Source organism: Mesorhizobium sp., assembly GCF_004963255.1.
Lineage (GTDB): Bacteria > Pseudomonadota > Alphaproteobacteria > Rhizobiales > Rhizobiaceae > Mesorhizobium.
Window position 1 is genome coordinate 85,832 of the sequence record NZ_SUGA01000013.1, and the last position, 54,974, is coordinate 140,805.

A 54,974-nucleotide genomic window follows, 5' to 3' on the forward strand; every position below is an offset into this window, starting at 1 on the left:
TGCGAGCCTTCCGAGACGCTATTGGTGTCGGCATGCGCCGTCGGCACGTCGTCGACAATCTTGACGGTCAGCGTGCCGTTGTCGCTCTGCCCGTCCAGATCGGTGAGCGTGACGTTGAAACTCTCGAACAGGTTATTGGCGCCCTGAACCGGGTCGTGCGCCTCATTGTCGTTGAGCGTGTAGGTGTAGCTGACCTGGCCGGTGCCGGCATCATAGCCGGTCACGGTCAGCGTGTTGCCGAACGCCGTCGTGAAGGAACCGCCCGTGAACACGCCATTGGTGATGAACTCGTGACCTTCGATCGACAGCGAGGCGATGCCGTCGGGCGAAGCGATCTTGAACGTCCCGGTATTGATCTCGGATTGGTCGGTCTGCGGTGCGGGATCCTGTGCTTCGCCGGAACCTTCAGATCCTGAGCTTGCCGGCAGGCCTTTTTCGTAAACGACGGTGTCGCCGCCATTGGCTTCGGGCGTGAGGTCGCTGATCTCCGGCGTCGAATTGCCGATCGCGATGGTCAGCGTGGTGTGCGAGGTGTCGCCGTCGCCGTCCTTGATTGTATAGGTGAAGACGTCGTTGACGCCGCCGGGCGTGTTGGCGTCGCGCACATAAGTGTAGCTCCCGTCGGCGTGGAGCGTCAGCTTGCCGTAAGCGCCCTGGACCTGCACGTCGAGCGTGCTCGCGTCGTCCAGATCGGCGTTTGTCGTGCCCTTGGCGACGCCGACGACCTTCGCCCCATCCGCGCCCTGCACGTCCTTGACGCCGTCCGTGGTGTTGCTGTCCCCTGCATCAGTGCCGCCGAGCAGCACGTTGCCGGTAGCCGGGCCGAGCTGGCCGGCCCCTACGCTGTCGACATCGGCGACCGCCGTCGGCACGTCGTCGATGATGGCAACGGCAAAAGTGGTGCTGGCGGTGTCGCCGTCGGAATCGGTGACAGTGATGCTGAAATTGTCCGGAACCGTGTCGGTCTGGTCGTATCCGTCCGTATGTTTTGGATGCGTGACCGATTCGGTGACGGTATAATTGTATTCGACCACCCCGGTGCTCGTGTTCAGCGAGACGATGGTGATGTAGCCGAACTGGCCCTGGATCTGCTGTCCGACGGTCGTGACGGCAACGCCGTTGATGACGATCGATCCGATGCCGTCCGGCGCGTCGATGGTGATCGTTCCGGTGCTCGACGTTTCCGCGTTACTCGGCGCGTCGCTGCCTGGCGACTGCTGCGGCCCGCCGTTCAAGCCGGTTTCGCTGGCCGCCTCGCTCGGGCTGAGCAGCGACACCGCCACGACGGAAATGCCCCTGTCGACAAGAGAGGGAAACAGCTCACGGTGCTCCGGCTGGCCGAACTGCAATGCGGTCGGCGGCAGCAGAGCGGTCAGGCCGAAGCCGTCGCCGATACCGCCGGGAGGCACCGAGAAGTTTCCGCCGGCGCTACCCGGCGCGCCATTTCCGCCGGCCGAGATCGAGCCGTCGGCGCCGAAGGCGACGTCGACATGGCTGGCCTCGAGGGCGGCGATCAGGGCCACGCGCGGCACCTCGACATCGCCGATGATGAAGGTCGGTACATTGAGCGCGCCGTCCTTGATGACGATCTCGGATCCGTCGGGCTGCTGAAGCACGAGGTTGTGCCCGTCGACCTTGATGTTGTCGATCGAGACATTGGCCGGGAGCTTGACGACATTGCCGGCTTCGGCGTGATATTCATGCGGCACGTTCGCGGCCGCTGCATTCGACGCCGGCGCGTTTGCGGCCGGTGCGCTCCCTTGGGCGGCATTGGAAGCCGGAGCGTTGGAGGCGGGGGCATTCGCATTGGCTGCCGGCTGGTTTGCGGCGCCCTGCGCCGGCGCGCCGCTGCCGACATCGACCGGCACCGGCTCGCTCGCCGCCTGGCCGGTGGTCGCCTGCGCGACCTGGACACCCGTCGAGTTGTGGTTTTCAGCGGCGCTGCTGTGCTCGTTCCAGGAATTTGAAACGGCGTCGAATTCGATATTGGTCGTCATAGCTCAAGCCCCTCCGGCATTTCCCGGAAAGAGACATGTGAGGCCCGGACTTTGCAACAGACCTTCAAGCTATTTCATATATTCAAATATGTAGAGAATCGCATTTTTTGCACTTGGTAAATCGCAAAGATATACGCGGTTATGTATGATCTTAAGGAATGCGGAATTGGCCGCGGCGCGCAGCGTCGGTTTGGTAAATAGAAGTACAAATTTAAATAAAATTTGACGCAAAATAGAATAGAGTGATTCGCGGAAACTTACCCACCTTCCTTTCCGATAATTTGAGACAAGATTGGTAGCGTCCACAGTCAAAGGTGGGCGTTATGAAAATACAAAAAGCAGCCCCGGGAATGACGGGGATCAAGGTTTTCTTGCTGGCTGTCGGCCTTGCCGGCCTGGCAAATCCATCATCCGCCAGCGCGAATTCCGGTCCGGAACCGGCCCTGCAAAAGGTGATTGCGCCGGCGAATCTCGGCGGCGTTTCGCTGGCCCGGCCGCAGCCCTGGCAGCCGGCGGCCGCATACCGGATCGCGGACATTTCGGCTGGCTACGCGCCGGCGGCCGAGGTCGGAGCGCTTTTCGCCGCCAAGGCCGAACCCGGCATCGACCCGATCCATACCGCCGCGATCATCCCCGGTGTCTTCGGCTCCGTCGCCTTGTCGATGCACAACTTCCCCGTAGCGGCGCGCTGGGCTCCCGTCTACAAGGCCATCGTCGACTGCACGGCGGGTAGCCCTTGCGACCATGAGAGCCCGGCTTTCTCCGAGATCATCGACATTGCCGCGGGCAAGGGCTTTCGCGACAAGCTCTCCTTCGTCAACTCAAGCATCAACCGCCTGATCGCCTATCGCAAGGACAGCGTCGTCTACGGCAAGCTCGACTATTGGGCAAAGCCTTCGGAAATCCTCGAGCATCGCGCCGGCGATTGCGAGGACTTCGCCATACTCAAGATGGCGGCGCTGCTCAGGGCCGGCATTCCGGCTGAGAGCATGTCGCTGGTGGTGCTCCAGGATCGCCGCCGCAAGTTCTTCCATGCAGTCCTGTCGGTCAGCACGGCAAGCGGCGCCTTCATCCTCGACAGCCTGGGCAACGCCGTCCTGCGCGACAGCGATCTGCCCGACTATGTTCCGCTCTATTCCTTCAGCACCGATCGCGCCTGGATCCACGGATCGAAGTCAGGCGCGCAGATCGCCGACATAGCCGGCGGCTTCGCGACGGTCGCTCCGGGCGAAGGCTCGCCGGAATCAACTGTCGTATCGAAGCAGTAGGCCGACCGGCTCTAGCCGTTGAAGACGAAAGCCATCAGAAGTTCCGGCTCGGCGACAGGCGCGCGCACGGCGCTGAGCTGGCCACGATAGCGCCGCTCGCCGGCGCCGATGACGAAGCCGCTGGTGACCGGCGTTTCGCCATTGGCGTCGAGCCTGGCGAAGATGTCGGTGACGTTGAGATCGAGCGCCAGCTTCAAATCCTGCCGCCCATCCTCTCCGGGCGCGCTCGGCAACTGTCGCCTGACCAGTTGCTGGAACGGCGTGTTGAAGGCCAGGATTTTTTTCGACGACGACAGGGCGAAGGCGGGCGAGGGGCAGGCGACCAGGATCGCGTTGATCGTGCGGATCGAGGCGAGCTTGCGCAATTCCATGCTTTCCTCGGCGAGGCCGCGCATGCAGGCGACCCGGATCGCCGAGGTGAGGTTGCCCTGGTCGGGATGATGCTCCGCGATCTCCTCGACCAGCATGCCGATCGTGCATTTGCGGCTTTCCGCCATGTGCTTCAGCGACACCCAGAAGGCGCGCTCGAGCCGGATGCCTCGACGCACGCCGCCGCGCGCCACGACGCGGAATTCCGGGCCGAAATCCTCCGCCGCGAGCGCCGGCAGCAGCCGTTCGCGCGGAGTGTCCGGGCGGATGGCGCTATCGTTCACTCATCGCCTCCTGACGCGCCTTGTTGATCGGCTTCAAGAGATAGTTGAGGATCGTCTTGCGTCCGGTCTTGATGTCGACCGAGCAGATCATGCCAGGGATGATCGAATAGGTCTTGCCGTTCCTTGTCAGCGTCGACTTCTCGGTGGCGACGCGCACCTGATAATAGGGCTCGCCGGTCTTCTGGTCGACGAGACTATCGGCGGTGATGTTGGAGACCTTGCCCTCGATGCCGCCGAAGATCGAGAAATCATAGGCCGTGACCTTGATCAGCGCCTCCTGGTTCGGCTGGATGAAGGCGACGTCGCGCGGCGAAACCCGAGCCTCGACCAGCAGCGTTTCGGATGTTGGCACGATGCCGGCTACGACCGCGCCCGGTTGCACGAAGGCGCCAAGCGTGTTGACGTCGAGCGTGTTGACGATGCCGTCGACCGGCGAGCGTATATCGGTGCGCGCGACCTTGTCGGTGGCGCCGCGGATGGTCTCGTCGACGACGGAAAGATCGGCCAGCGCCTGCGTCAGGTCGCTCAGCGCCTCCTGCTGCAATTGCAGGCCGAGCTCGTTCACCTGAAGCTGCGCTTCGGTGATTGCCGCCTGGGTCTTCTTGATGGTTTCTCCGGCGAGCGCCAGCTGTCCGTGCAGGTCGGTCTGCTCGCGCTCGACGCGGATCTGCTCGGTCCTGGCCATCAGGCCCTTCTTGACCATGGGTTCGACCAGCGCCGCTTCCTGGTCGGTCACGGCCAGGCTCTTGGCCAGGCGGTCTGAATTGGCGGTGGCCTCGTCCAGCTCCTTCTCGCGCTGGTCGAGGCGCGATTTGAGAACCGACAGCTTGACCTCGAAATTGTCGCGCCGCGCGACGAGCAGCTTTTGCTCGTTGTCGCAGATTTCCGGCGCGACCGTCTGGATTTCCGTGGGGCAGGGGAAGGCCCCTTCGACATTGCCACTCTGCTCGAACTGCAGCCGCGCGATGCGTGCCTGCAGCGCTCGCGCCTTGGCCTTCTCCTCGCCCAGGCTCGACGTGTTGCCCGAATTGTCGAGACGGATGATGAGGTCGTTCTTCTTGACGGTCTGGCCGATCTGGACGGCGATCTCCTGCACGACGCCGGGTTCGCTGGCCTGGATGACCTGCGTCTTCGAGGCGGGTATCACCTTGCCTTCGCCACGCGCGATCTCGTCCACCTCGGCAAAGGATGCCCAGCCCGTGAAGCACACGAACAGGGCGCCGACGATGTAGACGGACGCCGAGGCGAAAAGAGGTGGCCGGTCTTCCCTTGCAAGCATGTCTGCGTTCCGGTCAGGCACTGCCTTTCTGCAGTGCCTGGATGACTTGTTCCTTTGGCCCGTCGGCGACGACGCGGCCTTGCTCGATGACGATGAGGCGGTCGGCCAGCTCCAGCATGCTGTATCGATGGGTGGATACGATCAGCGTCGTGTTGCGGTCGAACGCCACCTTGAGCTGCTTGATCAACTGCCGTTCCGAGGCGAGGTCCATCGAACCCGATGGCTCGTCCAGGAAGACGATCTTCGGCTTCGTCAAGAGCAGCCGGGCGATTGCCACCGACTGCCTTTGCCCGCCCGAGAGATTGGTGCCGCGCTCGCCGACATTCATGTCGTAGCCGCGCGGATGCCGCGAGACGAAGTCGTCGACGCCCGCGGCCTTCGCCGCGTCGATGATCTCCTCGTCGGTCGCTTCCGGCGCCGCCATCAGGAGGTTCTCCTTGATGGTTCCCGAAAACAGGTCGCCGGCCTGCGCGACGATGCCGACCGCGGCGCGAACCTCCGACGGGTGGTATTGGCGGATGTCGATGCCGTCGAGAAGCAACTCCCCCGACGTCGGCAGGAAAAGCCGGCCGATCAGCCGGCCCATCGTGGTCTTGCCGGAACCGATGCGGCCGATGATGCCCACCCGATCGCCGGGCCTGACCGTGATGTTGAGCCCGCTCAGAACCTCGTTTTCCGTGCCGGGATAGGCGAAACCGACATTCCTGAAGACGAGCGCGCCGCTGCGGATCGGCCGGTTGACGAAACCGACCGTGTCGGGGCGGTCCTCCGGCTGCGACATGATCGTGTTGATGATCCTGAGCGACAGCATGGCCTGCCGGAAACGCGCAAGCGTGATCGCGATCTGGCCGAGCGGCGCCACGGCGCGGCCGGCGAGCATCACGGTGCCGATGATGGCGCCCGTCGAGACCTGTCCCTCGGAGAAGGCATAGGCGCCGGCCACAACCAGGGCGACTGTCACGAATTGCTGGATGGCGCCGGTGATGTTACCTGCCGCCGCCGAGAGCTCCTTGATCTTCTCCGAGGTGTTGGCGGCGTTCTTCGAGTGCTCGCCCCATTTGCGCAGCAGGTAGGCCTCGGCGCGCAGCGACTTGATCGTCTCCAGCGTGGAAATGGATTCGACCAGCAGGGCCTGGCGCTGGGATGCCTCATTCATCGAGGCCGCGACCCGCTTGCCGATCCGCCGCTGCGTTATCAGCCCGACGATGACGGAGATGATGAAAGCCAGCGCCGGTATGATCACCAGCCAGCCGCCGATGGCATAGATCACAGCCAGGAAGACGAACACGAACATCGTGTCGATGAAGACGCTGATGGTGTTCGAGGTGAAGAACTCGCGCACGAACTCGTATTGCGTGACACGGTTTGCATACTCACCGGTCGATCCGGGCCGGGCCGAAAGCGAGGAATTCAGCACCTTTTCGAACAGCAGATAGGATATCCGCAGATCCGCCTTGCGTCCGGCATAGTCGATCAGCGACGCCCTGGCCGTCTTGAGCAGCAGGTCGAACAGGATGGCCGCGCCGATGCCGAGCGCCAGAACCCAAAGCGTGGAGATCGCCTTGTTCGGCAGGATGCGGTCGTAGACATTCATGGTGAAGATCGGCGAGGCGATCGCCAAAAGATTGATGAAGACCGCCGACAGCACCACCTTGGAGTAGGTGCGCCAGAACGCCCCCATGGTGCCGGTCAGCCAGTGGCGCCTTTCGATCCGCGCGGCCGTGCCGACGGTCATCTCTTCGGCCGTGTTGGCATAGGTGATCGAAAAGGACGTGCCGCCGCTGATGTAGTTCTCGGCGAGTTCCGCTTTGTCGATCGTGGTGCGGCCGTTTTCCTGGGGCGCCGTCAGATATTGCCCGCCCTCCATTTCCGCCAGTAGCGCGACCGGCAATTGGCTGACGCGGAAGACGATCGCCGGGAGATCGAAGCGGCCGCGCAGGAAATCGCGATGGCTGAAATCATGGACCTCCAGTCCGATGCGCTCGGCCAGGTGGCGGATTTCATCCGGCTCGATGCGCGTCTCCGAAATCGGCACGCCGGCAAACAGAACCGTTTCCGCGCTCGGCCTGCCGAGATAGGCCGCAACAGCGCAGAAGCAGGCTTTGAAAGCCTCCTTGGGCGACAAGATATGAGGTTGCTGGTTCACGATCCGCCCCGAAGGAACAGAGATCGATGCTTACATCGGCTACTTTTTCCTGACCGGCGCGAGGATGTCGAACGGCAGATCGTTCTTCTGCTCCGACGGCGTGCGCGCGTAGGTCTCGGTATCGGCCGTGGCCGGCACACCGAATTCCTCACGAGCGTAGGCCGCGGACTGCTTGGCCGGCTGGATGTTGAGCGTCTTCAGCAATTCGCCGGTCGCGGCCAGCAGCCGGTATTCCGCGAACAGCGACGCGTAGGACGACGTGTCGGCCAGTGTCGCGGTGTTGAAGCGCGTGTTCTGGGCATCGAGCACATCGAGCAGCGAGCGCTGTCCGACCTTGAACTGCTCGCGATAGGACGCCACAAGCTTTTCGTTGGTGGCCGCCTGCTGCCGCAGTGTCTTCGCGAGATCCGCCTGGCGGAAGCGTCGGTCCCAGGAGGTGCGGACGGCTTCCTCGATCTCGCGCAGCACCTGGTGCAGCGCAAGACGCTGCTCGCTGGTGCGGCGGATCTGTTCCTGCTCGTTGGCCTTGTCGATGCCGCCGCGGTACAGATTCCAGCGCAGCACCACCCGAGCCTGCAGGTCGCTGGTGTCGCCGTTGTCGCCATCGATATCGTACCCGCCGCGGGCAACACCCTCGGCGGAGATCGTCGGACCGTATTTTGCCCGCGCCGCATCGACCAGCGAGGCCGCGGCGTCGATATCGCTGTTGGCCATGTGGACACGCGGATTGTTCTGCCTGGCAAGCCCGATCGCGTCGTCCAGCGACCGCGGCAGGGCGGCCGAGACATCGGCCGGCCGCGATGGGCTGGTCAGCGGCTTGCCGACATTCTTGAAGAAGCGGATCTTGGCCGCCTCGAGTTCTTCGGTTGCCTCCTGCATCCGCGCCTTGGCGGCAAAAAGGCGTTCCTCGGCCTGCTGCCGGTCGGCGTCATTGAGCGCGCCGCCTGCGATGCCTTGCTTGATATCGCTGAGGATGGACTGATGGAAGCCAAGGTTTTTCTTGGCCTCGGCCACGATCGAAGCCTGCAGCATGTATTCCAGATAGTCCTGGACCACCGCGAGCCCGATGAACTCGGACCGCTCCAGAACCCGGAAGGAGGCTCCGTCGACCCGCGACGCCTGGCGGTTCAGCTCCGCGCGTCGCGCGCCGCTGTCATAAAGCGTCTGCGAGACGGTGAGGTCGGCCTCGTTCGGATAGAGGGCTTTGTGATCCTCATCGAGCGCGCGCCGCGTGTCATTGTCCAGGCGGCGAACACCTGTCGACGCTTCCAGATCGACGCTCGGAAGATAAAGGCCTTTCGCCTGGCGTAGCTCGAATTCGATCGCTTCGCGGTTTTCGATCGCCTGGCCAATCTCCGGATTGGATTCCACTGCGACGGCAACGGCTTCTTTGAGTGTGAGTGCACTGGCGCTACCGCAAGCCAGCATCGACACCGTGACGGCAAGCGCAAGGCTCCAGCCGACGGTCACATTACCCGTCCTGGTCATTTCTACCCCGTGACTATCCCCGCGCCATTTTATTTTTATTGGCGCTTATTTGCCCAAGCCTGCCACCGGAGCTTTCGGCCAGTATCTATCAGATTTTTCGCGGTTGTGAGCATATAATGGATTAGACACACCTCAAAAGTGCGATTCCGGGCATTAGGGCCAAAGCCTGTAGCAAAAATGGCACAGAAACCGGTGGCGCCCGCCGGGATTTTTCCCGTTCGGAAAGCCCTGTATGGTTAATGGCATGAAAGAAATGGCGAATCGTGGGATGGCCACGCATAAGCTCCCGCGAAATCTGCTCCAGCTCTGCAAACAATGCGCAAGAAATCGCCATGTCCGGCTGGTTTGGTTGGCAAACGGTGATCGTTCCCTGTATTGCGTGCCGGATCAAAAAGCAGTGGATCTTCTTGCATGACCAATATCGCCTTGACCGGGCTTGCCCGCGATCTTGCCCGCCGCGCCGCCGAGGGCAGGCCGGTGCGCATCGGTGTCATCGGCTCCGGCGAGATGGGCACCGATCTGGTGACGCAGGGCATGCTGATGCCGGGCATATCGATCGCGGCCATTTCCACGCGGCGCCCGCACACAGCCCGCGAGGCGATCCGCATCGCCTATGGCGACGAGGCGATGGCCGCCGAAGCCGAAACCGGCTCCAAGGTCACCCGGGCGATCGAAGACGGCCGGATCGCCATCACCTCGAACGAGTTGCTGGTCACCAACCCGCTGATCGACGTGATCATCGACGCCACCGGCAAACCGGGCGTCGCAGCCGATTTCGATCTGATGGCCATGGAACATGGCAAGCATCTGGTGATGATGAATGTCGAGGCCGACGTGACCATCGGCTGTTACCTGAAGCAGCAGGCCGACCGGCTGGGTGTGGTCTACTCCGTCGGCGCCGGCGACGAGCCGTCAAGCTGCATGGAACTGATCGAATTCGCCTCGGCGCTCGGGCTAAGCATCGTCGCGGCGGGCAAGGGCAAGAACAATCCGCTCAACCATGACGCCGTTCCGGACGACTACCGGGAAGAGGCGGAGCGCCGCAATATGAACCCGCGCATGCTGGTCGAGTTCGTCGACGGCTCGAAGACCATGGTCGAGATGTGCGCCATCGCCAATGCCACCGGCCTGGTCCCGGACGTCGCGGGCATGCACGGCCCCAAGGCCGATCGCGATCAACTGGCCAAGGTGCTGATCCCAAAAGAGGATGGCGGTCTCCTGTCGAGGAAGGGCGTCGTCGACTACACGATCGGCAAGGGCGTGGCGCCTGGCGTCTTCGTCATCGTCGAGGCGATGCATCCGCGCGTCGTCGAGCGCATGGACGATCTCCATGTCGGCAAGGGCCCTTACTATGGCCTGTTCCGGCCCTATCACCTGACTTCTCTGGAGGTTCCGCTGACCGCTGCCCGCATCATGCTCCATGGCAAGCCCGACATGGTGCCGCTGCCGAGGCCGGTGGCGGAGGTCTGCGCGGTCGCCAAGCGCGACCTTGCCGCCGGGGAGACCTTCGACGCCATCGGCGAGACCTGCTACCGCTCCTGGACCATGACCGTTGGCGATGCCCGGGCAAGCCGCGCCGTGCCGGTCGGCTTGCTCGAAGGCGGCAAGGTGCTGAAGCCGGTGAAGAAGGGCGAGTTGTTGACCGAGGACAATGCCGCGCCGGACAGGACGACGAGGCTCTACGCCCTGCGCCGGCTGCAGGACGACATGCTCTACGGAGCGAAGATCGCTTCGCCGGCCCTGTCAGTCTGAACCGGCTCTATCTCTTTGTTTTGACGCAATTCCGGACGGAAGGTTACGGCGAAGGCGCCGAACTTAACCGCTCACACTTTTTCCTGGAACTGCTCTATTTGCGCAGCTCCGCCTCGATCTCGTCCAGCGCCTTGTCCTTGCCGATGCCGGTGAGGAAAGGGAGCCCCTTGATCACCGGCTTCTTCACGGATGCCGAGATCGGTGTGGTGGCAACGATGAAATCGACGTTGTCGGCCAGTCCGGGTACTTCCGTTGCCTTGGCCTGCTGCGCGTGAAAGGTGAGGCCGCGCTTCTTCATCGCTTCGGTCACCGCTGCATTGACCGCGGTCGAGGTCGCGACGCCCGTGCCGCAGGCAAAAAGAATGGTTTTCTGTCTGGACATGATCTTTCCTTTGTCAGCCGAGAATGGCGCGGACGTCGTCGAAGGTCCTGGCCGTCCTCAAGCCATCCAGCGCCGCGGGGTTCTGGATGGTGGCCATGACGGTCTGCAGCGTGTCAATCTGCTTGTCCTTGTCATTGATGGCAAGCAGGAAGACGAGGCCCACCGGCAGCTTCTCGTCGGGATCTTCCATATTGGCGAAGGTGACGGGCCGCTTGAGCGTGCCCATCGCGACACCCGGCTTCAGCACATGTTCGGGGTCGGTATGCGGAACCGCGACATTGTCGGCGCGCTCCAGCGGCAGACCTGTCGGGATCGTCATCTCACGCCGCACGACGGCGTCGGCGTAGCTGCTCTTGACGTAGCCCAACGCCTCCAGCCTGGAGGCCAGGATGCGGATGATCTCCTCATTGGTCGAGGCGTCGGAGCCAAGGACGACCGCCTCGGGGTCCAGGAGTTGGATCAGGCCGTTCGACAAGGGTTGCTCCATCGATGCGGACCGTGCGCCCCGCCGTATCGGTTTCGGGGCGCACGATGGTTTCAGGTAAGGCGGCCCGGTTCAGTTCAGACAGTGCCTTCGACCGGCTCGTCCTCGGCGCCTGCCGCGCGCTCCCAGCCGAGCGGATTGCGGCGGTAGAACAGGAACAACGCCGCGATGACCACTGCGATGACGACGATGCCGATCACGCCGAGTCCTTGGATCGCTTCGATGATCACATAGGGAACCCAGAGGAAGCCGTCGACCACCGAGGTGATCTGCAGCGCATCCGCCGGCAGCTTGAAGCCGGACGCGACGGCAGCACTTGTGAACAGCGGCGCCAGCGCGTTGGCGACGTAGAAGCCGACGGCGAGCGTCACCGTGCCGATGACCACCATGCGGAAGACATTGCCTCTGACCAGCGGTGCGGTCATCGCGACGATGAAGGGGATGACCGCAAGATCGGCGAACAGGATGACGCGGTTGCCGGGCAGGATAATCGACAGGATGATCGCGATCGGCACCAGGATCAGCGACGACGAGATCGCGGCGGGGTGGCCGATCAGGATGGCGGAGTCGAGCCCGACCAGCAACTCGCGGTCGCCGGTGCGCTTGCGCACGAATTCCTGCGCGGCGTCCGAAACCGGCAGCAGGCCTTCCATCAGGATCTTCACCATGCGCGGCAGGAGCAGCATCACCGCCGCCAGAGTCATGCCGGTGCCGAGCACCTTGGCCAGCACCGTGCCGAGATCGCCGGCGTTGTAGAAGGCGATCAGACCGAGCACCAGGCCGATGATCAGCCCGAGTATCACCGGCTCGCCGAAGACGCCGAAGCGGCGTTCGATGGTTTCGGTGCTGATGTTGATGCGGTTGATGCCCGGAATGCGATCCATGATCCAGTTGAGGATGATGGCGATCGGCAGGATCTGCGCCGAGGCGAGATGCGGCACGGAAATGCCGGGCACGCCGTAGAACTGCTGCACCGCGCGCGCCGACCAGTCGGCGAAGAGCAGCGCAAGTGCCGCGACAAGCGCGGCGATGATGATGCCGTAGGCCAGATTGTTGGTGGCGGCGACGACCAGGGAGCCGACAAAGGCGAAATGCCAGAAATTCCAGACGTCGACATTGAGCGTGCGTGTCATGCGCGTGAGCAGAAGCGCGATGTTGACGAGGATTCCGACCGGGATGACCCAAAGGCCGACCGACGAGCCGAAGGCGATCGCGGCGGCCGACGGCCAGCCGACATCGATGATGTCGCGATGGATGCCGGTGTTGGTGACGATCGCCTTGGCCACGTCGCCGATCGAGGTGAACATCAGGCCGAGCACGAGGTTTATGCCGATGAAGGCGACGCCGATCGTGATGGCGGCGCGGAATGCCTTGCTGACCTTGGCTCCAAGGACCACGGTGATGATGAAAATGACGATCGGCAAGAGCACAGTCGCGCCGAGCGTGTCGATGGCTCCCTTTAAGCCTGCAAGTATGGTGTCCATTCTACCTCCCCAGGGGCATCGGCTTCGGCTCGAAGCGTGAATGATGCCCGCAACTCAATGACGCCTCGACCCTCCCGGCCAAGGCACTCCCCACTCGCCGGCGAGGACGGAATGCTCAGTCAAGATGAGTGAACATTTGCCTTTGTCAGCGAACGAAAGTTTTATCTGGGCGGTCTATGCCAAAGTCAATCGGCAATCCTTTGGGCCAAAGGGAAACCCCACCGATTGTTTGGGAAACCGGTTAGCCGATATGGCAATCGTCGATCAGGCCTCGCGGATTTGGCGCATCCCAGGCTGGACTGTTTGTCGGAGTGCTACTTGCCGAGTTCTATCGACCGCAGCCGCGCCGCTTCCACGGCTTCGGTGACGAGCTTCGTCAGGCGGTCGCCGCCCATCAGCACGGCAAGCGCGGCGGCGGTCGTGCCGTTCGGGCTGGTCACCTGCTGACGCAGCACGCCCGGCTCCTCGTCGCTTTCAGCGGCGAGCGAGGCGGCGCCGAAGACGGTCTGCATGGCGAGCAGCTTCGCGGTCTCGGCCGGCAGGCCGGCCTTCTCGGCCGCAACCGTCAGCGCCTCGATGAAGTGGAAGACATAGGCCGGGCCGGAGCCGGAGACCGCCGTCACCGAGTCCATCAGGCCCTCGTCGTCGATCGTCGTCACGACACCGCTTGCCGAAAGCAGCTCAAGGACGAAGCGCCGGACGTCGTCGAAAACCAGCGGGTTGGAAAACACCACCATCATGCCCTTGCCGATCGCGGCCGGCGTGTTCGGCATGCAGCGGATGACCGGCGCGAGCTCGCCCAGGATTTCCTCGAAGGTGGCGACCGGCGTGCCGGCGGCCATGCTGACGAAAGTCGTCCTGCCATCGCCGAAGCGCTTGTACTGCGCCGTCACGTCGCGGATCACCTGCGGTTTTACCGCGATGACGACGAGGTCCGGCGCGGCATCGGCCGGTATGGCCTCGGCGTCGGCGGAAACGCGGCAGCCGAGATGTTCGGCCCGCTGGCGCAGTTCCGCGTTGGGCTCGACCACGAACACCGCCGACGGCTCGAGCCTTGCGGACTTCAGCCAGCCCGAGAGCATGGCGTAACCCATATTGCCGCAGCCGGCGAGAACGAGCCTGATCGTCATCAAAATCTCCTTAGCATGGCTCTCCTTAGACGCTTGCGCGGCCAGCGAAAAGCCCAGCGTGAGGAAGATCGATCGTCCAGGACTGAGCGCAATTCCGGGGAAGGGCGAGCGGCTTTCGGCACGCAATTGCGTCAGGACGGAGATAGAGGAGTTCGCCGTTCCGGTGAAATGGTGAAACGCTCTATCGCGACAGGCGAACCGGGATCGGCCGCAGCGAAACTTGCCTGAGGCCAAGCACGCCGAGAACGAAAAACAGCCAGACCGGATCGCCGCGATGGAAGAAGAAGCTTTCCAGGAAGCCGTTCAGCGCCGTGAACAGCACCACCATCATGAAAAAGTCGCCGAGGAAGATGTTCTCCTTGCGCGGCGGGATGCGCATGTAATCGCGCAAAGGAGCGACCAGGAAGGTGTAGACGGCGACGCAGAGCGCCGGGATGCCCATCAGCACGGCGATGTCGAGATAACCGTCATGGCCATGCACGATGGTGCGGATATCCCAGGGCCTGTCGAAGGGCTGGTCCTGATTGAGCAGCAGCGGCGTCCCCCAGAAGCTTTCGTAGCCGTAGCCGGTCCACGGCTTCTTCGCCAGCATCTCGCCGGCGAACTCCCAAAGCGTCGTGCGTCCCGTATAGGTGAGATCGGGGAAATAGATCGCCGCCAGATGCTTCACCGGCGGGATGAAGACGATGCCGAGCGTGCCGACCGCGGTCGCGACGATCGCCAGCGCGAACAGGATCGGCGTGCCGAGCCGCATGCCGATGAGGCTGGGCAGCACGACGATCATGATCGAGAACGGCACAAGTCCGGCGGTCGTCTTGGAGCCGGTGTGGAGCATGAAGATCATTGCCGCGCCGAAGATGCCGGCGCCCCACCAGCGCTGGCCGCGCCGGAACAGATAAAGCCCGGCGAAGCTGAAACAGGCCATCACCGGCCCGGCGATGTTCTTATGCGTGAAGACGCCGCGCCACAGGCCGGCATGCTCCGGCTCCTGCGAATCGGCGGTGTGCAGCGCCTCATGCGGAAAGACGATCAGCCCGATATAGGAAAGGCCGATCACCACGACGGCGGTGAAGATGATCACGCGGGCGAAGGACTCGGCGTCGCGCGGCAGCACCAGGATCGTCGCCATGGTGATGATGCCGATCATGGTGAAGGAGGCGGCGCGCATCGCCGCGGGCGGATCGGTGGCGAGCACCACCGACAGGAAGAAGAAGGCCAGCATCAGCGCCCAGGAGGGGCTCACCAGCGAGCGAACCACGCGCGGATCGGCGAAGGCGAGCAGCGAGAAGATGGAGACCGCGCCGAGCGAGCCGAAACCGAGCTGGTTGACGATGTCGCCGCCGTCGCCGGTCAGTTCCGCGCCCGCCGGCTGGAAAGGCCGGAACGAGACCATGATGACGGTGAACAGGAGCGCGGCGATCGCCGTCGCCACACCTTCCCTGGTGAAGGCGGCGCCGAGCGGCGCGCGCTCAATTCTTCTCAGGCTGTCGGTACTGCTCATTGGCATATCCGAATTCGGCAAGCACCCGGCCGAGAGCGACATAGACCGGGTAGAGGCCTGTCGTCAGCGAGCCGGTTCGCGCCAACCGGATGGCGCCGCGCAGCGGTGAGGCTGCCAGCAGCGCCAGGCTCTTCAGGAAAACTTTCAAGCCGGCAAGCGGCGTGCCGGCGCGTTTCTTCTTTTCGACCAGCGTCGAGATCACGCCATTGCGCAGGCTGCGGGCGCGGATCCAATCGGCCTCGACGCGCCGCGCCGGCACGGTCTCGTTGACTTTTGCCTCGGCGCACCAGCCGAGCACGAAGCCTTTCTGCGCGGAGCGGCTGAGGAAGTCGGAATCGCCGCCGCCCATGAAATTGAACCTGAGATCGAGGAAGGGCGGTCCCATGGCCTTGAGCACGTTGCGTCCCACGAGCAAATTGCCGGACGAATAGAGCGCCGGCACGCGGCCCGTTTCCCGGTAGGGCGGCGCGAACACCGGATGCTCGGCCCATCGGGCGTGGCTCGGATCGGCGAACACCGGCACTTGCGGGCCGCCGACGATGTCGGCGTGAAGCGTCTCCGCCGCCTTGCACATGCTCTCCAGCCAGTTCGGCTCGGCGATCTCGTCGTCGTCGATGACCAGAAGGTGCTTGAAGTTGGGAAATTGCAGGATCGCCGTCTGCCAGCCGGCATTGTAGGCGCTGCAATTGCCGCGCTCATGCGCGATGATCACCAGACCGGGTATCTCGCCGCTCTCGAACAGCGGCAGCACCGCCTTGGCGCCCTCGCGCACCTCGGCCTCGTTTTCCATGACGATGACGGCGAAGCGCCTGCCGGTCCGCTGCGCCTTGAGCGAAGCCAGGGTTTCCAGCACCTGCTTGGGCCGCTTGAAGGTCGGCAGCGTCACCACCGCCTCGACGCTCTCGGCGGCTAGCCCCGGCGACCGTCCTGCGATCGATACAGAAGCGTCGGACGGCAAAGGGATCATCCCGTTTTTGAGCAGCGTGGGTTCGAGCCCTCGATAGCATCGCGGTGATAACGTTTCGTTAATCACCTTCTCGCCCGGCTGTCGGAAAAGCCGGGTCTTTGGCCTTTGACGGTGCCATTTAATCAAGGCTTCACCGCGTTTTGCTACCGGCTGCAGCCAAGGATAGGTGAAATGCATCTGCTGTTCGCCACATCGATCGTGCCCGATGGCGCACTCGCCTCGGGCTACGAGATTGCCAATGCCGCGATCATCGATGCGCTGCGGCGCGCCGGCGTGCGCGTGACGGTGATCGGCTTCATCTGGCCGGGCAAGGCCCCGTCCGATCCGCAAAACACCATCGTGCTCGACGCCGTCGAGGTCCGCACCGAAAGCGCCTCGCCGCTGCAAAAACTTGCCTGGCTGGGCAAGGCGGTTTCCTCCGGCCTGACCTTCTCGTCGGTCAAGTTGCGCGTCGTTTCTGAGGCGCAAGTCCGCGCCGCCATCGAACGCGCCGGTCCCTTTGACGGCTATGTCCTGAATTCGGTGCAGTTCGCCGGCGCGTTCGAGAAGGTTCTCGCCGACCGTCCATTCGTCTTCGTCGCGCACAATGTCGAGCATCGCTCGGCCGAGGAGAACGCCGCCGCGGCCGGCAGCGCGCTGCAGCGCTGGCTGTTCCGCCGCGAGGCCAGGCTGCTCAAGGTCATCGAGGAGCGCCTTTGCGGTGCCGCGCGCTTCGTCTTCACGCTGGCCGAGGAAGACCGCGCGGCACTTGGCGTCGCCTCCGGCACACGCTCGGCGGTGCTGCCGCTGGTGACCCGCGCGCAGGCGCCGATAAAGGCGACGCGACATATCGATTGCGACGCCGCGCTGATCGGCACCTGGACCTGGCAGCCCAACCGCATCGGGCTCGACTGGTTCCTGACCAAGGTCGTGCCGCATCTGAAGCCGGATTTCCGCGTCAAGATCGCCGGCAACGTGCCTGCAAGCGTCAGCTCGGCGCATCCGGGCGTCTCCTTCGTCGGCAGGGTTCCGGACGCGCAGGCCTTCGTGCGCGGCGCCGCCGTTATTCCCCTGATCAGCACCGCCGGCAGCGGGGTGCAGCTGAAGACCATCGAGACCTTCGAGCTCGGACTGCCGTCCGTCGCCACCAGCCGCTCGCTGCGCGGCATCGGCTACCGTCCCGACAACTGCGTGGTGACCGACGATCCGATCGCTTTCGCCGCCGCCCTCCAGGCGGCCGCCGCCAATGTCCGGGACGTCGATGGCAGCGCCTTCCACCGCCGCCAGCTCAAGGCGCTCGACGCCGCGATTGGGCTTGGCCTGGAGAAGCTCGGCGCCGTCAGGCAGGAGGCCGCCGCATGAACATGCACACCGCGCGCGCCGCCTTCGGCTTCGATACGCTCAAGACCATCCTGGGCATTCCGGTGCTTGCCATACGCTGGGACGAGGCCATCGCCTTGCTCACCAGGCTGATCGACGAGCGCCGCTTCACCAAGGTAAGCTTCCTCAACGCCCATAATGCCAATCTTGCCTGCACCGATCCGGTCTTTGCCGAGGCGCTGGAAAACTTCCTCATCCTTCCCGATGGCGTCGGCGTCGACATGGCGGCAAAGCTGCTTTACGGCGCGCCTTTCCCCAGCAACCTCAACGGCACCGATTTCATTCCTGCCTTCCTGCAGGCCTCATCGCATCCGCTGACGGTGGCGCTGCTCGGCACGACGCGCGCCAATGCCGAAGCCGCATGCGCGAAGCTGTCGACGCTCGCCATGCAGCACAATTTCGTCGTCATCCATGACGGCTTCTTCTCCGCCGCCGAGGAGCCGGCGATCCTCGAGCGCATCGCCAGGCTGCGGCCGGACGTGCTGCTTGTGGCGATGGGCATGCCGCGCCAGGAATTGTGGATCGAGCGCCACATCGACAGCCGCCATTGCACGCTGCCGGTCGCCGTCGGCGCGCTGCTCGATTTCATGAGCGGCTCGGTGCCGCGCGCGCCGCTATGGCTGCGCCGGCTGCGGCTCGAATGGCTGTTCCGCCTGTGGATCGAACCCGGCCGCCTGTGGCGCCGCTACATCGTCGGCAACCCGCTCTTCCTGTGGCGTGTCGTCAAGCAGAAGCTGTCGCTCGGGCCGCGACCGCTGGGGGCACGCCGGTGAACAGCCGCTTCGTGCCGGATACGTCCACCGCAATCGAACCGCTGCCGCGCATACCCCTGGCCGCGATCGTCACGGCAAGCTACGCACCCGATTTCGAACGCTGCCGGCTTTTGTGCGAAACCATCGACAGTCACGTCGCCGGCATGGCGCATCATTACATCCTGACCGAACATCGCGACGTCGCGTTGTTTCGCCAGCTGGAATCCGGCCGCCGCAGCGTTGTCGACGAGCGGGACCTGTTGCCGCGCTGGCTGCGCGCGTTCGACGATCCGCTGAGCGGTTTCCGCCGGCGCATCTGGCTGAGCCTGAAAACACAGCCGCTGCGCGGCTGGCATGTGCAGCAGCTGCGCCGCATCGCCATTGCCGGCCACACCAGGGAAGACGTGCTGGTCTTCTGCGATTCCGATGTCGCCTTCCTGAAACCGTTCGACGCGGACGCCTTCTGGCGCGACGGCAAGGTGCGGCTGTTCCGGCGCGACGGCGTCCTGTCGAACGACGGCCATGACGAGCATCGCATCTGGTCACGCAATGCCGGCACAGCACTCGGCATCGAATCCGCCAACCCATCGAGCCACGACTACATCTCGACGCTGATCGCCTGGCGCCGCGAGACGGTCAACGCAATGTGCGAGCGCATCGAGAAGGTGCATGGCCGCGAATGGGTCAGCGTGGTCGGTTCGGCGCGAAAATTCTCCGAATGCATGATCTATGGCCGCTACGTCGACGATGTGCTCGACGGTGCCGGCCATTTCCACGGCTCGGAGGAGTTCTGCCGCGTCCACTGGAACGGCGCGCCGCTCTCGGATGACCAGTTCCGCCGTTTCGTCGACACCATGGCGCCGGAACAGGTGGCGATCGGCATGCAGTCCTTCATCGGTACCGACATCGGCCGTATCCGCCGCCTGATCGGGCTTGCTGCGTAAGGCTCAGATCGCTTTGGCCGGCCGGCGCATCGCCGAATAGGTCAACAATGTCGAGGCAAGATAAAGCAGCAGGAAGACGATGTTGAGCGACAGGACCAGATTGGCCGTGTCGGGGATGGTTGTCAGCACATAGGTCAACAGCACTGCCTTCAATCCGGCAAGCAGGCCGAGATTGATCGCACGCACCGCCGTCTGGCCGCGCGCGAAGAGCAGCTCGGCCTGGTATTCGACGAGGTTGCGCAGCCCCGGCACGCAGGCCGCCAGCGCCACCAGCGGTGCCGCCTCGGCGACGTTCCTGCCGAGCGCATTCGGGAAGAAATGCAGCACGATGCCGAGCGACGCCAGCGCCAGCGTCGAGACCAGGAACACGCCGCCTTCGATGCCGCTCTTCACCGCCAGCCGCGAGAGCAACTCCGGCGCACGCATCATGCGCTGCACCAGCATCATCGAGAATGTGCGGATCGGGATCGCGGTGAGATCGACCAGCCGCATGATGATGGCGTAGATGCCGGCCAGATGCGGCCCGCCGATCGACAGCACCAGCAGCTTGTCGAACTCCATCTGCAGGTAGAACAGCACTTCGGAGCCCGCGACATAGATGGAATCGGCAAGCCGCCGGAAATAGAGCTCGGCGCGCAGCCTCAGCCGCTGGCGTGGGTAGAAGAAGACGAAGGCGACGATCAGCGAAGCGGCATTGGCGCCGATGTAGAACAGCGACCAGACGCCGATCGTATGCGACGCGGCAAGCATGAACAGGATCGCGCCGACTGCCCTGAGCGCCGTCGCCAGGATGGCGAGCACTGCCGCGCGCCCGAACTTGCCGAGCCCGTTGTTGACGATCAGCGCCACCTCGACCGGCCGCCACAACAGCGCCTCGGCGAAGACGATCGCTGCAAAGGCCGACAGCGGCACGGTGCCGGCAAAGAAGACCAAGTACACGATGTAGGATGCGGCGGCGAGGAACGGCAGCGACAACACGCCGAGAAGCAGGAAACCAGCGGTGAATGTGCCGATCAGGTTGGGGCGGATCGTGGCGGTGCGGTAGAGCGCCGAGATGAAGCCGAAGGCGAGGATGCGTGACAGCATGATGCCGGCGGCCGAGGCGGTCGCGAACATGCCGAACTCGGCGATCGAAAGCGTGTTGGCCAAGGCGACGAAATAGGCGAGCGAGAACACCAGCCGGCCGCCGGCGCCGCTGATCGCCGAGAGATAGTCGAATACCAGTTTCCGGCGGGTGGCCACGAAGTGGCCGATCCGCGCGAAGCTCCGCCTTTGCGGCATGTCGCTGGCCTGGGTCATGTCGGGCGATTGATAGGCTGGAAAGTTTAACGCGGCGTTCTGGCGCCTGTGTTGGCGGCGCCGGAATGCCGCGAGCAAGGCGAGAAACCGTGTTGGCCCGGGTGCAAAATTAACCGTTTGTTTCCTATGCCCGTTTAGCGTGGCTTAACGATTGGCCGATCCGCCGCGCCCAAGCCGTCAGAGAGCAAGTTCCAGGACAATGGTCGACAGGGATAACCGTGATGACTGGAGGCGCGAGCGTTCTCTGCTGGCGCTCGGCCAGGCCATGCGTGGCGACGACAACACGGTTTCGATCGGCGACCGGGCCAATTCCTCCTGGCGCGAGGACGCCGCGGCGCGCCATCGCGCCGCGCGTTCCGAGCGCGAAGGGAAGTTGAATCCGCGGCCCGATGATACCGGCGAGTTTGGCCGCGATCAGGGACAAGCGGAATCCGAGCCGGTCGAGACCGAACATGACTGGCGCGGAAGAAATAAGTCCGCATCGCCCGGGCCGTCCTATGAAGCCCCGGCGCGGGGCCAGCAGCCGCAAGCTGCCCCCGAACCTCAGTCGAGCCGGCCATCCGCCGCCGACGATTCCCAGGAGTGGAAGCCGCTGATCGACCCGATGCAGGTCGTGCACGGCATCACGCGATCCAAGGCGCTGATCCTGTCGACGACCATCCTGGGCGCCGCCCTGGGCGTCGCCATCGCCTTGTCGACGCCGAAGAAATATGAGGCCACCACCGACGTCATCGTCGATCCGCGCGACCTCAAGCTCACCGACCGAGACCTGACGCAGAACGTGGTCGCCTCGGATGCGACGCTTGCCATCGTCGAGAACCAGGTCCGCATCCTGACGTCGGGCACCGTCCTCAACAAGGTCGTCACCGATCTCAACCTCACCAACGATCCTGAATTCAACGGCCAGGGCAGCGGCGGCTTCGGCCTGATCTCGACGCTCCGCTCGATCCTGTCGCGGCAGGATGCGGGTGCCGCGGACGAAGCGCGCAAGCGCGCGCTCGCGGTCGGCAAACTGTATGACAGCCTCGACGTCGAGCGTGGCGGCAAGACCTTCGTGGTCTCGGTCAGCGCCACGACGCAGAACGCCGAGAAATCCGCGCTGATCGCCAACACCATGGTCAAGGCTTTCAAGCAGATTTCCAGCGAGATCCAGTCGAGCACCGCGGGCCGCGCCAATGACGAGCTTACCGCCAGGCTCGACGAATTGCGCAAGGGTGTCGAGACGGCCGAACGCAACGTCGAGGATTACAGGGCAACCCACGACCTCGTCGACGCGCAGGGTCACCTGATCAGCGACGACCAGATGCTGAAGCTCAACGAGCAGCTTTCCGTCGCCCGCGCCCGCACGCTGGAGCTCAATGCACGCGCTGCTTCGGCACGCTCGCTGAACGTCAATTCGGTCCTCAGCGGCACGTTGCCCGAGGAAATCAACTCCAACATGATGAGCGAGCTGCGCTCGCAATATGCTGCCCTGAAGCAGGAAGCCGACCGCGCCGAGGTCAAGCTCGGGCCGCGCCATCCGGAGATCGAGGCGCTGAATGCCCAGCTTGCCGGCGCGCGCGAGCGCATCAGCGCCGAGCTGCAGCGCATCGCGTCTTCGCTGCAGGTCGACCTCAAGCGCTCCGTCCAGCTCGAGCAGGACCTTTCCTCGCGCCTGGCGCAGGCCAAGGTGCAGAGCGGCGACGTCAACAACAACCTCGTCTCGCTGCGCGAGCTGGAGCGCGAGGCGGCCGCCAAGCGTTCCGTCTACGAGCAGTTCCTGCTGCGCGCCAAGGAAACCGGCGAGCAGAAGGACATCAACACCGCCAATATCAGCGTCATTTCGGAGGCCTATGCGCCGCTGCAAGCCAAGGGTCCGTCGCGCGCCGTGATGGCCTTGGCCGGTTTGTTTGCCGGCCTGTTCGCCGGCATCGGCCTTGGCGGATTGCGCGGCGTCTATGCGAGCCTGCGCGAGACGGCCGATAGCCGTTCTCGTCGCCGTGTCAATGAGCGTGTTCCAATGGTGGAAAACAGTTCCGACAGGGCCGCTCCGCCACCACCGCCACCGATTGTGACGCCGCCGGCCCCACCTTCCGCTCCGCCTCCGGCTCGGTCATTCACCCCGTCGCCCCCAGCCGCGTCTGTCGCGCCGCCGCCGTCATTCGCGCCGCCGCCGGCCGCATCCTACACACCGCCGCCTGCCTCGCCTCCGGCCCCTCAGCCTGCGTCGGTGGCTGCGCAGCCTGCGGTCCAACCCGTCACACCGCCACCGATGCCGGACAATGACGCAGTCCGTCCCGGGCTTTTCGGGTCGCTTGCCTCGGCGCTCCGCTATTTCGCGCGCCGCGAGCCGGCTGAAACGGTGGATTTGGACACTGTGCCGCCCGAAAGCGCCTGGCGCGCGCCCAGCCGGGAGGAACGCTACCCTGGGGCTGAAACCTCGGCGCGGCAGAATATTCAGCCGCCATACGAGCAGGGCTATTCCTATTCTTATCGGCCGGCCCATGGCCGGACCGACCCGTACGAAGATCATTATTCGGCATCGCCCGCCTCCTATGATCCGCAACCGCCAGTCCCGGGCGACGCCCGCCTATCGTCGGCCGACCAGGGTGAGATCGACGAGATCCGCGCCAGCCTGCGCGAATTCCGCGAGGCGGTTCGCGAGCTGACCGAAAGCCGCTCGCGCCGTCGCTATTTCTGAAGCGTCATATTATTGACACTCCACATTTCTTGATCGCTCGCGGTTCGATAAAAGCTGCCGGTTTCGGGTTTACGGCATCAGACGACGCTTTGACGGGATTGCCCTGTCGAATTTTCGTGAAAATGCCGCGCTGCATTTCGGCCGCAAGCGTCTCGCTTTGGCGGATCGACAATGCCGATCGAGGAATGAGGCCATGCATCGGCCTCGGAGCGAAGCTGAGGGTTGGTGATGGCCGAAGTGATTGATGGAAAGAGTGTCGCCGAGGACGTGGTTTCGAAGGTCAAGGCTCTGACCGCGGAGCTGTCGGCCAAGGGAGCCACCAAGCCTGGCCTTGCCGTGGTGATCGTCGGCGAAGACCCGGCAAGCCAGGTCTATGTCGCTTCTAAATCGCGCACCGCCAAGGAATGCGGCTTCCATTCGCTCCAGCATACGCTGCCGGCCGACACCAGCGAGGAACAGTTGCTGAAGATCATCGGCGATCTCAACGCCGACAAGTCGATCCACGGCATCCTCGTGCAACTGCCGCTTCCCGGCCATATTGACGCCGGCAAGGTGATCCAGACGATCGCGCCGGAGAAGGATGTCGACGGCTTCCACTTCATCAATGTCGGCAAGCTCGGCACCGGTGAGCTTGACACGGCCTTCGTGCCCTGCACGCCGGCGGGCTCCATGCTTTTGATCGAACGCGTGCGCGGCAAGGATCTTTCCGGCCTCAATGCCGTCGTCGTCGGCCGTTCCAACATCGTCGGCAAGCCGATGGCCAATCTGCTGCTCGCCGCCAACTGCACGGTGACCATCGCCCACAGCCGCACCAGGGATCTGCCGGCGCTGGCACGCACCGCCGACATCCTGGTCGCCGCCGTCGGCCGCCCCGAGATGGTCAAGGGCGATTGGGTGAAGCCCGGTGCCACCGTGATCGATGTCGGGATCAACCGCATCCCGGCGCCCGAAAAGGGTGAAGGCAAGAGCCGCCTGGTCGGCGACGTGGCCTATGCCGAGGCGGCCAAGGTCGCCGGCGCCATCACGCCGGTGCCCGGCGGCGTCGGGCCGATGACCATTGCCATGCTGATGGCGAACACTGTAGCTTCCGCCTACCTCGCGGCCGGGCTGAAGCGGCCGTCCTTCTGATCGAAAGCAGATCCTTGCCGAACCTTACTGCTCCTGTCGAACGGCCGATCACGAACGATCCCGTTCAGGGCGGCCGTCAGTTCGGCTTCCTGCTCGTCGACAAGTTCTCGATGTTCTCGCTGGCCGCGGCCATCGACTGCTTCCGCTCCGCCAACCGCCTGCTCGGTCGCGACTTCTATGGCTGGACGACGATTTCGGCCGACGGCGATGCGGTCATGGCCTCCAACGGCCTGCCGCTGAAGATCGACTATTCGGTCGCCGACATGCCGCCGGTCGACATCCTGTTCGTCTCGGTCGGGCTCACCACGGAATTCCCGGGCAAGAGCAAGGTGCTGGCGGCATTGCGCAGCTGGGGCCGGCGCGGCAATGCGCTCGGCGCGCTGTCGGTCGGTTCCTATCTGCTGGCCGAAGCCGGGCAGCTCGACGGCTATCGCTGCACCATCCATTGGGAGAACCGCGCCGGCTTCATGGAGCGTTTTCCCGACATCAACTGCACCGGCAATGTCTTCGAGATCGACCGCAAGCGCTACACCTGCGCCGGCGGCACCACCTCGATCGACCTGATGCTGGAGATCGTGCGCAGCGATTTCGGCTCCAACCTCGCCAACGGCGTCGCCAACCAGTTCCAGCACGAGCGCATCCGCTCGGCCGGCGACCGCCAGCGCGTCGGACCGGAGCGCGATCTCACCGGCAAATCAGAGAAGCTCAGGCGCATCGTCGAGCTGATGGCCGACCATCTCGACGAGCCGCTGTCCGCCGTGCAGCTCGCCAAGTCGGCGGGCCTGTCGGTGCGTCAGGTCGAGCGACTGTTCCTGCGCCATCTCAGCGTGACGCCGGGTCGCTATTACATGCGGCTGAGGCTCGAACGGGCGCGCGAGTTGCTGCGCCAGACCAATATGCCGATCCTCGACGTGGCGATCGCCACCGGCTTCACCTCGCACTCCTATTTCGCGCAGAGCTACCGGCTGCAGTTCGGCCGCCCGCCATCGGAAGAGCGCCGCACCACCTACTGATTGCTGTGGGAAGATGTCGCCGGTTGGGTGACGCGGCCGCTGGTACCTCACATTTTCGCCGGGTTGAATTGCGTCACAAGCCAAGCGAGCTTGTCCGCCGGGGATGTGCCGTCGGTTGGCGTCGAGCCAGCGATGCCCGGACGCTAGACGAAAGCCCGACCGGGCGCGTCCGGCAAATGCGGGCAGATACGGGCACTGGAGCAATTCCAGGAAAAGTGTGAGCGGTTTTCTGTCCGGAATTGCGTCAAACAAAGGGATAGAGCGGTTCGCCGTTTCCGTGAAACGGTGAGACGCTCTAGGGTCAATGAGGCAGGCTTTGGCGAGCAGGCGTGACCGTCGGTTGAACGATTGGAAGGAAATCGCTGCCTTCTTCGGCCGCGACGAGCGCACCGTGCGGCGTTGGGAGCGCCAGCGCGGCCTGCCGGTTCACCGGATTTCCGGTGGGGCAAGGAATCTCGTCTTTGCCTATGCGGATGAGCTGGAGAGATGGCTGCGGGGTGACAGCCCGGCGCCGGAGGAAGCGCCTGCGACCGAGACCGCCGCGGCGGGGCCCGATGGAACGCCGCGAGTTCCGGCCGCCGATACCGTTGGGGCCTCACGGGTCGCTGGCTTCCATCGTCCGGCTCTCCTCATCGCCGGCGCGATCATGCTCTTTGCCGTTGTCGTCATCGCCGGAATCCTTTCGATGCGCGATGCTCCCATCTTGCCGGGCCGTGCTGCGTACAGGCCGGATCCAAAGGTCCGGGATCTCTATCTCGACGCCGTCTACTATCTGGAGACGAGGCAGGCGAGCGGGCTGAACCGCGCCATGCAACTGCTCACCGAGGCGACCACGCTCGATCCCGGCTATGCCGACGCCTACGCCAAGCTGGCGGACAGCTACAACATGGTCAGCCAATTCACGCTGATGCCGGCAAGGGACGCCTATCCGAAGGCTGAGGCCGCCGCCAATCGCGCCATAGCGCTCGATCCCCACAATGCCGGCGGCTACGCGGCGCTCGCCTTTGCGGCTTTCTATTGGGACAAGGATTTTGCCGGCTCACGCGCGCTGTTCGAGCGGGCGATCCGGCTTGATCCGGGTTCCGCCCAGACTCACCACTGGTATGCGCTGACGCTCATGGTCGCAGGCGAGACGGAACGCCCTCTCAGCGAGATCGCCAAGGCGCAGGAACTCAGCCCGGAGTCGCGCAGCATTCTTGCCAACAAGGCGCTCATCCTGTTCCATGCCGGCCGCGTCGACGAGGCCCTGGCGATCCTGCAGCCGCTTGCCGAGGCGGAGCCGAACCTGCGTTCGCCGCCCGAATATCTCGCCACCATCTATCTCGACCAGCATCGCTGGAGCGATTTCCTGCGCGAGTATCGCATGGCAGCCGTCATCTCCGGCAACGATGCCCGCCAGGCCATTGCCGATGCCGCCGAAAAGGGCCTGGATGACGAGGGCGGCGATGGCCTGTTGAAGGCGATGTTGGCCGAGCAGCTGCGGCAATACCAGCGCGACCGCGAACCTGCCTACAAGCTCGCCACCACCGCCGCCATGCTGGGTCGAGGCGACGATGCGATCCGCTATCTCGAGGAATCGGCAAGGCGCAAGGAGGACGATCTGCTCGGCGTACGCGTCGACCCGGCCTTCAGGGGACTGCGCAGCGATCCGCGCTACCGGGCGATCGTCGAGGCCGAGGGCTTTGTCCCGACACAGGCGCCGGGCTCCTGACCACAAGCTTTTGCAGCTTGTCTCCGCAGGCCACCTAAAATAGCTTTCCGGGCGCGGACGAGGGAACAATCAGGAGACATCCATGGCGGGACTGATACGGAGCGTCGCTGCGGCGGCCCTCCTTTTGTCGACGACCAGTTTCGGCTTTGCCGCCAACAAGGTCATCATCATTCTAGACGCTTCAGGCTCGATGTGGGCCCAGATCGATGGCAAGCCGAAGCTGGAGATCGCGCGTGAATCGCTGCGCACGGTGCTGCAGTCGGTTCCGGCCGACGACGAGATCGGCTTCATGGCCTACGGCCATCGCACCAAGGGCAGCTGCGACGACATCGAGCTGATCGTGCCGCCGCAAGCCGGCTCCGCCAGCGCCATTTCGGCCGCGGCCGACAGCATGAAATTCCTGGGCAAGACGCCGCTCACGGCTGCCGTCAAGCAGGCCGCCGAGGCGCTGAAATACACCGAGGACAAGGCAACGGTGGTGCTGATCACCGACGGGCTGGAGACCTGCGGCGGCGATCCCTGCGCGCTCGGCAAGGAGCTGAAGGAAAGCGGCGTCGACTTCACCGCCGATGTCGTCGGCTTCGGCCTGACCGCCGACGAGGGCAAACAGATTGCCTGCCTCGCCGAAAACACCGGCGGGAAATACATCCAGGCCTCCGACGAGAAGGCGCTGCAGGACGCGCTGGTCGAGACCGTGGCGGCTCCGGCGCCTGAGCCGGCTTCGGCACCCGCGCCAGCGCCCGCCAAGCCTGAATTCAATTTCATGCCGAGCGTGGTCATGGCCGAGGGGGGTCCCGAGATCTCCGACAACAGCAATGCCTGGGAGATCTACAAGGCCAATGCGGACGGCTCGCGCGGCGATCAGGTCATGACCGAGTATGGTGAGCTGAAAACCAATCTCGAACCGGGCGACTATATCGTCGTCGGCCGCGACGACGAGGCAAGAAGCGAGCAGAAGATCAAAATAGAGGCCGGCCAGGTTTACAAGCCGCTGTTCACGCTCAACGGCGGTACGCTGGTTATCCATCCGCATGCGAGCCAGGGATCGGAGATCAGCGGCGAGGCGCGTGTCGACTTCGCCTATCCGGGCGGCAGCACCACCCACTATGGCGACGCCAAGGCGACTGTCCCCGCCGGCGAGCAGAAGGTGACGGTACAGATCGGCGCCGGCACGGTAACCGAGACCATCCAGCTTGCTGCCGGACAGACGGTCGAGAAGGACGTCGTCGTCGGCGTCGGTCACGCCGTGCTCAATGCCTTCTATACGGCAGGCGGTGACAAGGCCGACAATTCCGGCACTAGCTTCGAAATCGTCAAGGCTAAGAAGAAGATCGACGGTTCCCGCGAGAGCGTCGAGCACTCCTATGGTCCCGACAGCAAGTTCTGGCTGCCGCCGGACGACTATGTCGCGCTCACCACGCTCGATCTTGCCGTTGCCGAGCAGCCCTTCACCATCAAGGCCGGCGACAACCAGGACATCAAGGTCCCGCTCGACGCCGGCGTGCTGGCGATGTCGGCGCCCGGCGCTTACTCGATCGAGGTGTTCTCGTCGAAGAAGGACATAGAGGGCAAGCGCAAGTCGCTGGGCTTGAGCTATGGCGACAGTTGGCAGCAGACGATTCCCGCCGGCGACTATGTGGTCGTGCGGCACGCCTCCGACCAGGGCCAGGACAAGGAGATGCCGGTGACGATCAAGGCCGGCGAGCGGACCGAGGTCACCGTTCAGTAGTCGTTTCGGCCGGAACAAAGAGAAAGGGCGGCGCGAGGCCGCCCTTTGTCTTTTGACACCGGAAACGTCAGGCGTTTCCGAATGCCGCCGCCCCGTGGTCGGCGCGGCCGACCAGCTGGCGGAAGCCGGCGAACAGCTCGCGGCCGAAGCCGAATTCGTTGCCGATGAGATCGGCGTCCGCCGTGCGGCGCAGCGCGAATTCCGTTCCCGGCACCAGCACCTCGAGTGTGCCGGCATCGGCGTCGAGGCGGATGACGTCGCCGTCGTGGATCCTGGCGATCGGGCCGTCCTCGACCGCTTCCGGCGTCACATGGATCGCCGCTGGCACCTTGCCGGAAGCGCCCGACATGCGCCCGTCGGTCACCAGCGCCACGCGCTGGCCGCGATCCTGCAGGATCCCGAGCACGGTGGTCAGCTTGTGCAGCTCCGGCATGCCGTTCGCCTTCGGGCCCTGGAAGCGGATCACGGCGACGAAGTCGCCGGTGAGCTGGCCGGCCTTGAAGGCGTCGTTCAGGCCTTGCTGGCTGTCGAACACTTTTGCCGGCGCCTCGATGATGCGGCGCTCCGGTTTGACGGCGGAAGTCTTGATGACGGCGTGGCCGAGATTGCCGCCAAGCACTTTCAGCCCGCCGGTCGGCTGGAAGGCTTTCTTGACCGGCGCCAGCACCTTCTCGTCGCCGCTCACGACCGGCGCCGCTTCGCGCACCACGCTGCCGTCCTCGCCAAGCCTCGCCTCGACCGCGTAGGGGCGCAGGCCTTCACCCCACACCGTCTGCACGTCCTCATGCAGCAGGCCTTCGTCGAGCAGCTCGCGGATCAGGAAGCCGAGCCCGCCGGCGGCATGGAAATGGTTCACGTCGGCGAGCCCGTTCGGATAGACGCGCGCCAGAAGCGGCACCGCCTCGGACAGGTCGGATATGTCCTGCCAAGTCAGCGCAATGCCGGCGGCCGCGGCCATGGCGATCAGGTGGATCGTATGGTTGGTCGAGCCGCCGGTGGCGTGCAGGCCGACCACGCCGTTGACGATCGAACGCTCGTCGATCATGCGCCCGACCGGCGTGTAGGCATTGCCGAGCGCCGTGATCGCCAGCGCCCGCTTGGCCGCTTCCCTGGTCAGCGCGTCGCGCAGCGGCGTGCCCGGATTGACGAACGAGGCGCCGGGCGTGTGCAGGCCCATGATCTCCATCAGCATCTGGTTGGAATTTGCCGTGCCGTAGAAGGTGCAGGTGCCAGGCCCGTGATAGGACTTGGATTCCGCCTCGAGCAGTTCGGCGCGGCCGACCTTGCCTTCGGCATAGAGCTGGCGGACCTTGGCCTTCTCGTCATTCGCTAGCCCGGTCGTCATCGGCCCGGCCGGAATGAAGACGGCCGGCAGGTGCCCGAAGGTGAGCGCCGCGATCACCAGCCCGGGCACGATCTTGTCGCAGACGCCGAGGAAGACGGCGGCGTCGAACATATTGTGCGACAGGCCGATCGCCGCCGCCATGGCGATGACATCGCGCGAGAAAAGCGACAGCTCCATGCCGGGCTGGCCTTGGGTGACGCCGTCGCACATCGCCGGCACGCCGCCGGCCACCTGGGCGATGCCGCCTGCCTCGCGCGCGGCTTCCTTGATCAGTGCCGGGAAGGTCTCGAAGGGCTGATGCGCCGACAGCATGTCATTGTAGGAGGTGATGATGCCGAGATTCGGCACGCGGTCGCCGCCGAGCGCGATCTTTTCCGACGGGCTGCACACGGCAAAACCGTGGGCGAGGTTGCCGCAGCCCAGCACCGCCCGATTGGCGGTATTGCTTGACGCTCCGGCGATGCGGCCGAGATAGGCTTCTCGCCCGGCTTTTGAACGTTGGCGGATGCGTTCCGTGATGGCTTCGATATCGCGTCTGGCTGTCATGGTCCGTCCTTTCGAGCCCGGTAAGCGTCCTCCCCTGCCACCGGGCTGTCCTCATATGAAATCAGGGTGCCCAGAACACCTCTATCCGTCCCGGCGCCGCCTCGAGCACGCTGCGGATGGGCTTTTTCGCGCCTGGACCCATCGCGCCGTTGAACGCTGTGCGCTTGTCCTCGCCTTCGATGTGCAGCGCGACGAAGCCGGCCGCGACGATGCGCGCCATCGACAGCGTCAGCCGCGGCTCGCCGCCGCTCGCCGCATGCACCGGCAGCACGATGCGCTGGGACGCCGGGTCGAGCAACTCCTCGAGGTTGCCGGCATCCGGAAAGAACGAAGCCGTATGGCCGTCGCCGCCCATGCCGAGGATAACCACGTCGAGCGGCCAGGGCAGCGACCGCAGCGCTTCGCTATCTGCCGCCGCGGCGTCCTCGATGCTTGCCGCCTCATGGTAGAGCGGCACGAAGCGCGCCGCCGCGGCCTTGCTCTGCAGCAGGTTCGCTGCCACCAGCCCGGCATTCGATCGCGGCGAGGACGGCGGCACGAAGCGCTCGTCGACCAGTGTCACAATAATCTTGTCCCAGGCGATCGGCGTGGTCGAGAGCGCGGCGAACAGCTTCGCCGGCGTGGTCCCGCCGGACACGGCGAGCAGCGCGGCGCCGCGTTCCGTGATGGCCTTGGTCAACCGGTCCGCGATCTCACCGGCGAGCGCCGTTGCGAGATCCTGGCGATCGGCAAAGCCGTTCCAGCCGTAGCTGACCTCGCTCAATTGCTCTCGTGCCATGTCCGTCCGTCACGTTCGATAAGCGCGATCGAGGCCGACGGCCCCCAGGTGCCGGCCGTATAGCCCTGGGCTTCCTGCCTGGCGCTCTCCCAGGCGTTCTGGATCGGATCGATCCATTTCCAGGCCGCCTCGACCTCGTCGCGGCGCATGAACAGCGTCTGGTTGCCGCGCACCACATCCATGATCAGCCGCTCATAGGCGTCCGGCGCGCGCGTGTCGAAGGACTGAGCGAAGCTCATATCGAGCGAAATCTGGCGCAGCCGCATGCCGCCCGGGCCGGGATCCTTGATCATGATGTATTGCTTGACGCCTTCATTCGGCTGCAGCCGGATCACCAACTGGTTGGCGAAGATCGGTCCGGCGCTGTCGCCGAAGATCGAATACGGGATCGGCTTGAACTCGATGACGATTTCCGAGACCCGGGTGGCGAGCCGTTTGCCGGTCCTCAGATAGAAGGGAACGCCGGCCCAGCGCCAGTTGCCGATCTCGGCCTTGATGGCGACGAAAGTCTCGGTGTTGCTATCCTTGCCGAGTTCCTCGACATATCCCTTGACGGGACCGCCCGCCGAGGCGCCGGCGCGATACTGGCCGCGCACCGTATGCTTGGGCGCCCCGTTGCCGTTGATGCGCTTCAGAGCCCGCAGCACCTTCAGCTTCTCGTCGCGCACCGCATCGGCGTCCATGGACGACGGTGTTTCCATGGCGACGAGGCAAAGCAGCTGCAGAATATGGTTCTGCACCATGTCGCGCAGCGCGCCGGCCTTGTCGTAATAGGTGACGCGGTCTTCGAGCCCGACGGTCTCGGCGACGGTGATCTGAACATGGTCGATATGCGCCGAATTCCACAGCGGCTCATAGAGCGCATTGGCAAAGCGCAGCGCCATCAGGTTCTGCACCGTTTCCTTGCCGAGATAGTGGTCGATGCGGAAGATCTGGCCTTCGTCGAAATCGCCACCGACCGCGTCGTTGAGGGCGCGCGCCGAGCTGAGGTCGCGGCCGATCGGCTTTTCCAGCACGATGCGCGAATTCGGCGTGATCAGCTTGTGCTCCTTGAGCTTGTGCGAGATGTCGCCGAACAGCGCCGGTGCCACCGCGAGGTAGAAGGCGCGGATGCGGTCGCTGTCGCCGATCGCCTTCTTGAGCTCGCCGAAGCCGGCGCCTGTGGTCGCGTCAGCCGACACGTAGGAAAGCCGCGCCAAGAAAGTCTCAAGCTCCTTGGCATCGACATCCTCCGGTTTCACGTGCTCGGATATCGCCTTCTTGGCGAAGGTCCGGAATTCGGCATCGCTCATCTTCGCGCGCGACGTTCCGATGATGCGCGTCGGTTCGGAGAATTGATGGTCGCGCTGGCGATGGTAGAGCGACGGCAGGAGCTTGCGTTCCGACAAGTCGCCGGTGCCGCCGAAGATGATGAAGTCGAAGGGATCGACAGGAATGATCTGGCTGGTCATGGTCAGTCCGATTTGATGCCTGATGGCGGCAGCGTGGTTGGTATATTCTAATCGATTTAAATTTTCCAGTGCCATGGTGTCACAGGCAGGACCAATCGCTTGCACTTGCATCGGTCCACCTGTTTCCCGACACTCGCGCACTGCCGGCAGGCTTGTCGGCAAGCCATGGCTTCCGGCAGCATTCGCGCCTGCACCATAGAACGTGAATGTGACGAAAGCTAAGGGAGATGGCTGCGGAAATCCAATGAGCGGGAAAGCCATGCGTCTGGAAAACAAGGTCGCCATCATCACCGGTGCCGCGTCGGGCTTCGGCGAGGGCATGGCGAAACGCTTTGCCGAAGAGGGGGCGCGCGTGGTCGTCGCCGATCTCAACGCCAAGGGCGCGGAGCGGGTGGCCGACGAGATCGGCGCCAACGCGATCTGGACCCAGACCGACGTGTCCCTGCGCTCCGAATTCGACGAGATGATCTACGCCGCCAAGAGCGCGTTCGGCCGCATCGACATCATGGTCAACAATGCCGGCTTCACCCACCGCAACGGCGATATGCTGGGCGTCGACGAGGAAACCTTCGACCTGATCACCGCCGTCAACATCAAGGCGATCTACCATGCGGCGCTCGCCGTCGTGCCGATCATGGATCGGCAGGGCGGCGGCGTCATCCTGACCACGGCCTCGACCGCAGGGCTTCGGCCGCGGCCGGGACTGACCTGGTACAATGCTTCCAAGGGCTGGGCGATCACCGCCACCAAGTCGATGGCCGTTGAACTGGCGCCGAAGAACATTCGCGTCAACTGCCTTTGCCCGGTTGCCGGAGAGACCGGCATGCTGGAGAAATTCATGGGCGCCGACACGCCGGAGATACGCGAGAAGTTCCGCGCCTCGATTCCGCTCGGCCGGCTCTCGACACCTCTCGACATCGCCAATGCGGCACTGTGGCTGGCTTCGGACGAGGCCGCCTTCATCACTGGCGTGGCGCTGGAGGTCGATGGCGGCCGCTGTGTCTAGTCGATGACGTGCGGCTTGAGTTTGACTTGACGATCCGGCGAAAGGCATAACGGTGCCTGGATGAGGCGGGTGCCATGAATGCCGGACTGCGGAGAATTCGCAAGGACCTGGGGCAACGCCTCAAGATCTACCGGGCGAGGCGCGCAAGGGCGCGGAGCAAGGCCACCTTCATCGGCGTAACCGGCAGCTCAGGAAAGTCGACCGCGGTGGGCCTGCTCGGGCACATTCTGGCCGGCCACGGGCGGACCTACACGCGGGTTCTGGCCAACACGATAAATTCACTGGTCAGCACACTCTACAGGCACATGAACAAGCACGGCGAGGTCGACTATGTCGTCTTCGAGGCGGGCGCCTCCGGCGTCGATACGATCAGGCCCATGGCACAGCTGCTCAAGCCGCATGTGGCTGTTGTCACGATGGTGCAGCTTGAGCATTTTTCCAGTTTCAAGGCCTTGGAGAACGTCGCTCGGGAAAAACGCGCTTTGGTCGAGGCGCTGGGGCCTGACGGGCTGGCGGTACTGAACGCCGACGATCCCAATGTATTGGCCATGGCATCCGGCGGTGCGCATCGCCTCGTCACGTTCGGCGAGTCGGAAACGGCCGACTATCGCGTCGCCGATATCAGCGCCGCCTATCCGCGCACGCTCAGCTTCACGCTTCATTGGCGGGCCGGAGTGTTGAAGCTCAAGACGCCGTTTCCGGGAGAGCATTTCTGGCTGCCGACGGCTGCCGCGGCCGCGACCGCGCTCGAGCTTGGCGTACCAGCGCGAATGGTGGAGGCCAGGATCGCGGCATTCGAGCCGTTGACGAACCGCTGTCGCGTCCTGGTCGTCGATGGAGGGCCGCATTTCGTCGTCGACACCGCCAAGGCCCCTTGGCATTCGCTGTCGCTCGCCTTCGACATGATTGCAAGATCAAGGGCTGGGCGAAAGCGGATCGTGCTTGGCCAGCTGTCGGACTTTGGCGGCTCGAACGCAAAATATGCGCGCGCCTATGAAAGTGCGCGCGAGCTTGCCGACCAGGTGATTTATGTCGGGGAGCATGCCCATCGCTCGAAAGCCAGCCAGGCCGATCGCGACAGCGGCCGGTTCGTCGAACTGCGGACGCCGAAAGAGGTTTCCGATCATCTCAGGCGCACTGCCGCACCAGGCGAACTCATCCTTCTGAAGAGTTCTTCCAGTCTTCACCTGGAACGTTTGGCGCTCGCCTGGACACATGATGTAAAATGCTGGATTCCCGCTTGCGGGAAGAAGGAAGGCTGCCAGACTTGCGGCCTTTTCGAAGTGCCGTTCGAGGAGCATCGGGAGGCCGTCAAAAGGCGCAGGCATGATCGCTGGCGGCAGCGACTTCGTCACCTCTTCGGCGGCTGACGGCATCGCGGTTCGGCCGCGGGCGCCGCCGGCACAACGGCCTCACGCGCCGGTCTTGACGTAGCTCTTGTAGACCCAGCCGTGCTTGCCGTTATAGACGATCTCGCACCATTGCTTGCAGCTCATCACCTGCACCGAGGCCTTGGCGGGCACAGTGACGATCGCGGCTGCGCCCTTCTTCGGTCCGGAGCGCATGGTGACGGCCCGCAAGATGCGTCCGTTGGCAGCCGCGCCGACCTTTTGAGGTTTCGGTTTGGACTGCGCCGCGTTGTCGGTTGCTGGCGGATCGGCATCGGGAGCCTGTGGCTTGGCCTCTGGAATGGCGGCGGTCTCGGCGCCGTCCATCTTGTCGCCTGGCGTCTTCGCGGTCGTCTCGCCCGCCGGTGCGGGTGCGGCAACCTGCGACAGCGCATCCGAGGCGTCGTTCTCCGCGGCTGGTTCGGCGAAGGCCGTGTCGGTCGATTGCGCAGCGCCAGGCTCGGCGGCCTGCTTCGATGGAGCTGGTTGATCCCCTGCCGGCTCCGACGGGGATTTGGAGTCGGGAGCCGTCCAGCGGGGGCTGTTCGACGCCAGCGCCGGAATGTTGGCTTCGCGGGCCGCTGTTGCCGGCGAAACCGCATCCGCCTTGCGAGCGGCCTGTGGTGCCGGGGCCACGGTCACCGCCGCCGCCACCGGAGCGATCTTCGTGGTCTTCACCGGGATTGTCGGCACGGTCTGCTCGGCGCTGCCCGCGGCAACCTGCCGGCCGCTGCCCGGAATGCACAACCAGAGCGCCACCGCGGCCACGCCGAGCAGCGCGACCGTGCCCACCGCTGCGATGACCAGATGCGCGTTCGACTGCACCTTCTGCCAGAAGGATGGCCGTACGTTATAACCGAACTGCATTGTGAAGCGCTGCCGTTCCGGCGTGCCGAAACTGAAGGGCTCGTTCACTCAAACCACCTCCAACAAGCGAGCCGACGTTCTTTCGATCATTGCCGCGAGGGTTGGCATCGATCGGCATCGGTCCCGAAATCACAGCGGACAAGGCCCGCGAAATCCCCAGAACTTTCGCCCATGATCGCATCTTTTACTGCTGATTATGGCATGAGTGAGCCAATTTGCGAAATTCTGCGCGTCCGTTAAGGCTTCCACAACCTGCCTCGTGGAAGCCGCCATCGTCGAATCGGGGCCTCGACCGGGCGCCAGCCTCAAATCCTGTCGCGCAGCGCAAACCAGCTGAGCGCCAGAAACAAGAGCGGCGCGCGAAAGCGGCGGCCGCCCGGGAAGGCGGGGATATTCAGGTCCTCGATCAGTTTCAGGCGGTCGCGATTGCCGGCAACGGTCTCGGCATAGAGCTTGCCGAAGAAGTTCGACAGCATGACGCCGTGGCCGGAATAGCCACCGATCGAGATCACATTCGGCATCACTTCGCGCACGAACGGCTTTCTCGGCATGGTGATGCCGACATAACCGCCCCAGCCATGTGTGATCTCGACATCCTTGAAGTCCGGGTAGAGCTCGGCGATTTGCCTGCGGATGTGGATATGGATGTCCTTCGGATCGGCGACGGCATAGACCTCGCGGCCGCCGAACAACAGCCGGCCGTCTTTCGACTTGCGGAAATAGCGCACCACGAAACGGGAATCGTCGACGGACTCGCCGCCCGGCAGCACTTTGGAAGCAGCGCCGAGCGGCACGGTCGCGCCGATGAAAGAGCCGATCGGCATGATATGCGCCGCGCTCACCGGCTCGAGATTGCCGCCATAGGCATTGACCCCGATCAGGCATTTGTCGGCCGTGATCGTGCCCCTGGGCGTCGTGACCTTCACCTTGCCGCCGCTGGAAACGATGCCGGTGGACGGCGTCTGCTCGAAGAGATGCGCGCCGGCGGCCGTCGCCACTTTCGCCGTGCCGATCACCAGCTTCAGCGGATGGATGTGACCCGTGCCGATGTCGCGGGTGCCGCCGAAATAGCGCGACGAGCCCAACCGCTGCGCCGTCTCCGCCTGGTCCATGAAGCTTAAATGCGGATAGCCGAAGCGGGTCGCCATGATCTCGGCGTGGCGCTTGTAGTCGTCGACGTAACGTTTCTTGTGCGCTACGGAAAGCTGGCCCGGCATATAGTCGATGTCGATCGCGTTGGCGGCAGCGAAGTCCAGCAGATGCGCCTTGGCCTCTTCCGCCATGTCGAACAGCGCTCTGGCGCGGGAAAGCCCGTATTCGGCCTCCAACTCTTCCGCCCAGGCACGCTGCCCGGTGCCAAGCTGGCCGCCATTGCGTCCCGATGCGCCGTCGCCGCAGCGATAGGCCTCGATCAGCACGACATTTGCGCCTGCTTTCGCCAGATGGGCTGCAGCCGAGAGGCCGGTAAAGCCGCCGCCGACGATGACGACGTCGCAGGTCCGGTCGCCGTCGAGAGGCGGATATTCGGGGCGAGGGCCGACCGTATCCTCATACCAGGACCGGCCGGGAGAGATAGGGGATTGGTAGGGCATGATGCTCGCAGTAGGGCGGTAGGGCAGTAGGGCAGTAGGGCAGTAGGGCAGTAGGGCAGTAGGAGCTACTCGGGCGCTAATTTACGGATGAGGAGCCGCAAGAGTGTTCCTACGCTCTCACTTTGCACCATCAATTGTTGAGCTGCTTCGTTGGAGGCGATTCCGACGCGCTGCGCGATCAGCAAGTGAGTTTCCAACTCTTTGAGTGATCCCTGTGCAATTCTAAGAAACTGTTGATAGGACGCTCGGCTTTCTCGTCCATAGCCCTCAGCGATGTTGGCAGGCACGGAAGCGGCTGCCCTACGTAGCTGAGTTGTCAATCCATAGAGTTCTTCCTTCGGCCAGGCTCTTGTCGTTTCGTAGATCGAAACTGCGAGGTCCATAGCCTGCTGCCAGACGACCAAATCCCTGTACGATTCGATCTTCGCCATCGTTCCCCCTACTGCCCTACTGCCTTACTCCCCTACTGCCTTTTCTCACACATTCAGCAGCAGATATTCCCGCTCCCACGGGCTGATCACTTCCATGAAGGTCTCGAATTCGGCCCGTTTGATCGCTGCGTAGGTGGCGGCGAAGGATGTGCCGAGGATGGCCGCGAGCTCCTGATCGCCTTCGAACAGGTCGACCGCTTCCAGCAGGCTGCGCGGCAGGTCGATCTCGTCGGCATTGGCCGTGGTCAGCACCGGCGGCTCAGCCTTGACGTTTTTGGTCATGCCGATCAGCCCGCAGGCCAGCGACGCGGCCAACGCCAGATAGGGGTTGGCGTCCGACGACGGGATGCGGTTTTCGACGCGCCGCGCCGCCGGGTCCGAGCGCGGCACGCGGAAGGCGGTGGTGCGGTTGTCGTAGCCCCATTTGTTGTTGACCGGAGCCGAGGCCTGTTGCGTCAGCCGGCGGTAGGAATTGACGTAAGGCGCGAACATCACCAGCGCGTTCGGCACATGCTTTTGCATGCCGCCGATGAAGTGGAAGAAAGCGTCTGTCTCGGAGCCGTCCTCGGCCGAGAAGATGTTTTTGCCGGTCTTCTTGTCGACCACAGACTGGTGGATATGCATGGCCGAGCCCGGCTGTCCCTGGATCGGCTTTGCCATGAAGGTGGCGTAGATCTCGTGCTTCAGCGCCGCCTCGCGGATGGTGCGCTTGAACATGAACACCTGGTCGGCGAGCTCGATCGGGTTGCCGTGCCGCAGATTGATCTCGAGCTGGCCGGCGCCTTCCTCATGGATCAGCGTGTCGATCTCCAGGCCCTGCCGCTCCGAGAAATGGTAGATGTCGTCGATCAACTCGTCGAACTCGTTGACGCCGGCGATCGAATAGCCGGCGCCGCCGCCGATCGGCCGCCCCGAACGCCCGACGGGCGGCGTCAGCGGATAGTCCGGGTCGGGGTTCTTGCGCACCAGATAGAATTCGATCTCGGGTGCCACGACCGGTTTGAGCCCGCGCTCGTCATAGGCCGCAAGCACGCGCTTCAATACGTTGCGCGGCGTGAACTCGACCGAGCGGCCGTCCTGGTGCACGAGGTCGCAGATGACCGCTGCCGTCGGGTCTTCTTCCCAGGGCACGACGGTCAGCGTCGAGAGATCGGGCAAGAGCTTCAGGTCGCCATCGTCTTCGGGATAGTGGAAGCCGTTGCCGTCTTCCGGGTAACCGCCGGAGATCGTCGTCATGAACACGGCTGACGGCAGCGCCAGCGAGGTGTTGGAGGTGAATTTCTTTGACGGCATCATCTTGCCGCGGGCAACGCCGGCCTGGTCCGGCGTGATGCATTCGATGTCCTCGATGCCGCGCCACTCCAGCCAGGCGCTGGCTTCCTTCCAGTTCTTCACACCGCGTTCGTTTTTCAGGAAGGCAGGCGTGCGGGCGCGTCCCCCCCGGCTTGACGGACGGACTTCCTTTTTCTCAGGCGGCATCATTCACCAGATTGTGTTGCGGATTTCGGACTATAGCCGGGCGCCACGGGGAAAGGAAAGGGGAGGCGGGACAACCAGCTATCCGTCTTCAGGCTGGCGGCGCGCCGCAACAGCAGGTACACCGGCCGTCATGAAGAACGGACCCGCCTCTCATTTGACCACAATCGGCTTCGATGCCGACGACACGCTGTGGCAGAATGAGCAGTTCTTCCGCATGACCGAGAAGCGCTTTGCCGAAATGCTGGCGGAGCACGGCGACCATGAGCATATCGCGGCAAGGCTGCTCGAGGCGGAAAGGCGCAACCTCGCCCTCTACGGCTTCGGCATCAAGGGTTTTACCCTGTCGATGATCGAGACGGCGGTTGAGATCACCGGTGGTGGGGTGCCTGGTTCGATCATCGGCGAGATCCTGGCTGCCGGCCGCGAGATGCTCAGCCACCCGATCGAGCCGCTGCCGCATGCGCGGGAGACCGTCGAGAAGCTGGCGGGCTCCTACCATCTGGTGCTGATCACCAAGGGCGATCTCTTCGATCAGGAGCGCAAGCTTGCGCAGTCGGGAATGGGTGACCTCTTCGACGCGGTGGAGATTGTCAGCGACAAGACCGCCGCCACCTATGCCCGCATCTTCAGCCGCCATGGCCGTGGTCCGCAGAGCAGCATGATGGTTGGCAATTCCCTCAAGTCCGACGTGGTTCCCGCCATCGAGGCCGGCGGTTGGGGCATTCATGTGCCGCACGAATTGACCTGGGCGGTCGAACATGCCGAGGCGCCTGTCGAGGCGCCGCGGTTCCGTCAGATTGCCGACCTCGGCGAGTTGCCGAGCCTGGTCGAGGCTATCGCAAAGGGCGGCTGAACGCTTTCTGGTCTAGCCGCGCCCTGTCAGGCGATCGACCACCGGTTGCAGCCTCTCGGGCGTGATCGGCTTGGCGACCACCGCGTCGATCACGCTCGATAGGCCAAGGCTCTCCGGCGTGCCATTCCTGGTTGAGAGCAGGATAACCGCGGGCAGCGGCTTGCCGGAGACGCGCCGCCGCGCGTCGATGGCCGACAGCAGCGCGTCGCAATCCTTGTTGTCGGGCCCCCCGTCCAGGATGACGGCGCCGGGCAGTTGGCGGGCCAGCGTCTTCTCGGCCGCTTCGGGCAGTTCCGAGATCGGCTTCAGGCCCGATTTCTCGACGATTTTCGACACCACAACCCGATTGATCGATGATTTTCCGACGACCAGCACCTTGGAAAAGTCCGCCGCCATCGCACCGGCGCGGACTGCCGGTCTTGGATGTTTTTCGGAGTGGTCATCACGGTCGGCGGGACACATCGGCGGGCTGGCACTCTGGTTCAATGCAGGGTTGAAACCTGAGGCAGAATTGAGTGAGATCGCGGCCGGTGTCAAGCTGAAACGGTCGAAGCCGAAAATATAGCAAGAAAATCCTGAATTCAGCGTAAGTCGTGCCTTCCGACGAGAAAGGCAAATCGAAAAAATGCGACAGTCTCCCGAACGTATAACGCACGGAAGACTGTCGCCGAGACTGTTGACGTTACGTCAAGTGTGGCTCTGATGGGTGACGATGACGGGGATCAGCAGGTCCCCCCAGTTGCCGTCGCCGCCATGGTGCCTGGCCGAGCGCACCAGCTCCACCGAGACGCCGGCCTCGACCGCCTTCATGACCGACTGGTTGAGCCTGTGCAGATCGTTGGCAAGCATGCGGATCGTCGCCTGCTGGTCGACGCTCATCGCGCTTGATTGCTCTTCCGCCCTTTCCTTGACGCGGCTTATCGATGCCATTGGTCTTCTCCTCGATGTAGATGCCCTGCGGGCGTTTCCTCTGGTTGTTATCCGTTACTCGGCCGCCGGCCTGAACTGGGCGTGCTCGGTCGATTCATGCATGGCGGTGGTCGAAGACTGGCCGCCGGTGATCGCCATCGACACGGCGTCGAAATAGCCGGTGCCGACCTCGCGCTGGTGCTTGGTCGCGGTGTAGCCATTGGCTTCCGCCGCGAACTCGGCCTGCTGCAGTTCCGAATAGGCCGCCATCTGGCGGTCCTTGTAGCCGCGCGCCAGCTCGAACATGCCGAAGTTCAACTGGTGGAAGCCGGCCAGCGTGATGAACTGGAACTTGTAGCCCATCGCGCCGAGCTCCTTCTGGAACTTCGCGATCGTTGCGTCGTCGAGGTTCTTCTTCCAGTTGAACGACGGCGAACAGTTGTAGGCCAGCAGCTTGCCCGGATGATGCTTGTGCACGCCTTCGGCGAACTTCCTGGCCTGCGCCAGATCCGGCTTCGAGGTCTCGCACCAGATCAGGTCGGCATGCGGCGCATAGGCCACGGCGCGCGCGATGCAAGGCTCGATGCCGTTCCTCACATTGTAGAAGCCCTCGACCGTGCGGCCGGCATCGTAGTCGACGAAAGGCCGGTCGCGCTCGTCGATATCGGAGGTCAAGAGCTTCGCCGCTTCCGCGTCCGTGCGCGCCACGACCAGCGTCGGCGTGCCCATCACGTCGGCCGCCAGACGCGCCGCATTGAGGTTGCGGATATGCGCCGCGGTCGGGATCAGCACCTTGCCGCCGAGATGGCCGCACTTCTTTTCCGACGCCAGCTGGTCCTCATAGTGGACGCCGGCAGCACCCGCCTCGATGAAGGCCTTCATGATCTCGAAGGCGTTGAGCGGGCCGCCGAAGCCGGCTTCGGCGTCGGCGACGATCGGCGCGAACCAGGTCTCGACCGAAAGCCCGTTGCCTTCGGATGTCTCGATCTGATCGGCGCGCTGCAGGGTACGGTTGATGCGCTTGACGAGTTCCGGCGCCGCATTGGCCGGATAAAGCGACTGGTCCGGATACATGGCCGAAGCCGTGTTGGCGTCCGCGGCCACCTGCCAGCCCGAGAGATAGATCGCCTTCAACCCGGCCCGCACCTGCTGCATGGCCTGGTTGCCGGACATCGCGCCGAGCGCGTTGACGAAATCCTCCTCGCGGATGAGCTTCCACAGCCGGTTCGCGCCCATCTCGGCCAGCGTCTGGCGGATTTGCACGGAGCCGCGCAGCCGCTTCACATCCTCTGGCGAATAGGGGCGCTCGATGCCGTCGAAACGGCCTTCCGGCGCGGACGGGACGAGGTTGTAAAAATCGGTCATGGGTCACTCCGGATCGTTTGAAAACTGCTTCAGCGCCGCATCGCAAAGGCATATCCCGCGACGTCTGCGTGTGACATCGTTTACATTGCAGCGCGAAATACGCCAGGGAAACCGCCATTTTGCGCCAAAAATAGAGGAAAAACTGTGTTGCTATTGACAAGTCCGCTCTGTAAATTTGTCATGATTGTAAAAGCGGCAAGGCGGGCGCCGGGTTCGATGCGTCTGTAAATTCTTGTCAAGGGTGGAAGCGATGGCCGACCAGAAGATCTTTGCCGGGCCTCGGCTGCGCCGGCTGCGCAACGCCAGGGGCCTGACCCAGACGGCGATGGCCGAAGGGCTGGGCATCTCGCCGTCCTACCTCAACCTCATCGAGCGCAACCAGCGGCCGCTGACGGTGCAGCTCATCCTCAAGCTGGCCTCCGTCTATAAGGTCGATCCGCATGAATTGCAGGGAGAGGCCAGGGGATCGGTCGCGGCGCTGAAGGAAGTGTTCGGCGATCCGCTGCTGACCGGTGAACTTCCGGGCGATCAGGAGTTGATTGACCTCGCCGAGACGGCGCCGAACGCTTCGGCCGCGATGATAAAACTCTTTCGCGCCTATCGCGAGCAGGCCGAGCGTCTGTCCGACCTCAACCAGCTCCTGGCGAAGGAGGGCAGGGCGACCGCGCTGTCCGGCGCGCGCCTGCCCGCCGACGAAGTCCACGAAGTGTTCGAACGCCGGCCGAACCACTTTACCGCGCTGGAGGAGGAGGCGGAGGCTTTTACATCGCTCCTCGAGCCCGGCGACGATCTGTTCGGCGCGCTGAAGGCCTGGTTGAGGCGCGAGCATGGCATCGTCGTCAAGGTGCTGCCGGTCGCCACCATGCCCAACTGGCGCCGCCGCTATGACCGCCATTCGCAACGCCTGTTCCTGTCGGAGCGGCTGTCGCCCTTCGATCAGCTGCGTGAGGTCGCCATGGAGGCGAGCCTGATGCGCATGTCGGTGGCCGTCGCGGGCGAGATCCAGGCTCTGAAGCTCGGCACGGACGAGGCGCGCCGGCTCGCCCGCTTCGAGCTCGGCCGCTATGCCGCGCACGCCCTGATGATGCCCTATCAGGCTTTCCATGCCGCCGCCGTTCGCGCCCGCTATGATATCGATGTCCTGCGTTCTCGTTTCGGCGTCTCTTTCGAACAGGCGGCCAACCGCCTGACCATGCTGCAGCGGCAGGGCGCGGCGGGCGTGCCGTTCTTCATGCTGGAAGTCGACAATGCCGGCAACCGCTTCCGCAAGGCCGGCAGCCAGGGTTATCCGCAAAGCCGCTTCGGCGGCGGCTGCCCCAAGCTTCCCATTCACGCGGCGTTCTCGCAGCCGGGCCAGATCCTGGTCGAGGCGGTGGAAATGCCCGATGGGGCCGAGTTCCTTTGCGTCGCCCGCACGCTGGAGGGCCCGCAAGGCGCCTTCTCCGAACGCCCGCGCCGCACCGCGCTCCTGCTTGGTTGCGATATCGGCTTTCGCGACGAGATCGTCTATGGCGCGGCGCTGCCGGCCGGATCCTCCGGCAAGCCCGGGCAAGGTTTCGCCACTCCGGTCGGTCCCGCCTGCAGGCTTTGCGAGCGCGCCGGCTGCCTGGCGCGCGCCGAGCCGCCGGTGACGCGCCCGCTCGGCCTTGACGAGATGGTGACGGGCCTCAGCGCCTTCGATTTCCAGGGATAGTTGTCCCACATTTCAGCGAATGCTGGATCACGCCGGGCCTTGTGCTTTGCGCTACGTGATTGAGACACAGTCTTGTCGTCCGGAACACAGAGTTCCTGTTGTCCTGGGTGCATCGTAGCGCGCAGATAACTCGCTGACAGTCCTATTCATGTCCGATACCGCCTCGTCCAGTGCCGTCTTGCCAGCCGTCTCGCCGCGCGAGGAGCGGATCGGCATGCTCCTGGTCTTCCTGTCGGCGCTGATGTGGAGTTTCGGCGGCACCATCGCCCGGTTCATCCATATCGGCGACTCATGGACCGTGGTGTTCTGGCGTTCGCTCTGGGCCGTGGCCTTCCTCGTCGCGTTCATGGTCTGGCGCGACGGCTGGCGGGGCACGTTGAGATTGTTCCGCGATATGGGCCTGCCTGGTCTCGGCGTGGCCTTGTGCTTTGCCACGGCCTCGACCAGCTTTATCGTTGCGCTTGCCTACACCACCGTTGCCAACATCCTCCTGATGCAGGCCGGAGTTCCGCTGCTGGCGGCTCTGCTTGCGTGGCTCTTGTTTCGCGAGCGTGTCAGCCCGGCGACCTGGGTCGCCATCGCCGCAGTGATCACCGGCGTTGCCATCATGGTCTCCGAATCCCTCGGCGGCGCCGTCTCGCCCATCGGCGATGGCCTGGCTCTGCTGATTGCGGTGATGTTTTCGTTCGCGACGGTGATCACCCGGCGCTTTGCTCATGTGCGGATGGTGCCGGCCACCTGTCTCGGCGCGCTGCTTGCCGGTATCTTTGCCGCCGCCCAGGCCACGGAATTTGCGGTGTCCGCACGCGACATGGGCTTCCTTTTCGCCTTCGGTGTCGTCAACCTCGGCGTCGGCCTCGCCTTTTTCGCCATGGGCGCCCGGCTGGTGCCGGCTGCAATCGCGGCGCTGCTCGGCACTTTCGAGCCGATCCTCGGGCCTATCTGGGTCTGGCTCGTCCATTCCGAGGTGCCGTCGGTGCGCACCATCATCGGCGGCACGGTCGTGGTCACCGCGTTGCTCGTCCATATCGGCCTGGAGTTCAAGCGTCAGGCGCGGCCGGCGCGCCCCGGCATCACCGGCCTGCCGTCGCCCAATTGACCAATGCATGTCGCCCAAAAGTGCGCAGCGGTTTTGGGAGAACGACATGCATGTATCAAGACAACAGCATGTCGCCCAGAAGTGTGCAGCGGTTCTGGGACAACGACATGCATCAAAACAAAGACCCAAAGCGCCTCGCCCGAATCCCTCTCAGAGCGACGCGCTTTAGGCAGCCTTCCCCATTGACAACCCCGCTGCCGGGCGGGCAGGCTGCGATCACGGCAACAACAAGACAGGCGTATCTTGCCAAGTGTCTCTGCCGGCCTGGCCAAGGCCGGACCACATCGTCGTATCTCTGCCCACGCCACGGCAAATGCCGCTGACGCCGCCCGGGTACCCTACAAGGGCACCCTGCGGGAGGTCTTCGACCACCGACCGGCAACCCGGCGCAGTGCCGACAGGTCGCGCTTGTTGCCCTCCGGAAAGCCCAATAGTCTGAAATCAATGCCGCGCCGCCATATCGCGACGAGCCGGCAAGGGAACACTCACCAAAGGAGAACATCATGATCCGCAAAGCGCTCTGGCTTTCGGCGACGTCGGTATTTCTGACGCTTTTCACGGCAGGCGGCCATGCCGAGGACCGCGTCGTCAACGTCTACAACTGGTCGGACTATATCGACAGCTCGATCATCGACGACTTCACCAAGAAGACCGGCATCAAGGTCGTCTACGACACCTTCGATTCCAACGAGATCCTCGAAACGAAGCTGCTTGCCGGTGGCAGCGGCTACGACGTCGTCGTGCCGAGCGCGAACTTCCTGGCGCGCCAGATCCAGGCGGGCGTGTTCCAGAAGCTCGACAAGTCGAAGCTGCCGAACATCTCCAACATGTGGGACGTCATCTCCGAGCGCACCGCCAAATACGATCCGGGCAACGAATATTCGGTCAACTACATGTGGGGCACCGTCGGCCTCGGCTACAACGTCAAGAAGGTGACGGCCGCGCTCGGCACCGACAAGATCGACAGCTGGGATGTTTTCTTCAATCCGGACAAGCTGGCCAAGCTGAAGGATTGCGGCGTCTATGTGCTGGATTCTCCCGCCGACATCATTCCGGCGGCGTTGAAATATCTAGGCCTCGATCCCAACAGCACCTCGCCGGATGACATTGCCAAGGCCGAGGAAGCTTTGCTCAAGGTCCGCCCCTATATCCGCAAGTTCCATTCGTCCGAATACATCAACGCCTTGGCCAATGGCGACATCTGCCTGGCGATCGGCTGGTCGGGTGACGTCTTCCAGGCCCGCAACCGCGCCGAGGAAGCCAAGCAGGGCGTCGAGATCGGCTATTCGGTGCCGAAGGAAGGCGCCCAGATGTGGTTCGACCAGATGGCGATCCCGGCGGACGCGCCGCATGTCGCCGAAGCGCTCGAGTTCATCAATTACATGATGACCCCCGAAGTTATCGCCAAGTCGTCGAACTACGTGCTCTACGCCAACGGCAACAAGGCTTCGCAGCAATTCGTCGACAAGGCGATCCTGGAAGATACTTCGGTCTATCCCGACGAAGAGACGATCAAGAAGCTCTATACGGTCAAGCCATATGATCCAAAGACACAGCGCGTCATCACGCGCACCTGGACCAAGATCGTCACCGGTCAGTAAGCATTGAGACACGACCCCGGCAGCCAACTGCCGGGGTCGCTTTCTTTTGGGGAATCAAAAAGTAACGGAGTGGGGATCATGAAATCGCTTGGCAGCATCCGCAGGGATTTCGCGCCATGGAACGACCCGAACGCCAAGCCATATATCCAGTTCGACAAGGTCACCAAGAAGTTCGGTGAATTCACCGCCGTCAACAATCTGTCGCTGACCATCTTCGAGCGCGAATTCTTCGCGCTGCTCGGCGCGTCCGGTTGCGGCAAGTCGACCCTGCTCAGGATGCTCGCCGGCTTCGAGGAGCCGACGGCGGGCCGCATCCTGCTGGACGGTCAGGACCTGCGCGGCATCCCGCCCTACAAGCGGCCGGTCAACATGATGTTCCAGTCCTACGCGCTGTTCCCGCATATGACGGTGGAGAAGAACATCGCCTTCGGCCTCAAGCAGGAAGGCATGCCGGGACCCGATATCGAAAAGCGCGTCGCCGAGATGCTGAAGCTGGTCAAGCTCGAGCAGTTCGCCAAGCGCAAGCCGCATCAGCTCTCGGGCGGCCAGCGCCAGCGCGTGGCGCTAGCCCGCTCGGTCGCCAAGCGGCCCAAGGTTCTGCTGCTCGACGAACCGCTCGGCGCTTTGGACAAGAAGCTGCGCGAGGAAACCCAGTTCGAACTGATGGACCTGCAGCAGGAACTCGGCCTCACCTTCGTCGTCGTCACCCACGATCAGGAAGAAGCCATGACCATGGCCGATCGCATCGCCATCATGGACAAGGGCGAGGTCATGCAGGTCGCCACGCCAGCCGAGATCTACGAGGCGCCGACCTCGCGTTTCGTGGCGCATTTCGTCGGCAACGTGAACATGTTCGAGGGCAAGGTTGCCGAGCATACCGCAAACGCGACGCGCATCACCGGCGCGACCGGGGCTGAGATCGTCGTCGACAATGGCGGCAAAGCCGCTGCCGGCTCCGACATCGTCTTCGCGATCCGGCCGGAAAAGATCAAGGTCTCCTCGAAAAAGCCCGCCGATGCCGTCAATGCGCTGGAAGGCGAGGTCTATGACGTCGCCTATCTCGGCGACATGACCGTCTATCACATCAAGCTCGATGACGGGCAGATCGTGCGGGCGAGCGCGCTGAACGCCTCGCGTGTCACCGAGGATCCGCTGACCTGGAACGACCGCGCCTGGGTCTCCTTCCGGCCCGATGCCGGCGTCGTGTTGACCAGGTAGGAGGCTGAGATGACCGATATCGCAGCGACTGCCGCCCCGTCGACGCAAACCCCGACACTGCCGGCGAGGCTGGCGAAGGGCTTCGTCAACCGCCTCGTCATCATCATCCCCTATCTCTGGCTGCTGTTCTTCTTCCTCATTCCCTTCATCATCGTCTTCAAGATATCGCTGTCGCAGACGGCGATCTCGATGCCACCCTATACGCCGGTGCTCGACTTCAGCGACGGCATCTCGGGATTCCTCGCCGGCTTCCGCGAGCTCAACTTCGACAACTACACCTGGCTCACCCAGGATGCGCTCTATTTCAACGCCTATGTGACGAGCCTGATCATCGCGGGCATCTCGACGATGCTCACCCTGATCGTCGGCTATCCGATCGCCTATGGCATGGCGCGGGCGCCGGCGACGATCCGTCCGACCTTGCTGATGCTGGTGATCCTGCCCTTCTGGACATCGTTCTTGATCCGCGTCTATGCCTGGATCGGCATCCTCAAGCCCGAAGGGCTGCTCAATCAGTTGCTGATGTCGCTGCACATCATCAGCCAGCCGCTGGTGATCTTGAACACCTACACGGCGATCTTCATCGGCATCGTCTATTCCTACCTGCCCTTCATGGTGCTGCCGCTTTATTCATCGCTTGAGAAGATGGACTATTCGCTGGTCGAGGCCGCGGAGGATCTTGGCTGTCCGCCGATCGGCGCCTTCTGGAAGATCACCTTCCCGCTGTCGCTGCCCGGCGTCGTCGCCGGCTGCCTGCTGGTGTTCATCCCGGCCGTCGGCGAGTTCGTCATTCCCGACCTTCTCGGCGGCTCGCAGACGCTGATGATCGGCAAGACGCTCTGGAACGAATTCTTCTCCAATCGCGACTGGCCGGTCTCCTCGGCGGTGGCCGTCATCCTGCTTCTGGTTCTGACCATCCCGATCATGTTCTTCCAGCAGGCGCAGGCAAAGGCACAGGAGCAGGGCAGATGAACTCGACCTGGAGTCGCTTCAACATCACCTCGATCGTGCTGGGCTTTGCCTTCCTCTATCTGCCGATCGTGCTTTTGATCGTCTTTTCCTTCAACGAGTCCAAGCTCGTCACCGTCTGGGGCGGCTTCTCGACCAAATGGTACGTGTCGCTGTTCCACAATCAGGGCCTGATGGACGCCACCTGGGTGACTGCGCGTGTCGGCGTCATCTCGGCGACGGTGGCGACCGTGCTCGGCACGCTCGCCGCCATCACGTTGACGCGCTACACGCGCTTCCGCGGGCGGGTGCTGTTCTCGGGCATGGTCTTCGCGCCGCTGGTCATGCCGGAGGTCATCACGGGCCTGTCGCTGCTCTTGCTGTTCGTCGCCGTCGGACTCGACCGCGGCTTCTTCACGGTGACGCTCGCGCATATCACCTTCACCATGTGCTTCGTCGCCGTCGTCGTGCAGTCGCGGCTGGTCTCGTTCGATCGCTCGCTCGAGGAGGCGGCGATGGATCTCGGCGCGCCGCCGGTGAAGACCTTCTTCCAGATCACCTTGCCGGTCATCCTGCCGGCGATCATCTCCGGCTGGATGCTGGCTTTCACGCTCTCGCTCGACGATCTGGTCATCGCGAGCTTCTCCTCGGGTCCGGGCGCCACCACGCTGCCGATGAAGATCTACAGCCAGGTGCGTCTCGGCGTGACGCCGGAAATCAACGCCGCCTGCACCATCCTGATCGCGGTCGTGGCGATCGGCGTCATCATCGCCTCGATCGCCAACAAGCGTCGCGAGATCCAGCGCCAGCTCGACGAGCAGGCCGCGCAGCGCGGTTGAGCAGTTGGGTGCGGGGACGCTTTGCGCCCCGCCTTACTGGCCTGAAACGCCGGGAGCGATCGGCGAGATGAACGGCGCGCTCCAGTTGCCGCCGACGAAGAACAGCGACTGGTTCGGCTGAGCGGGAGGCGGACTGGCAGCCTGGCCGTTGGTCTGCTGGGGCTGCTGTGCCGGCTGTCCGCTGGGCACCACGCCGCCCGAGAGCGCCAGCCCGCGTCCGGCGTAGGAGGCGATGCCCGACAGCCAGATCTTGTATTTCTGCGCATTGATCTCGGCCTTGTCGAGGCGCGCCACGCCTTTCGAGATGCTAGCCTTGATCTCGGCGCCGTCGATCGGCAGCGCACCATTGGCGACGTCGTCAAGCGCGAAGAAGCCGCCTTGCTGGTTGCGCTTGAGGAAGGCCGGCAGGTCGAGCCCGTTGAGCGTGCCCGGCCCGAACGTCGCCGAGAACGATCCGTCAGCATTCTCGAAGATCGAGTTCCACGCCTTGCCGGGTCCCTTGAGGATGACCGATACCGTCCCGGTGCCGGCCGGCACCAGCCGCGTCATTCCCGCCGCCGTGGCAAAGGCTCCCGTATCCACATCCGACGCCAGGAGCCGCAGTTCCACCTGCGTGCCTTCCGGCTTGCGGTCGAAGCGCAGGCTGCTCTGGATGGTGCCGTTGAAGGCCGACGCATCGGATATGTCGAAGACGGCAAGGCCGTTCTTGACCTGCGCGGTCGCCGCGACGTCGGCCAACTGCACCGGTCCCGCCATGGCATGCGCCGCCGACAGCCTGAGGTCGAGGTTGATGCGGTCGGCGAAGCTGGTGTCGATGTCGCCTGGACCGGCCTCGCCGGTGGGCGCGACGGGCGTGAAGGCCGACAGGAAAGATCTCAGATCCAGCGTATCGAAGGCGAGCGTGCCGGCGATCACCGGGCGCCCTTCGGCGAAGGAGAAATCCAGCGCTCCCATGCCCGGATTGTTGTTCAGCGTGACGGTCGTGTTCTCGAATTTCGCACGCCCCGCCGAGGCGTTCACCTTGCTGGTGACCGAGACCGCACCGATCGCGGCACCCGGCGCGAGGCCGGCCTGCGACCACTCCAGCACGCGCCGCAGCGACGGCGCGGCGAACTTGGCCTGGCCATCCAGATAGGCGTTGTCCGACATCGAGGCCGTTCCGTCGAAGGAGAATGTCGCGGGCGCCGCCTTGAAGGAGAGGGTGACGGGCGCCGCGCCTCCGGCGAAAAGCACCAGCGGTTTCGCCGAGGAGAAATCGAGCTGCACGCTTTCGCCGCGCCAGATCCCGGTCGCGGTCAGCGACGCATCGCTGTTCATCGCTTCCCAGTTCACCTGGCCGTTCAGGCTGCTCAGGACTTCGGCGTCCTTGCCGTCAACCGAAGTCACCACGCGACCATCGCGGAATTCGACGGTGCCGAACGGATCGGACGGCAATCGGCCGAGATCCGGCTTCTGCGGGTTGGCGGTGACCACGCCACGCGCGGTATCGATCGAGCGCGTGATGCGCCCCCCGGTCGGAAGCGGCGGCAGGTAGAAGCCGTTCGCCATGCGCTGGACCCTGATCGTCGGGCGCACCAGCCTCGCGGTCGAGAAGGCGACGTTGCCCTGCAAGGCCGCCATGGCGGAGAGGTCGACTTCGACGCGATCGGCCTCGACCACCGGCGGCGCGTCGGTCTCGGTCCATTGCGACAGTGTCACGTCGCTGAGGATGGCCCGGAATTTCGGCCACACCTCGATGCGCGGTGAGCCGTCGATCGTCACCCTGAAGCCGCTCCAGGCGCTCAATTCCCAGGCGATGCGATCGCGCACGATGCGGGTCGAGGCAATCAGCGGCAGCGCCGCGACCGCGAGCGCGATGACGAGCACGGCGACGCCGATCGCCCACACCCCGCGCCGGATCAAAGATGATGGCATTTTGCCCCGTATGCTTCTATTGCCGACAAAATCGCCCGACGGGTGTAACCGAGCGCCGACGCTTTTCAAGTCTTTATGGCCTTGCGATGGCATTTGCGCAGCGACAGCGATGGGTCGCGTGAACAAGATCTTGCTCTGCTGCGCTGCAATATGCATAAGCGAACCGTACGACCCCGGTCCACGGTTGCGCGCCGTTTTTGGAACGATGGCATAGGCGACGTTGAGCTTAACTGGCTCGTTCGCGACGCGCTTTGGGAGGAGCGATCATGGCCGCCGACACACCTTTGTGGACCCCGACGCAGGAGCGGATCGACGCAGCGCCTCTAACCGCGTTCATGAAGGCCGCGGCTGCGAAGGCCGGGGAGGCTTTCTCCAGCTATGCGGACCTTCACCGCTGGTCGATCGAGGATCGAGAAGCCTTCTGGAGCCTGGTCTGGGATTTCTGCGGGCTTGTCGGCGACAAGGGCGAGCGGCACCTCATCGACGGCGAGCGGATGCCAGGCGCGGCTTTCTTTCCTGACGCCAAGTTGAACTTTGCCGAGAACCTTTTGCAGAAGACCGGCGGCGGCCCGGCCATCGTCTTTCGCGGCGAGGACAAGGTCGAGCGCCGGCTGTCCTGGAACGAGCTTCACGCGCTGACCTCGCGGCTGCAGCAGCTTTTCCTGTCGGTCGGCGTCAAGGCTGGCGACCGCATCGCCGCCATGATGCCGAACATGCCCGACACCATCGCCGCGATGCTGGCGGCAAGCTCGATCGGCGCGGTGTGGTCGTCCTGCTCTCCCGATTTCGGCGAGCAGGGCGTGCTCGACCGCTTCGGCCAGATCGAACCGGTCGTCTTCATCGCGCCGGACGGCTATTGGTACAACGGCAAGGCGATCGAAGTGGCCGACAAGGTCCGCGCCGTGGCGGCCAAGCTCACCACACTGCGCAAGGTGCTGATCGTCGATTATCTCGGCACCTCGGCCGACGTCGCCGCCACCATCGACAAGGCGACCGCGCTCGAAGAAGCGCTCTCGCCATTCGCCGCAAAGACCGTCAGCTTCGAGCGGCTGCCCTTCGCGCATCCGCTCTACATCCTGTTTTCCTCGGGCACGACCGGCATCCCGAAATGCATTGTGCATTCGGCCGGCGGCACGCTGATCCAGCACGTCAAGGAGCACCGGCTGCATGCCGGCCTGCTCGATGGCGATCGCCTGTTCTATTTCACCACCTGCGGCTGGATGATGTGGAACTGGCTGGTCTCGGGCCTCGCCTCGGGCGCTACGCTTTTGCTCTATGACGGCTCGCCTTTCTACCCCGACGGCAACGTGCTGTTCGATTTCGCCGACGCCGAGCAGATGACCTATTTCGGCACCTCGGCGAAGTTCATCGATTCCGTTCGCAAGGCAGGGCTCAAGCCGATCGTCAGCCACGATCTGTCCAGCGTGCGCACCATCTCCTCCACCGGCTCGCCGCTGTCGCCGGAGGATTTCCGCTTCGTCTATGACGGCATCAAGAAGGACGTGCATCTGGCCTCGATCTCGGGAGGTACCGACATCGTGTCCTGTTTCGTGCTCGGCGTGCCGACCGAGCCGGTCTGGACCGGCGAGATCCAGGGAGCTGGTCTCGGCCTGGCGGTCGACGTGTGGGATGACGACGGCAAGCCTATCCGGCAGGAGAAGGGCGAGCTCGTCTGCACCAAGGCCTTCCCGTCGATGCCGATCGGCTTCTGGAACGACCCCGAGGGCAAGAAGTATCACGCCGCCTATTTCGAGCGTTTCGACAATGTCTGGTGCCATGGCGACTTCGCCGAATGGACGGCGCATGGCGGCATGATCATCCATGGCCGTTCGGACGCGACGCTCAATCCGGGCGGGGTTCGGATCGGCACGGCCGAGATCTACAACCAGGTCGAACAGATGCCGGAAATCCTCGAGGCGCTCTGCATCGGCCAGGATTTCGACAATGATGTCCGTGTCGTGCTGTTCGTGCGTCTGGCAGCCGGCGTCGGCTTGGACGAGGATCTGGAAAAGCGAATCCGCGCCAGGATCCGCACCGGCGCCAGCCCGCGTCACGTGCCGGCCAGGATCGTCGCCGTCACCGACATCCCGCGCACCAAGTCCGGCAAGATCACCGAACTTGCGGTGCGCGACGTGGTTCACGGCCGTGCCGTCAAGAACAAGGAAGCGCTTGCAAACCCGGAAGCGCTGGAGCTGTTCCGCAACCTGCCGCAGCTGGCGGGCTGACGGGCGGCATGGTTAACGAAATCTCTCCAGCGAATTTACCTAGATTTCACGGGTGGTACACATTCGTAAATTTTTCCGCGGCCCGGTAAGGAGTTGTTAAGGGACGACCCCGATAGTCGCGTGTAACTTGAGGGAGAAATCCCGTTCCTCGTCCCCTGAGGTTCAGCTCAAGCCCCCGTTGTGACAGCATCCCATTTCTCAAGGCGTCCTTCAGGACGCCTTTTTCTTGGTTGTGTGCGTCAAGTTCTGCAAAAAGGGGGCGGCCATATTGCTGGTCATGC

44 protein-coding genes are annotated in these 54,974 nt (G+C 63.9%); 20 read left to right on the forward strand and 24 right to left on the reverse strand.

The window, feature by feature from the left end; translation table 11 throughout:
- On the reverse strand, nucleotides 1–1,997 hold a 1,997-nt coding region (locus E5X34_RS16135), incomplete at its 3' end, for a VCBS domain-containing protein (RefSeq protein WP_292566498.1).
- Between the two features lie 350 nt (nucleotides 1,998–2,347).
- Here E5X34_RS16135 and E5X34_RS16140 point away from each other — a divergent pair.
- Nucleotides 2,348–3,265, forward strand: coding sequence for a transglutaminase-like cysteine peptidase (locus tag E5X34_RS16140; RefSeq protein ID WP_366664881.1), 918 nt, complete (start codon nucleotides 2,348–2,350; stop codon nucleotides 3,263–3,265).
- Nucleotides 3,266–3,276: 11 nt separating this feature from the next.
- Here E5X34_RS16140 and E5X34_RS16145 read toward each other — a convergent pair whose 3' ends face one another.
- The 4 genes from E5X34_RS16145 to E5X34_RS16160 are packed head-to-tail and all read right to left on the reverse strand — an operon-like array spanning nucleotide 3,277 to nucleotide 8,831.
- Nucleotides 3,277–3,918, reverse strand: a complete 642-nt coding sequence (locus tag E5X34_RS16145; RefSeq protein ID WP_292566504.1) for a ribbon-helix-helix domain-containing protein — start codon at nucleotides 3,916–3,918, stop codon at nucleotides 3,277–3,279.
- Nucleotides 3,908–5,197 (reverse strand): HlyD family type I secretion periplasmic adaptor subunit, encoded by a 1,290-nt coding sequence (locus E5X34_RS16150; RefSeq protein ID WP_042640892.1) that lies wholly within the window; start codon nucleotides 5,195–5,197, stop codon nucleotides 3,908–3,910. The genes E5X34_RS16145 and E5X34_RS16150 overlap by 11 nt, the downstream gene beginning before the upstream one ends.
- 13 nt (nucleotides 5,198–5,210) lie before the next feature.
- On the reverse strand, nucleotides 5,211–7,343 hold the full coding sequence (locus tag E5X34_RS16155) for a type I secretion system permease/ATPase (RefSeq protein ID WP_292566507.1): 2,133 nt from the start codon (nucleotides 7,341–7,343) through the stop codon (nucleotides 5,211–5,213).
- Nucleotides 7,344–7,382: 39 nt separating this feature from the next.
- A complete protein-coding gene (locus E5X34_RS16160) occupies nucleotides 7,383–8,831 on the reverse strand; it encodes a TolC family outer membrane protein (RefSeq protein WP_082056267.1) in 1,449 nt (482 codons plus the stop codon).
- Between the two features lie 411 nt (nucleotides 8,832–9,242).
- Here E5X34_RS16160 and E5X34_RS16165 point away from each other — a divergent pair, with 411 nt between their 5' ends.
- Complete coding sequence (locus tag E5X34_RS16165; RefSeq protein WP_292566513.1) at nucleotides 9,243–10,583, forward strand: NAD(P)H-dependent oxidoreductase; 1,341 nt, start codon at nucleotides 9,243–9,245, stop codon at nucleotides 10,581–10,583.
- A gap of 94 nt (nucleotides 10,584–10,677) precedes the next feature.
- On the opposite strand, the gene E5X34_RS16170 is transcribed toward E5X34_RS16165, so the two are convergent.
- The 6 genes from E5X34_RS16170 to E5X34_RS16195 form a co-directional block, all read right to left on the reverse strand.
- The gene (locus tag E5X34_RS16170) at nucleotides 10,678–10,965 is read right to left on the reverse strand and encodes a PTS sugar transporter subunit IIB (RefSeq protein ID WP_126062533.1); all 288 of its coding nucleotides are present in this window, start codon (nucleotides 10,963–10,965) and stop codon (nucleotides 10,678–10,680) included.
- 13 nt (nucleotides 10,966–10,978) lie between these two features.
- Nucleotides 10,979–11,440, reverse strand: a complete 462-nt coding sequence (locus E5X34_RS16175) for a PTS sugar transporter subunit IIA (protein WP_126062532.1) — start codon at nucleotides 11,438–11,440, stop codon at nucleotides 10,979–10,981.
- Nucleotides 11,441–11,526: 86 nt separating this feature from the next.
- Nucleotides 11,527–12,933, reverse strand: a complete 1,407-nt coding sequence (locus E5X34_RS16180; protein ID WP_292566516.1) for a PTS transporter subunit IIC — start codon at nucleotides 12,931–12,933, stop codon at nucleotides 11,527–11,529.
- Between the two features lie 314 nt (nucleotides 12,934–13,247).
- Nucleotides 13,248–14,063 (reverse strand): pyrroline-5-carboxylate reductase, encoded by an 816-nt coding sequence (gene proC / locus E5X34_RS16185; protein ID WP_292566519.1) that lies wholly within the window; start codon nucleotides 14,061–14,063, stop codon nucleotides 13,248–13,250.
- 181 nt (nucleotides 14,064–14,244) lie between these two features.
- Entirely contained in the window at nucleotides 14,245–15,564 is a 1,320-nt protein-coding gene (locus E5X34_RS16190) for an O-antigen ligase (protein WP_292566522.1), read from the reverse strand.
- A complete protein-coding gene (locus tag E5X34_RS16195; protein WP_292566526.1) occupies nucleotides 15,533–16,531 on the reverse strand; it encodes a glycosyltransferase in 999 nt (332 codons plus the stop codon). The genes E5X34_RS16190 and E5X34_RS16195 overlap by 32 nt, the downstream gene beginning before the upstream one ends.
- 171 nt (nucleotides 16,532–16,702) lie before the next feature.
- Here E5X34_RS16195 and E5X34_RS16200 point away from each other — a divergent pair, with 171 nt between their 5' ends.
- From E5X34_RS16200 to E5X34_RS16210, 3 genes are read left to right on the forward strand one after another with little or no spacing between them, the layout of a single operon-like run.
- Nucleotides 16,703–17,872, forward strand: a complete 1,170-nt coding sequence (locus E5X34_RS16200; RefSeq protein WP_292566528.1) for a glycosyltransferase family 4 protein — start codon at nucleotides 16,703–16,705, stop codon at nucleotides 17,870–17,872.
- Nucleotides 17,869–18,663, forward strand: coding sequence for a WecB/TagA/CpsF family glycosyltransferase (locus E5X34_RS16205; protein ID WP_292566530.1), 795 nt, complete (start codon nucleotides 17,869–17,871; stop codon nucleotides 18,661–18,663). Before E5X34_RS16200 ends, E5X34_RS16205 begins: the two co-directional genes overlap by 4 nt.
- On the forward strand, nucleotides 18,660–19,586 hold the full coding sequence (locus E5X34_RS16210; RefSeq protein WP_292566533.1) for a DUF6492 family protein: 927 nt from the start codon (nucleotides 18,660–18,662) through the stop codon (nucleotides 19,584–19,586). The genes E5X34_RS16205 and E5X34_RS16210 overlap by 4 nt, the downstream gene beginning before the upstream one ends.
- A 3-nt stretch (nucleotides 19,587–19,589) precedes the next feature.
- On the opposite strand, the gene E5X34_RS16215 is transcribed toward E5X34_RS16210, so the two are convergent.
- Nucleotides 19,590–20,885: a lipopolysaccharide biosynthesis protein gene (locus tag E5X34_RS16215; RefSeq protein WP_292566536.1), complete on the reverse strand. Its 1,296-nt coding sequence runs from the start codon at nucleotides 20,883–20,885 to the stop codon at nucleotides 19,590–19,592.
- Nucleotides 20,886–21,084: 199 nt separating this feature from the next.
- On the opposite strand from E5X34_RS16215, the gene E5X34_RS16220 reads away from it, so the two are divergent.
- The 5 genes from E5X34_RS16220 to E5X34_RS16240 all read left to right on the forward strand — a co-directional run bounded on the left by E5X34_RS16220 (nucleotide 21,085) and on the right by E5X34_RS16240 (nucleotide 29,146).
- Nucleotides 21,085–23,565 (forward strand): GumC family protein, encoded by a 2,481-nt coding sequence (locus E5X34_RS16220; protein ID WP_292566539.1) that lies wholly within the window; start codon nucleotides 21,085–21,087, stop codon nucleotides 23,563–23,565.
- 228 nt (nucleotides 23,566–23,793) lie between these two features.
- Complete coding sequence (folD, locus tag E5X34_RS16225) at nucleotides 23,794–24,693, forward strand: bifunctional methylenetetrahydrofolate dehydrogenase/methenyltetrahydrofolate cyclohydrolase FolD (RefSeq protein WP_292566542.1); 900 nt, start codon at nucleotides 23,794–23,796, stop codon at nucleotides 24,691–24,693.
- Between the two features lie 14 nt (nucleotides 24,694–24,707).
- Nucleotides 24,708–25,706 (forward strand): GlxA family transcriptional regulator, encoded by a 999-nt coding sequence (locus tag E5X34_RS16230; RefSeq protein ID WP_292314469.1) that lies wholly within the window; start codon nucleotides 24,708–24,710, stop codon nucleotides 25,704–25,706.
- Nucleotides 25,707–26,046: 340 nt separating this feature from the next.
- Nucleotides 26,047–27,417, forward strand: a complete 1,371-nt coding sequence (locus tag E5X34_RS16235) for a hypothetical protein (RefSeq protein WP_292566546.1) — start codon at nucleotides 26,047–26,049, stop codon at nucleotides 27,415–27,417.
- 82 nt (nucleotides 27,418–27,499) lie between these two features.
- Nucleotides 27,500–29,146, forward strand: a complete 1,647-nt coding sequence (locus tag E5X34_RS16240) for a VWA domain-containing protein (RefSeq protein WP_292566549.1) — start codon at nucleotides 27,500–27,502, stop codon at nucleotides 29,144–29,146.
- 67 nt (nucleotides 29,147–29,213) lie between these two features.
- Here E5X34_RS16240 and edd read toward each other — a convergent pair whose 3' ends face one another.
- The 3 genes from edd to zwf form a co-directional block, all read right to left on the reverse strand.
- Complete coding sequence (gene edd, locus E5X34_RS16245; protein ID WP_292566551.1) at nucleotides 29,214–31,037, reverse strand: phosphogluconate dehydratase; 1,824 nt, start codon at nucleotides 31,035–31,037, stop codon at nucleotides 29,214–29,216.
- A gap of 61 nt (nucleotides 31,038–31,098) precedes the next feature.
- A complete protein-coding gene (gene pgl / locus E5X34_RS16250) occupies nucleotides 31,099–31,815 on the reverse strand; it encodes a 6-phosphogluconolactonase (protein ID WP_292566554.1) in 717 nt (238 codons plus the stop codon).
- A complete protein-coding gene (zwf, locus tag E5X34_RS16255; protein WP_126079091.1) occupies nucleotides 31,797–33,266 on the reverse strand; it encodes a glucose-6-phosphate dehydrogenase in 1,470 nt (489 codons plus the stop codon). The genes pgl and zwf overlap by 19 nt, the downstream gene beginning before the upstream one ends.
- Nucleotides 33,267–33,525: 259 nt before the next feature.
- Between zwf and E5X34_RS16260 the strand changes: the two genes are divergently transcribed.
- Entirely contained in the window at nucleotides 33,526–34,272 is a 747-nt protein-coding gene (locus E5X34_RS16260) for an SDR family oxidoreductase (protein ID WP_292566610.1), read from the forward strand.
- Between the two features lie 74 nt (nucleotides 34,273–34,346).
- On the forward strand, nucleotides 34,347–35,642 hold the full coding sequence (locus tag E5X34_RS16265) for a Mur ligase family protein (protein WP_292566556.1): 1,296 nt from the start codon (nucleotides 34,347–34,349) through the stop codon (nucleotides 35,640–35,642).
- 42 nt (nucleotides 35,643–35,684) lie between these two features.
- On the opposite strand, the gene E5X34_RS16270 is transcribed toward E5X34_RS16265, so the two are convergent.
- The 4 genes from E5X34_RS16270 to E5X34_RS16285 all read right to left on the reverse strand — a co-directional run bounded on the left by E5X34_RS16270 (nucleotide 35,685) and on the right by E5X34_RS16285 (nucleotide 40,029).
- Nucleotides 35,685–36,575, reverse strand: a complete 891-nt coding sequence (locus tag E5X34_RS16270) for an SH3 domain-containing protein (RefSeq protein WP_292566558.1) — start codon at nucleotides 36,573–36,575, stop codon at nucleotides 35,685–35,687.
- Between the two features lie 257 nt (nucleotides 36,576–36,832).
- Nucleotides 36,833–38,119 carry an FAD-binding oxidoreductase gene (locus tag E5X34_RS16275; RefSeq protein ID WP_292566560.1) on the reverse strand — a complete coding sequence of 429 codons (1,287 nt, stop codon included), beginning with the start codon at nucleotides 38,117–38,119 and terminating at the stop codon, nucleotides 36,833–36,835.
- A gap of 65 nt (nucleotides 38,120–38,184) precedes the next feature.
- Nucleotides 38,185–38,550 carry a four helix bundle protein gene (locus E5X34_RS16280; protein WP_292566562.1) on the reverse strand — a complete coding sequence of 122 codons (366 nt, stop codon included), beginning with the start codon at nucleotides 38,548–38,550 and terminating at the stop codon, nucleotides 38,185–38,187.
- Nucleotides 38,551–38,595: 45 nt separating this feature from the next.
- On the reverse strand, nucleotides 38,596–40,029 hold the full coding sequence (locus E5X34_RS16285) for a glutamine synthetase family protein (RefSeq protein ID WP_292566565.1): 1,434 nt from the start codon (nucleotides 40,027–40,029) through the stop codon (nucleotides 38,596–38,598).
- Nucleotides 40,030–40,159: 130 nt separating this feature from the next.
- Between E5X34_RS16285 and E5X34_RS16290 the strand changes: the two genes are divergently transcribed.
- The gene (locus E5X34_RS16290; RefSeq protein ID WP_292566568.1) at nucleotides 40,160–40,882 is read left to right on the forward strand and encodes an HAD family hydrolase; all 723 of its coding nucleotides are present in this window, start codon (nucleotides 40,160–40,162) and stop codon (nucleotides 40,880–40,882) included.
- Nucleotides 40,883–40,894: 12 nt separating this feature from the next.
- Here the strand turns inward: E5X34_RS16290 and E5X34_RS16295 are convergent, their stop codons facing one another.
- The 3 genes from E5X34_RS16295 to aceA all read right to left on the reverse strand — a co-directional run bounded on the left by E5X34_RS16295 (nucleotide 40,895) and on the right by aceA (nucleotide 43,156).
- Nucleotides 40,895–41,278 carry a response regulator gene (locus E5X34_RS16295; RefSeq protein WP_292566572.1) on the reverse strand — a complete coding sequence of 128 codons (384 nt, stop codon included), beginning with the start codon at nucleotides 41,276–41,278 and terminating at the stop codon, nucleotides 40,895–40,897.
- Between the two features lie 291 nt (nucleotides 41,279–41,569).
- Entirely contained in the window at nucleotides 41,570–41,812 is a 243-nt protein-coding gene (locus E5X34_RS16300; protein WP_042640947.1) for a hypothetical protein, read from the reverse strand.
- Between the two features lie 54 nt (nucleotides 41,813–41,866).
- Nucleotides 41,867–43,156 (reverse strand): isocitrate lyase, encoded by a 1,290-nt coding sequence (aceA, locus tag E5X34_RS16305; RefSeq protein WP_292566574.1) that lies wholly within the window; start codon nucleotides 43,154–43,156, stop codon nucleotides 41,867–41,869.
- Between the two features lie 250 nt (nucleotides 43,157–43,406).
- Here aceA and E5X34_RS16310 point away from each other — a divergent pair, with 250 nt between their 5' ends.
- The 6 genes from E5X34_RS16310 to E5X34_RS16335 all read left to right on the forward strand — a co-directional run bounded on the left by E5X34_RS16310 (nucleotide 43,407) and on the right by E5X34_RS16335 (nucleotide 50,554).
- Nucleotides 43,407–44,849: an XRE family transcriptional regulator gene (locus E5X34_RS16310; protein ID WP_292566576.1), complete on the forward strand. Its 1,443-nt coding sequence runs from the start codon at nucleotides 43,407–43,409 to the stop codon at nucleotides 44,847–44,849.
- Nucleotides 44,850–44,997: 148 nt separating this feature from the next.
- On the forward strand, nucleotides 44,998–45,948 hold the full coding sequence (locus E5X34_RS16315; RefSeq protein WP_292566579.1) for a DMT family transporter: 951 nt from the start codon (nucleotides 44,998–45,000) through the stop codon (nucleotides 45,946–45,948).
- 503 nt (nucleotides 45,949–46,451) lie between these two features.
- Nucleotides 46,452–47,549, forward strand: a complete 1,098-nt coding sequence (locus E5X34_RS16320) for a polyamine ABC transporter substrate-binding protein (RefSeq protein ID WP_292566582.1) — start codon at nucleotides 46,452–46,454, stop codon at nucleotides 47,547–47,549.
- 78 nt (nucleotides 47,550–47,627) lie between these two features.
- Entirely contained in the window at nucleotides 47,628–48,767 is a 1,140-nt protein-coding gene (locus E5X34_RS16325) for an ABC transporter ATP-binding protein (protein ID WP_127303129.1), read from the forward strand.
- A gap of 9 nt (nucleotides 48,768–48,776) precedes the next feature.
- Nucleotides 48,777–49,739 carry an ABC transporter permease subunit gene (locus E5X34_RS16330; protein ID WP_292566586.1) on the forward strand — a complete coding sequence of 321 codons (963 nt, stop codon included), beginning with the start codon at nucleotides 48,777–48,779 and terminating at the stop codon, nucleotides 49,737–49,739.
- The gene (locus E5X34_RS16335; protein ID WP_095819802.1) at nucleotides 49,736–50,554 is read left to right on the forward strand and encodes an ABC transporter permease subunit; all 819 of its coding nucleotides are present in this window, start codon (nucleotides 49,736–49,738) and stop codon (nucleotides 50,552–50,554) included. The genes E5X34_RS16330 and E5X34_RS16335 overlap by 4 nt, the downstream gene beginning before the upstream one ends.
- 33 nt (nucleotides 50,555–50,587) lie before the next feature.
- Here the strand turns inward: E5X34_RS16335 and E5X34_RS16340 are convergent, their stop codons facing one another.
- Entirely contained in the window at nucleotides 50,588–52,468 is a 1,881-nt protein-coding gene (locus E5X34_RS16340; RefSeq protein WP_292566588.1) for an AsmA family protein, read from the reverse strand.
- 266 nt (nucleotides 52,469–52,734) lie between these two features.
- On the opposite strand from E5X34_RS16340, the gene E5X34_RS16345 reads away from it, so the two are divergent.
- Nucleotides 52,735–54,693 (forward strand): acetoacetate--CoA ligase, encoded by a 1,959-nt coding sequence (locus E5X34_RS16345; protein WP_292566591.1) that lies wholly within the window; start codon nucleotides 52,735–52,737, stop codon nucleotides 54,691–54,693.
- A gap of 46 nt (nucleotides 54,694–54,739) precedes the next feature.
- On the opposite strand, the gene E5X34_RS16350 is transcribed toward E5X34_RS16345, so the two are convergent.
- On the reverse strand, nucleotides 54,740–54,974 hold a 235-nt coding region (locus E5X34_RS16350), incomplete at its 5' end, for a hypothetical protein (protein WP_292566594.1).

Coding starts and splice junctions, on each gene's coding strand:
- E5X34_RS16140 (WP_366664881.1), top strand. CDS start 2,348: ATGACGGGGATCAAGGTTTTCTTGCTGGCTGTCGGCCTTGCCGGCCTG.
- E5X34_RS16150 (WP_042640892.1), bottom strand. CDS start 5,197: ATGCTTGCAAGGGAAGACCGGCCACCTCTTTTCGCCTCGGCGTCCGTC.
- E5X34_RS16160 (WP_082056267.1), bottom strand. CDS start 8,831: ATGACCAGGACGGGTAATGTGACCGTCGGCTGGAGCCTTGCGCTTGCC.
- E5X34_RS16165 (WP_292566513.1), top strand. CDS start 9,243: ATGACCAATATCGCCTTGACCGGGCTTGCCCGCGATCTTGCCCGCCGC.
- E5X34_RS16170 (WP_126062533.1), bottom strand. CDS start 10,965: ATGTCCAGACAGAAAACCATTCTTTTTGCCTGCGGCACGGGCGTCGCG.
- E5X34_RS16180 (WP_292566516.1), bottom strand. CDS start 12,933: ATGGACACCATACTTGCAGGCTTAAAGGGAGCCATCGACACGCTCGGC.
- proC (WP_292566519.1), bottom strand. CDS start 14,063: ATGACGATCAGGCTCGTTCTCGCCGGCTGCGGCAATATGGGTTACGCC.
- E5X34_RS16190 (WP_292566522.1), bottom strand. CDS start 15,564: ATGAGCAGTACCGACAGCCTGAGAAGAATTGAGCGCGCGCCGCTCGGC.
- E5X34_RS16195 (WP_292566526.1), bottom strand. CDS start 16,531: ATGATCCCTTTGCCGTCCGACGCTTCTGTATCGATCGCAGGACGGTCG.
- E5X34_RS16200 (WP_292566528.1), top strand. CDS start 16,703: ATGCATCTGCTGTTCGCCACATCGATCGTGCCCGATGGCGCACTCGCC.
- E5X34_RS16205 (WP_292566530.1), top strand. CDS start 17,869: ATGAACATGCACACCGCGCGCGCCGCCTTCGGCTTCGATACGCTCAAG.
- E5X34_RS16215 (WP_292566536.1), bottom strand. CDS start 20,885: ATGACCCAGGCCAGCGACATGCCGCAAAGGCGGAGCTTCGCGCGGATC.
- E5X34_RS16220 (WP_292566539.1), top strand. CDS start 21,085: ATGGTCGACAGGGATAACCGTGATGACTGGAGGCGCGAGCGTTCTCTG.
- folD (WP_292566542.1), top strand. CDS start 23,794: ATGGCCGAAGTGATTGATGGAAAGAGTGTCGCCGAGGACGTGGTTTCG.
- E5X34_RS16240 (WP_292566549.1), top strand. CDS start 27,500: ATGGCGGGACTGATACGGAGCGTCGCTGCGGCGGCCCTCCTTTTGTCG.
- edd (WP_292566551.1), bottom strand. CDS start 31,037: ATGACAGCCAGACGCGATATCGAAGCCATCACGGAACGCATCCGCCAA.
- pgl (WP_292566554.1), bottom strand. CDS start 31,815: ATGGCACGAGAGCAATTGAGCGAGGTCAGCTACGGCTGGAACGGCTTT.
- zwf (WP_126079091.1), bottom strand. CDS start 33,266: ATGACCAGCCAGATCATTCCTGTCGATCCCTTCGACTTCATCATCTTC.
- E5X34_RS16260 (WP_292566610.1), top strand. CDS start 33,526: ATGCGTCTGGAAAACAAGGTCGCCATCATCACCGGTGCCGCGTCGGGC.
- E5X34_RS16265 (WP_292566556.1), top strand. CDS start 34,347: ATGAATGCCGGACTGCGGAGAATTCGCAAGGACCTGGGGCAACGCCTC.
- E5X34_RS16275 (WP_292566560.1), bottom strand. CDS start 38,119: ATGCCCTACCAATCCCCTATCTCTCCCGGCCGGTCCTGGTATGAGGAT.
- E5X34_RS16280 (WP_292566562.1), bottom strand. CDS start 38,550: ATGGCGAAGATCGAATCGTACAGGGATTTGGTCGTCTGGCAGCAGGCT.
- E5X34_RS16285 (WP_292566565.1), bottom strand. CDS start 40,029: ATGCCGCCTGAGAAAAAGGAAGTCCGTCCGTCAAGCCGGGGGGGACGC.
- E5X34_RS16290 (WP_292566568.1), top strand. CDS start 40,160: ATGAAGAACGGACCCGCCTCTCATTTGACCACAATCGGCTTCGATGCC.
- E5X34_RS16295 (WP_292566572.1), bottom strand. CDS start 41,278: ATGGCGGCGGACTTTTCCAAGGTGCTGGTCGTCGGAAAATCATCGATC.
- E5X34_RS16300 (WP_042640947.1), bottom strand. CDS start 41,812: ATGGCATCGATAAGCCGCGTCAAGGAAAGGGCGGAAGAGCAATCAAGC.
- aceA (WP_292566574.1), bottom strand. CDS start 43,156: ATGACCGATTTTTACAACCTCGTCCCGTCCGCGCCGGAAGGCCGTTTC.
- E5X34_RS16310 (WP_292566576.1), top strand. CDS start 43,407: ATGGCCGACCAGAAGATCTTTGCCGGGCCTCGGCTGCGCCGGCTGCGC.
- E5X34_RS16315 (WP_292566579.1), top strand. CDS start 44,998: ATGTCCGATACCGCCTCGTCCAGTGCCGTCTTGCCAGCCGTCTCGCCG.
- E5X34_RS16320 (WP_292566582.1), top strand. CDS start 46,452: ATGATCCGCAAAGCGCTCTGGCTTTCGGCGACGTCGGTATTTCTGACG.
- E5X34_RS16325 (WP_127303129.1), top strand. CDS start 47,628: ATGAAATCGCTTGGCAGCATCCGCAGGGATTTCGCGCCATGGAACGAC.
- E5X34_RS16330 (WP_292566586.1), top strand. CDS start 48,777: ATGACCGATATCGCAGCGACTGCCGCCCCGTCGACGCAAACCCCGACA.
- E5X34_RS16335 (WP_095819802.1), top strand. CDS start 49,736: ATGAACTCGACCTGGAGTCGCTTCAACATCACCTCGATCGTGCTGGGC.
- E5X34_RS16340 (WP_292566588.1), bottom strand. CDS start 52,468: ATGCCATCATCTTTGATCCGGCGCGGGGTGTGGGCGATCGGCGTCGCC.
- E5X34_RS16345 (WP_292566591.1), top strand. CDS start 52,735: ATGGCCGCCGACACACCTTTGTGGACCCCGACGCAGGAGCGGATCGAC.